Origin of the sequence: Rhabdobacter roseus (assembly GCF_014202275.1) — a bacterium.
Classification (GTDB): Bacteria; Bacteroidota; Bacteroidia; order Cytophagales; family Spirosomataceae; genus Rhabdobacter; species Rhabdobacter roseus.
The window spans coordinates 1-57,671 of the sequence record NZ_JACHGF010000016.1 but is presented as its reverse complement, the minus strand read 5'-3'; the positions used below and the strand labels follow the sequence as shown (position 1 = coordinate 57,671).

Annotated in this window: 46 protein-coding genes (1 of these 46 running past the window's edge); 22 read left to right on the top strand and 24 right to left on the bottom strand. The window is 54.6% G+C overall.

Annotated elements, in window-relative coordinates; translation table 11 throughout:
* The 6 genes from HNQ92_RS26910 to HNQ92_RS26885 form a co-directional block, all read right to left on the bottom strand.
* On the bottom strand, window positions 1-346 hold the 5' end (the start) of the coding sequence (locus HNQ92_RS26910) for a glycoside hydrolase family protein (protein WP_184179361.1). Its footprint begins 590 nt before the window's first position; the window shows 346 of its 936 coding nt (coding positions 1-346); its start codon is at window positions 344-346; its stop codon lies off the left edge, out of view.
* A 121-nt stretch (window positions 347-467) separates the two neighbouring features.
* The gene (locus tag HNQ92_RS26905; protein WP_184179359.1) at window positions 468-1,349 is read right to left on the bottom strand and encodes a class I SAM-dependent methyltransferase; all 882 of its coding nucleotides are present in this window, start codon (window positions 1,347-1,349) and stop codon (window positions 468-470) included.
* A gap of 203 nt (window positions 1,350-1,552) precedes the next feature.
* Window positions 1,553-3,172, bottom strand: a complete 1,620-nt coding sequence (locus HNQ92_RS26900) for a hypothetical protein (protein WP_184179357.1) — start codon at window positions 3,170-3,172, stop codon at window positions 1,553-1,555.
* 42 nt (window positions 3,173-3,214) lie between these two features.
* Window positions 3,215-4,744 (bottom strand): GH3 auxin-responsive promoter family protein, encoded by a 1,530-nt coding sequence (locus HNQ92_RS26895; RefSeq protein ID WP_184179355.1) that lies wholly within the window; start codon window positions 4,742-4,744, stop codon window positions 3,215-3,217.
* A gap of 288 nt (window positions 4,745-5,032) precedes the next feature.
* Window positions 5,033-5,305 carry a GlsB/YeaQ/YmgE family stress response membrane protein gene (locus HNQ92_RS26890; protein WP_184179353.1) on the bottom strand — a complete coding sequence of 91 codons (273 nt, stop codon included), beginning with the start codon at window positions 5,303-5,305 and terminating at the stop codon, window positions 5,033-5,035.
* Window positions 5,306-5,422: 117 nt separating this feature from the next.
* Window positions 5,423-6,826 carry a S41 family peptidase gene (locus HNQ92_RS26885; RefSeq protein ID WP_184179351.1) on the bottom strand — a complete coding sequence of 468 codons (1,404 nt, stop codon included), beginning with the start codon at window positions 6,824-6,826 and terminating at the stop codon, window positions 5,423-5,425.
* A 230-nt stretch (window positions 6,827-7,056) separates the two neighbouring features.
* On the opposite strand from HNQ92_RS26885, the gene HNQ92_RS26880 reads away from it, so the two are divergent.
* Entirely contained in the window at window positions 7,057-8,205 is a 1,149-nt protein-coding gene (locus HNQ92_RS26880) for an MORN repeat-containing protein (protein ID WP_343063053.1), read from the top strand.
* A 53-nt stretch (window positions 8,206-8,258) separates the two neighbouring features.
* On the opposite strand, the gene rocD is transcribed toward HNQ92_RS26880, so the two are convergent.
* Window positions 8,259-9,515, bottom strand: a complete 1,257-nt coding sequence (gene rocD, locus HNQ92_RS26875; RefSeq protein ID WP_184179349.1) for an ornithine--oxo-acid transaminase — start codon at window positions 9,513-9,515, stop codon at window positions 8,259-8,261.
* Between the two features lie 104 nt (window positions 9,516-9,619).
* On the opposite strand from rocD, the gene HNQ92_RS26870 reads away from it, so the two are divergent.
* Both HNQ92_RS26870 and rpmB read left to right on the top strand, forming a co-directional pair.
* Window positions 9,620-9,817: a DUF5522 domain-containing protein gene (locus HNQ92_RS26870; protein ID WP_184179347.1), complete on the top strand. Its 198-nt coding sequence runs from the start codon at window positions 9,620-9,622 to the stop codon at window positions 9,815-9,817.
* An 82-nt stretch (window positions 9,818-9,899) separates the two neighbouring features.
* Window positions 9,900-10,139: a 50S ribosomal protein L28 gene (gene rpmB, locus HNQ92_RS26865; RefSeq protein ID WP_184179345.1), complete on the top strand. Its 240-nt coding sequence runs from the start codon at window positions 9,900-9,902 to the stop codon at window positions 10,137-10,139.
* 96 nt (window positions 10,140-10,235) lie between these two features.
* On the opposite strand, the gene HNQ92_RS26860 is transcribed toward rpmB, so the two are convergent.
* Complete coding sequence (locus HNQ92_RS26860; RefSeq protein ID WP_184179343.1) at window positions 10,236-11,696, bottom strand: nucleotidyl transferase family protein; 1,461 nt, start codon at window positions 11,694-11,696, stop codon at window positions 10,236-10,238.
* 223 nt (window positions 11,697-11,919) lie between these two features.
* Here HNQ92_RS26860 and HNQ92_RS26855 point away from each other — a divergent pair, with 223 nt between their 5' ends.
* The gene (locus tag HNQ92_RS26855) at window positions 11,920-12,567 is read left to right on the top strand and encodes a response regulator (protein WP_184179341.1); all 648 of its coding nucleotides are present in this window, start codon (window positions 11,920-11,922) and stop codon (window positions 12,565-12,567) included.
* A 12-nt stretch (window positions 12,568-12,579) separates the two neighbouring features.
* Here the strand turns inward: HNQ92_RS26855 and HNQ92_RS26850 are convergent, their stop codons facing one another.
* Window positions 12,580-14,403 carry a tetratricopeptide repeat-containing sensor histidine kinase gene (locus tag HNQ92_RS26850; protein ID WP_184179339.1) on the bottom strand — a complete coding sequence of 608 codons (1,824 nt, stop codon included), beginning with the start codon at window positions 14,401-14,403 and terminating at the stop codon, window positions 12,580-12,582.
* A gap of 198 nt (window positions 14,404-14,601) precedes the next feature.
* Between HNQ92_RS26850 and HNQ92_RS26845 the strand changes: the two genes are divergently transcribed.
* From HNQ92_RS26845 to HNQ92_RS26825, 5 genes are all read left to right on the top strand, one after another.
* A complete protein-coding gene (locus HNQ92_RS26845; protein ID WP_184179337.1) occupies window positions 14,602-16,302 on the top strand; it encodes a trypsin-like peptidase domain-containing protein in 1,701 nt (566 codons plus the stop codon).
* Between the two features lie 36 nt (window positions 16,303-16,338).
* Complete coding sequence (locus HNQ92_RS26840; RefSeq protein WP_184179335.1) at window positions 16,339-17,202, top strand: Stp1/IreP family PP2C-type Ser/Thr phosphatase; 864 nt, start codon at window positions 16,339-16,341, stop codon at window positions 17,200-17,202.
* On the top strand, window positions 17,199-19,010 hold the full coding sequence (locus HNQ92_RS26835) for a serine/threonine protein kinase (RefSeq protein WP_184179333.1): 1,812 nt from the start codon (window positions 17,199-17,201) through the stop codon (window positions 19,008-19,010). The genes HNQ92_RS26840 and HNQ92_RS26835 overlap by 4 nt, the downstream gene beginning before the upstream one ends.
* 6 nt (window positions 19,011-19,016) lie before the next feature.
* The gene (locus HNQ92_RS26830; RefSeq protein WP_184179331.1) at window positions 19,017-19,637 is read left to right on the top strand and encodes an outer membrane beta-barrel protein; all 621 of its coding nucleotides are present in this window, start codon (window positions 19,017-19,019) and stop codon (window positions 19,635-19,637) included.
* Window positions 19,638-19,747: 110 nt separating this feature from the next.
* Complete coding sequence (locus HNQ92_RS26825) at window positions 19,748-20,137, top strand: gamma-glutamylcyclotransferase family protein (protein WP_184179329.1); 390 nt, start codon at window positions 19,748-19,750, stop codon at window positions 20,135-20,137.
* Window positions 20,138-20,158: 21 nt separating this feature from the next.
* Here HNQ92_RS26825 and HNQ92_RS26820 read toward each other — a convergent pair whose 3' ends face one another.
* Window positions 20,159-20,929, bottom strand: coding sequence for a type III pantothenate kinase (locus HNQ92_RS26820; protein WP_184179327.1), 771 nt, complete (start codon window positions 20,927-20,929; stop codon window positions 20,159-20,161).
* A gap of 178 nt (window positions 20,930-21,107) precedes the next feature.
* On the opposite strand from HNQ92_RS26820, the gene lacZ reads away from it, so the two are divergent.
* The 4 genes from lacZ to HNQ92_RS26800 all read left to right on the top strand — a co-directional run bounded on the left by lacZ (window position 21,108) and on the right by HNQ92_RS26800 (window position 28,741).
* Window positions 21,108-24,461: a beta-galactosidase, LacZ type gene (lacZ, locus tag HNQ92_RS26815; protein WP_184179325.1), complete on the top strand. Its 3,354-nt coding sequence runs from the start codon at window positions 21,108-21,110 to the stop codon at window positions 24,459-24,461.
* Between the two features lie 302 nt (window positions 24,462-24,763).
* A complete protein-coding gene (locus HNQ92_RS26810) occupies window positions 24,764-27,136 on the top strand; it encodes a TonB-dependent receptor (protein ID WP_184179323.1) in 2,373 nt (790 codons plus the stop codon).
* A gap of 12 nt (window positions 27,137-27,148) precedes the next feature.
* Window positions 27,149-27,826: an NAD(P)-dependent oxidoreductase gene (locus HNQ92_RS26805; protein WP_184179321.1), complete on the top strand. Its 678-nt coding sequence runs from the start codon at window positions 27,149-27,151 to the stop codon at window positions 27,824-27,826.
* 6 nt (window positions 27,827-27,832) lie between these two features.
* Window positions 27,833-28,741: a DUF4249 domain-containing protein gene (locus HNQ92_RS26800; RefSeq protein WP_184179319.1), complete on the top strand. Its 909-nt coding sequence runs from the start codon at window positions 27,833-27,835 to the stop codon at window positions 28,739-28,741.
* Between the two features lie 3 nt (window positions 28,742-28,744).
* Here the strand turns inward: HNQ92_RS26800 and HNQ92_RS26795 are convergent, their stop codons facing one another.
* Window positions 28,745-30,826 carry a helix-hairpin-helix domain-containing protein gene (locus HNQ92_RS26795; RefSeq protein WP_246440921.1) on the bottom strand — a complete coding sequence of 694 codons (2,082 nt, stop codon included), beginning with the start codon at window positions 30,824-30,826 and terminating at the stop codon, window positions 28,745-28,747.
* 61 nt (window positions 30,827-30,887) lie between these two features.
* Entirely contained in the window at window positions 30,888-31,736 is an 849-nt protein-coding gene (nadC, locus tag HNQ92_RS26790; RefSeq protein WP_184179317.1) for a carboxylating nicotinate-nucleotide diphosphorylase, read from the bottom strand.
* 144 nt (window positions 31,737-31,880) lie between these two features.
* On the opposite strand from nadC, the gene hemE reads away from it, so the two are divergent.
* The 5 genes from hemE (at window position 31,881) to HNQ92_RS26765 (ending at window position 38,753) form a co-directional block, all read left to right on the top strand.
* A complete protein-coding gene (gene hemE, locus HNQ92_RS26785; protein ID WP_184179315.1) occupies window positions 31,881-32,909 on the top strand; it encodes a uroporphyrinogen decarboxylase in 1,029 nt (342 codons plus the stop codon).
* A 391-nt stretch (window positions 32,910-33,300) separates the two neighbouring features.
* Window positions 33,301-35,796, top strand: coding sequence for a PAS domain S-box protein (locus tag HNQ92_RS26780; protein ID WP_184179313.1), 2,496 nt, complete (start codon window positions 33,301-33,303; stop codon window positions 35,794-35,796).
* Complete coding sequence (locus tag HNQ92_RS26775) at window positions 35,789-36,160, top strand: Hpt domain-containing protein (protein WP_184179311.1); 372 nt, start codon at window positions 35,789-35,791, stop codon at window positions 36,158-36,160. The genes HNQ92_RS26780 and HNQ92_RS26775 overlap by 8 nt, the downstream gene beginning before the upstream one ends.
* Window positions 36,161-36,294: 134 nt before the next feature.
* On the top strand, window positions 36,295-37,506 hold the full coding sequence (locus tag HNQ92_RS26770) for a glycosyltransferase family 2 protein (protein ID WP_184179309.1): 1,212 nt from the start codon (window positions 36,295-36,297) through the stop codon (window positions 37,504-37,506).
* A 116-nt stretch (window positions 37,507-37,622) separates the two neighbouring features.
* On the top strand, window positions 37,623-38,753 hold the full coding sequence (locus HNQ92_RS26765) for a glycosyltransferase family 4 protein (RefSeq protein ID WP_184179307.1): 1,131 nt from the start codon (window positions 37,623-37,625) through the stop codon (window positions 38,751-38,753).
* Window positions 38,754-38,783: 30 nt separating this feature from the next.
* Here HNQ92_RS26765 and HNQ92_RS26760 read toward each other — a convergent pair whose 3' ends face one another.
* The 10 genes from HNQ92_RS26760 to HNQ92_RS26715 form a co-directional block, all read right to left on the bottom strand.
* Window positions 38,784-39,977, bottom strand: coding sequence for a glycosyltransferase family 2 protein (locus tag HNQ92_RS26760; RefSeq protein WP_184179305.1), 1,194 nt, complete (start codon window positions 39,975-39,977; stop codon window positions 38,784-38,786).
* A 61-nt stretch (window positions 39,978-40,038) separates the two neighbouring features.
* On the bottom strand, window positions 40,039-41,151 hold the full coding sequence (locus HNQ92_RS26755; protein ID WP_184179303.1) for an acyltransferase family protein: 1,113 nt from the start codon (window positions 41,149-41,151) through the stop codon (window positions 40,039-40,041).
* 49 nt (window positions 41,152-41,200) lie between these two features.
* Window positions 41,201-42,079 (bottom strand): glycosyltransferase family 2 protein, encoded by an 879-nt coding sequence (locus HNQ92_RS26750; protein WP_184179301.1) that lies wholly within the window; start codon window positions 42,077-42,079, stop codon window positions 41,201-41,203.
* A gap of 19 nt (window positions 42,080-42,098) precedes the next feature.
* Window positions 42,099-43,358 (bottom strand): oligosaccharide flippase family protein, encoded by a 1,260-nt coding sequence (locus HNQ92_RS26745; protein ID WP_184179299.1) that lies wholly within the window; start codon window positions 43,356-43,358, stop codon window positions 42,099-42,101.
* Window positions 43,355-44,566: a glycosyltransferase gene (locus HNQ92_RS26740; RefSeq protein ID WP_184179296.1), complete on the bottom strand. Its 1,212-nt coding sequence runs from the start codon at window positions 44,564-44,566 to the stop codon at window positions 43,355-43,357. The genes HNQ92_RS26745 and HNQ92_RS26740 overlap by 4 nt, the downstream gene beginning before the upstream one ends.
* A 5-nt stretch (window positions 44,567-44,571) precedes the next feature.
* On the bottom strand, window positions 44,572-47,487 hold the full coding sequence (locus HNQ92_RS26735) for an SPOR domain-containing protein (protein WP_184179294.1): 2,916 nt from the start codon (window positions 47,485-47,487) through the stop codon (window positions 44,572-44,574).
* Between the two features lie 4 nt (window positions 47,488-47,491).
* A complete protein-coding gene (locus HNQ92_RS26730) occupies window positions 47,492-48,199 on the bottom strand; it encodes a TolC family protein (RefSeq protein ID WP_184179292.1) in 708 nt (235 codons plus the stop codon).
* A 12-nt stretch (window positions 48,200-48,211) separates the two neighbouring features.
* The gene (locus tag HNQ92_RS26725) at window positions 48,212-49,420 is read right to left on the bottom strand and encodes a sugar transferase (protein ID WP_184179290.1); all 1,209 of its coding nucleotides are present in this window, start codon (window positions 49,418-49,420) and stop codon (window positions 48,212-48,214) included.
* 10 nt (window positions 49,421-49,430) lie between these two features.
* Complete coding sequence (locus tag HNQ92_RS26720; protein ID WP_184179288.1) at window positions 49,431-49,820, bottom strand: response regulator transcription factor; 390 nt, start codon at window positions 49,818-49,820, stop codon at window positions 49,431-49,433.
* A 65-nt stretch (window positions 49,821-49,885) separates the two neighbouring features.
* Window positions 49,886-51,298, bottom strand: coding sequence for an O-antigen ligase family protein (locus tag HNQ92_RS26715; protein ID WP_184179286.1), 1,413 nt, complete (start codon window positions 51,296-51,298; stop codon window positions 49,886-49,888).
* A 558-nt stretch (window positions 51,299-51,856) separates the two neighbouring features.
* On the opposite strand from HNQ92_RS26715, the gene HNQ92_RS26710 reads away from it, so the two are divergent.
* The 4 genes from HNQ92_RS26710 to HNQ92_RS26695 all read left to right on the top strand — a co-directional run bounded on the left by HNQ92_RS26710 (window position 51,857) and on the right by HNQ92_RS26695 (window position 55,805).
* Complete coding sequence (locus HNQ92_RS26710; RefSeq protein ID WP_184179284.1) at window positions 51,857-52,549, top strand: LytR/AlgR family response regulator transcription factor; 693 nt, start codon at window positions 51,857-51,859, stop codon at window positions 52,547-52,549.
* A gap of 140 nt (window positions 52,550-52,689) precedes the next feature.
* Window positions 52,690-53,670 carry a pyruvate dehydrogenase complex E1 component subunit beta gene (locus HNQ92_RS26705; RefSeq protein WP_184179282.1) on the top strand — a complete coding sequence of 327 codons (981 nt, stop codon included), beginning with the start codon at window positions 52,690-52,692 and terminating at the stop codon, window positions 53,668-53,670.
* 97 nt (window positions 53,671-53,767) lie between these two features.
* Window positions 53,768-55,249 (top strand): ATP-binding cassette domain-containing protein, encoded by a 1,482-nt coding sequence (locus HNQ92_RS26700; RefSeq protein ID WP_184179280.1) that lies wholly within the window; start codon window positions 53,768-53,770, stop codon window positions 55,247-55,249.
* 226 nt (window positions 55,250-55,475) lie between these two features.
* Complete coding sequence (locus HNQ92_RS26695) at window positions 55,476-55,805, top strand: hypothetical protein (RefSeq protein ID WP_184179278.1); 330 nt, start codon at window positions 55,476-55,478, stop codon at window positions 55,803-55,805.
* Window positions 55,806-55,847: 42 nt separating this feature from the next.
* On the opposite strand, the gene HNQ92_RS26690 is transcribed toward HNQ92_RS26695, so the two are convergent.
* Window positions 55,848-57,383 carry an alanine/glycine:cation symporter family protein gene (locus HNQ92_RS26690; protein WP_184179276.1) on the bottom strand — a complete coding sequence of 512 codons (1,536 nt, stop codon included), beginning with the start codon at window positions 57,381-57,383 and terminating at the stop codon, window positions 55,848-55,850.
* Between the two features lie 159 nt (window positions 57,384-57,542).
* The gene (locus HNQ92_RS26685; RefSeq protein ID WP_246440923.1) at window positions 57,543-57,653 is read right to left on the bottom strand and encodes an amino acid permease C-terminal domain-containing protein; all 111 of its coding nucleotides are present in this window, start codon (window positions 57,651-57,653) and stop codon (window positions 57,543-57,545) included.
* Window positions 57,654-57,671 lie beyond the last annotated feature (18 nt).

The window sequence follows — 57,671 nt, the reverse complement described above, 5'->3', positions numbered from 1 at the left end:
CCATCGACAGCCGGTAGGAGTTCCAGGTGCGGTTCCAGCCGGTGTAGTACAGCCAGATGTCGCCGTTGGGGCGGTCCACAAACCAGGCCGGCATGGCGCCGGTTTCGTCGTACTCGCCGGGTCCGCCTAGCTCCAGCACGGGCTTGTCGTGCACGTAGAGGATCTTGGTCGGGTCGTCATAATCTACGTCAATGAAGGTAGGTCTGGATTGCCCCTGGGCGTCGCGAGACGAAAAATAAACGCGCAAAAAATCCTCGTGCTTGTAGGCAAAAGGTACCTGAGCGTGCGATTGGCTGTGCGCCAGGCTACCATCGGGCTTATAAACTACCCCTTTCTTAATCCACATTATTATTCTAGTTCAGGAGTTTATGAGTTTAGACGTTTATGAGCCTGGGTTTGTCCTACCAATCGGTATTTTTCAAACGTTGAACTCATGAACTTTAAGCGCATCCGCTATTTTCAACAAATCAGCCCTCGGCCTTTTCGGCGCGCAGCCGCCAGGTATCCACGAAGTCTTTGCCCGGAATGGGCAGGTCGATGTCTATTTCGGGTGCCTGAGCGCTCACGGTATATTCCATGGCGTAAAAAGCATTGCCAAAGATCCAGTGCAGCTTGAAGTTCTCGACGTTGGCCGGTACGTCTTCCAGGGGTACTTCGGCCCGAAACAGCGGGTTGGCCTTCAGCAAGGTCTGGTAAGTCGGCTGCTGGCGCATCCAGGGCGCTACGCTTTCGTCGCCCACCACTACTTTGCCACCGGGCCGCACCACACGGGTGAGCTCTTCAAAGGCTTTTTTACGCTCCGAGAAGGTATTGATACCCCCGAAGTGAAACACGGCGTCGAAGGTGTCGTCGTCGAAGGGTAGGTAGGAGCCATTGCCCAGAAAATAGTGGACGTTGACCTCTTCCGTGTTGAGCTTATCCTGTGCGAGCTTGAGCATGTTGGGCGACAAGTCTGACAGTACGGCCGTGCCGCCGGGCTTGATTTTTTCCAGGATCAGGGCCGAATCTTTACCCGTACCCGCACCTACCTCCAGGGCGGTCATGCCGGGTTTGAGCTCCATCAGGTCAATCATAAATTGGCGCGTAGCGGCTTCATCGGAGTGGTTGAGCGTTTCGAATACCCACGAAACACCCCGGTCGTAGCGCAGAAAGGCCTGGTCGTAGAGGTACTGCTCACGGGCGTCGTCGGGTAGTAATTCTTTGGGATAAAGCATGTTGACAATGCCCGTATCTCCTACTTCGTAGACGGTGCCGTCCTGGCTGGTGAGGGTTTTGCCGTCAGGAGCTACCTGCAGGGGCGTCTGAGTACGTGGGCACACCAACGCCTTTAAAAAATCCTGGTGGGTCATTCGTTTATTAGATTTTTTTAAGATGGCCCAAAAATACTGTTTTTATTTGAAGCGACCTGCAAGCGGAAGCGGGTTCTTCGTATTCGTAGGTTTTTTCTCTACCCTAGCCCTCTAAGATGAGTACGAGCGCTCTTGCAAATCTACGCACGACGGCGTGAGAGCGATGTACCTACCCAAAGTTTCTGAACCCAAAAGGTAGGATGTTATAAAGGTACCGCTAGGCGTTTGTAAACTCGGATACCGCGTATGGTTTTGGTCAAGCGGTAATTCTTTCGAATGTAGGCGGCAATGTTTGGAAACGAATCGTGGGGTTTCAGCAGGTTTTCCATGATAGAGAAGCCGGGAACGGCCGCATCCACAAAGAGGGCAGGTTGGTTTTGCTCCATATCGTGCAAAAAAATCTTTTCCCGAAAATTATACAACCTGGACGGCATCAGGAGGTGGTGGCTATGGGGCATGCGGTAGCCAAGGGCCCGTCGGGTTTTGACGTATAGGCGGTCGGCCCAGCCCCATACCACTAGGCGGTCTGCCGGGCGACTATTTTTCTTGATATACTCTACAAGGGGGGTGTCAAACTGATGGCCCGTGGGCTCGGACCAGGGAAGGCGCGTCAGCATGTTATGACTAGCTTGTACCATCGCGCCTACCAAAAGCAACCCTAGCAAGTACGACCGCAGGGGCGTAGGAACAAACGATACCAGCCAGGCTACCAGATAGGTAAACGGAACGAGCAGGTAAAGGAGGTAGTGATCAAAAAGGCTGCCGGATTGCGCCACGGCGTAAACGCTGGCCAGTAATAGCAGACTGGCAAAAGCTCCATTGATCCGTTGAAAATAATCCAGCGAGGGCCGGTAGCGGCCTACATAGTAGACGGCCAGCAAAAGTACCCCCAGCAGCGGAATAAAATACAGCCCGTGAAAGCGGCTTCGGAAAATAAAGAAGCCCAGCCGGACCGGATGGAAGCGGTCGCTGATAGCGGTAGACGAAAACTCGTTGGTGTAGGAATAATAAAAGTAGTTCCAGAAGTAGTTGTTCCAGAAAGTACTTGGCTCGCCACGCCAGGCAAAGTACCCATTGACCACCAGGGTAGGCAGCAAACTCGCCACAATAAGCAGCCCTGCCCGCAACCAATCCTTAGCGGCCAGAAAAGACACCAGGCAAAAACCACCGATGATGAGGCCCATAGGAATATTCTGAAATTTGGCAAAGAGCAAACTACCCAGCAACAGCCCCAAGAGCAATGTTTTAACTTTTCCGATAGGCCCCACCTTTTCGTTTTGTAAGTACCAATACGTAGCCAAACACAGCATCAGTACGCCCACGTGCTCCGAATTATAACTGACGTAATCGGCGTAATTCGTTGTGCCCATAAAGAGACAAAGTACCCAGGTATAAAGCAGCGCGTAGCGTCGGGTTTCCCAAAGAAGAATAGTGCGGTAAAATAGAAAGAAAGTACCCAGCCACAGCAGAATGCTCACCACCTGCGCCCCGGCGTAGTCCATGGGCAGCCCGAGCTTCGAAGCCAGCACCAAAGGCAGCACCGTTAGCGGACGCGAATCGGTGTAGTTCAAGAAGGTCCAGGCCGTATCCGGATCGTGCTGGATGGTGATGAGGCAGGAAAGCCAGGTACTGGTGTCTTCGTTTCCTTCCTGATTGCGCACCACAAGCAGCCTGAAGAGCAGCGCAAGGACCAGCAGAAGGCCTAGCCACCAGCGGCTGGCACCCGCAGAAAGGGCCGCCTTTTTTTGATTATTCTGCCAGAGAAAAAAGGATAAAAGACCCAGAAGTACCGTAAGGACAATTGGCGTAAAGGTTTGATTCATAGAATCTAGTGTGTGACAAAAGAAACTAAACGCTTGATCAACTTATTGAGCAGCCTGGCTGATCATTTCCAGGATCTCCTCCACGTAGGTGCGGTCGTTGCTCAGGCGAGGTACTTTGTTTTGGCCGCCCAGCTTCTGGCGCTGGCCCATCCAGGTGTAGAAAGTACCCTTGGGTACGTGGTGAATTTTTGGAGCCAGGAGCGCCATGTCTTTGTAGCGTTTGGCGTCGTAGTCGGAGTTGAGATGCCGGATGGTTTCGTCCAGGGTGTTTAAAAACACGGCAGCATCGTGCGGCTCCACACTAAACTCGATGATCCACTCGTGGCGGCCCCGGGAGCCGTCGCCCATGTAGACGGGCCCCGCCGTGAAGTCATTAACCACGGCCCCGGTGCGGTTGCAGGCTTCGGTAATGGCCGCCTCGGCGTTTTCGACGATCACCTCTTCACCAAAGGCATTGATAAAATGCTTGGTGCGGCCGCTTACTTTAATTCGGAAGGGGTACTTGGACGTAAACTTAACCGTATCGCCAATGATGTACCGCCACAGGCCCGAGTTGGTAGAGATTACCAGCGCGTAGTTTTTGTCGAGCTCAACTTCGTCCAGGCTGAGTGTACGGGGGTGTGGCTTTCCGAGCTCTTCCATGGGCATGAATTCATAAAAAATGCCGTAGTCGAGCATAAGCAGCATTTCGCCCACGCGGTCGAGGTCGTCTTGCAGGGCAAAAAAGCCTTCCGAAGCGTTGTAGGTTTCGAGGTACGTCACCTGCTCTGCGGGAAAGTACTTCTTTTTGAATAGGTCGCGGTAGGGATGGAACGCCACGGCACCGTGCACAAAAACCTCGAAGTTCGGCCACACGTCCAGCATGTTAGCCGCACCTTCCCGCTCCAGAATGCGGTCCAGCAGCACGATGGTCCAGGTAGGTACCCCCAGAATGCTCGTTACGTTTTCGGAAGCGCAAATTTCCGCCATCTTTTCGAGCTTCTCCTCCCATTTGTCCAGCAGCGCTACCTCCAGCGGAGGCGTCCGGATGAACTCACCCCAGGCAGGGAGGTTCTGCATAATCACCGCCGACACGTCACCGGCCTGGGTGTCAGGATTGTACGGGTTGGGGTGCAAGGTACCTCCAATGGAAAGCCCCTTGCCCTCAAATACCTTGGTATCGGGGCGGTTCCGCACCAGCAGCGTCATCATGTCTTTGCCCCCCATGTAGTGGCAGTCTTCCAGGGCTTCGGGTGTGACAGGCAGGTACTTGGAGCGCGCGTTGGTAGTACCCGACGACTTCGAAAACCACTCTACCTGCGAGGGCCACAGCACGTTGGGCTCCCCTTTTAGCACGCGCTCGATGTAGGGAAAAAGGTCTTCGTAGGTAGAGACCGGCACCTGCTCGCGGTACTCTTGCAGGGATTTGATCTGGCTGAAGTTGTAGCGCGTGCCAAACTCGGTATACCGTGCTGAATAGATCAGTTCGGAAAAAACGGTCTGTTGCGTCTCAATCGGGTGGGCCATGAAGTGTTCGATTCGCTCGATGCGGCGCTTCAGAAACCACACCACCATGTCATTCACTACCTTCATGTATTGGAGATATAAAAATGGTAAATGTTATCGCTCCCGTTTTAGCGGGTTGGTAAACTTACTCAAAATTTTCCTTTTGAAATAAAAAGCCCGCCGCTTAGTTACAGAGGAGCTCTTGGCAGGAAGGACGGGAAGAAATTTGAAAACTTTGAGAAACCAGCAGAGGGGTACTTGGGGAAAGCCGAATGGAAGTGAGCCGTACGATCGGAGCGGTAAACCAAGGCTAAGAAAAAACTAGGTGCCAGTAACCAAAATGCCTGATAGCCTTCGCCTTACCAGAAAGTACCCTTAAGAGTCTTCGGCCCGGCGAGTACTGAACTTCTGGTAAAAAAAGAGGAGTAGGCCCGCGCCCAAAATGGCAATGAGTAGATTACGAATATCGAGGCTATAAATAGCTCCAAATCCAAACAAGGTAGATACAAACCCACCCACAATCGCCCCGCCTATCCCAATGAGGATGGTAAGAAAATGAATAAAACCACCAGGATCTTTCCCGGCATAAACGGCTTTGGCCACCGCTCCGGCTATAAGGCCGACAAAAATCCAAGCTAAAAGCCCCATAATGATGGATGGAGGTTTGAAATATACTCTATTAAATGATCGTGTAATAAATACTAAAAAAGTGTGCCACCCAGAACAGATCTGGGTGGCACCAAATAAAACGGAGTAATTTTCTTCCTACTTGGGAAGCTCATAAAACATGTTGGCACCTCCGGCTTTGCGGTCTACGGAAGAGCCTACCTCCTGCCCCGCCCGCACTACCGGCTCGGTATCTTCCAGTCCGCGGCGTCCGTTTTGGGTACCTATAATCTGGGCCAGGGCCGTGCCCAGCAGCGGGTCGCGCGTATCTCCGTAGGGGTACAGCACAAAGCCTTCACTTTGCTCATAGTTGGGCTGAAAGCCAGCGCTATAGTCAGATTTCCGTTGGCTGTTAAACGACTTCGAGACGATAGGCTGTATGCCCCATTTAATGCGCTTTTTATCATCACTGAGGGTAATGGAGCCCACATTTTTTCCCGTGGTAGTAGCTCCTACCGTCAGCACGTTCATGTAGGGCTTCAAACCGTTGATCAGGAGCTCGCTGGCGGAGGCAGTGCGGCTGGAGGTGAGCACAAAAACCCGGCTCAGATTTCCGCCTACGTTCTGGGGTTTGGCCACAAATTTATCCGCAAAAAATTCCTTGCCGTACTCTTTCTCGAGCTCAGGCGTGATGGTCTTGTTCCACTCCTTGTAGGCAAACACCTCGTTGGCCGTCACGCCCTTGGCAATCAGGCTGGCCAGGTTCACGGCGGAGCTCACGTAGCCGCCCCCGTTGTAGCGGAAGTCGATGATGAGCTCGTTGATGTTTTCGCTTTTGTATTTCGCAAAAATATTGTCGAGCTTCTGGTCGTAGGTTTTGGTCGTGCCGCCGTTGGGGCCGGGAATAAACTGGTGGTACACCACGTAGCCAATGCGCTTGCTGCCCCGCACGAAGAGCGTATCAAAAAAGACCGGATCTTCCTGAAAAACCACCGGCGTCACTTCCCGCACCTGGGAGGTACTTACGATATTGCCGCTACCGTCCACGCTGCCCATCGTGAAGCTCTTTTTGTCATTATTGTAAAGCAGCGAATAGTAGTTGGAAGAATTGAGTTTCTGTCCGTTGATTTGCGTAAAAAAGTCGCCGCGCCGGAAGCCCGCCTGCGCCGCCGGTGATCCGGGTAAGGTGTAGAGCACAATGCCGAAAATGTCGTTGCTACCGCTGTAGCGTACCAGGCGAAAATCCATGCCCGTCGTTTTGGATTCCCCGCTCAGTGACGCCTTCAGCTCATCGGCGTTTTCCTGAATCCAGGAGAACCGGTCGCCGTCGGGGCGGAGGGTGGCATTGTAGGTATAAAGGAGTGATTCGAAGAAAGGACTGGGAGCCAGCGAACGATTCGGATTGGGGGGTAGTTTGTCGTCCCAGTAGTACCAGGTGGTCATGTTGTCGTAAATCCAGTTGTTAACCTCGGTATCGGATACCACCGGATCAATGACTTTTTCACGGCAGGAACTAAGGGCACCTACTACGAAAAATACCATTATTAAACGCTTAATTTTCATGCGGTTGTCGTTGAAATAAAGCAAGTGATTGGTTTTGCCTTTTGCTAACGCAAGTAAGCCAAAATTTGTTTCAAAGGAGCCTGATATAACCCCTTCCAGCCTCCGCTTCGGCTGCGCTGCACGGGGCACTAATTTTTTCTCCGGGTTTTATACAAGACAAAACGTTGCCAGGCCGTTCTTAGTAACGAAACGCGACTATCTTTTTATAAAACCTATAAGCTCCTGTGTCTGTGAAGAAATCATTCGTACTAATGATGGGAGTGTGCCTGGGCGGTGCGGTCATGGCACAAGAAGGACCTACCGACGGGCAGCTTCTACTGGTACACGATCCCAATGCTTTTGTTTGCCACTACGTGAGCGGCGGCATCAGTAGCCCGCAGGACATCTGCAAGTACATTTCGTTTACCTCTAACCGTCATGCCGAGCGCGTGGTGGAGCGCATCCTACAGACCGTGGGGCTGAACCGCAATTTTGTGGTGGTAGAATGCCCCGAGACCGACAACTGTTTTGCTACTGTCGTGGAGGGTAAGCGCTTCATTATTTACGACAGTAAGTTCATGAAACAGATCGAGAGCATCACCAAAACCGACTGGTCGGCGATCAGTATCGTGGCGCACGAGATTGGGCATCACCTGCAGGGGCACACCATCGACGGCATGGGCAGCCGCCCCCAAAAGGAGCTGGAAGCCGACCGTTTCTCGGGCTTTGTGTTGCATCAGCTGGGCGCTTCGCTGGACGAATCGCTGATTGCGATACGTACCCTCGCCGACCACGAGTCGACCGATACGCATCCGGGCCGCCCCGTACGGGTAGAGGCCATCCGAAAAGGTTGGGACGAAGCGGAGCGGATGTACCCCCGCTGGAATAAAAACGGCCAGCCGCCGGTGGCAACGGCCTCAGCAGGTACCCCCAGGGCGGTGTACCAACGGCCTTCGTCCAGTAGCAGCAACCGGGCCGTGGAGATCGAAACGGACGTGACCGTTTACGCAAAACCCAAGGGCTGCGCCTCCGGCGACTGCCTGAACGGCCTGGGTATTCTGGTGCGCGAAAATCAGGAACGCTACGAGGGCGAATTCCGCAACGGCCAGAAGCACGGCACGGGCGTGATGTTTTATCCCGACGGCACGCTGCGCTACAAAGGAGAGTTTGCGCAGGACCAGCGCTCGGGCAAGGGTACCTACTACTTCACCAACGGCGATAAGTACGTCGGCGACTTCCAGCGCAACGTGCCGCACGGCAAAGGTACCTATCACTACAGCGACGGCGAGCGCTTTGTAGGTACCTTCCGAACGGGAGTACGGGAAGGCTACGGGGTACTTTACCGCAAAAACGGCACCCGGGAGGTAGGCTACTACGAAAACGACGAGAAGCTGAAATAAACCTAAGAAGGGTAGTTGGAAGAAATTAAAAAAGTCCTCAACTACCCTTCTGGCTAGTTATCAAAAGCTAAAAATACTTCTTCAATCAAATCACAGGCCTGCTGCATCTGGGCTTCGGTGATCACCAGCGGCGGGGCGAAGCGAATCTTGTTGCCGTGGGTAGGCTTGCAGAGGAGGCCCTTTTCCATCATGGCCAGGCAGAGGTTCATGGCCGTGGGGCTATCTTCCTCGCCCTGGATCACGATGGCATTGAGCAGACCTTTCCCGCGAACGAGTTCAATCAGCGCACATTTTTCTTTAAGTACCTCCATTCGGCTTCGGAAAAGCTGCCCCATGCGCTCGGCGTTTTCCGCCAGGCCTTCGTCCACTACTACCCGCAGCGCCTCCATGGTGACGGCACAGGCCAGCGGATTGCCCCCGTAGGTAGAGCCATGCTCGCCCGGCCCGATGGTGAGCATCACCTCGTCGTTGGCCAGGGCCGCCGATACCGGCAAAGTACCCCCCGAGAGGGCTTTCCCCAGTACCAGAATATCCGGCTTGACGTCTTCCCAGTCGCAGGCGAGTCTCCGGCCGGTGCGGCCAATGCCGGTCTGTACTTCGTCGGCGATGAAAAGTACCCGGTACTTGGTACAGAGTTCACGTACGCCCCGCAGGTAACCTTCGTGCGGCACTACCACGCCCGCCTCGCCCTGGATGGGCTCCACCATAAAGCCCGCGATGTTTGGGTCTTTTTGGAAAATTGCTTCCAGCGCATCCAGGTCGTTGTAGGGGATCAGCTCGTAGCCCGGCAGGAAAGGGCCGTAGTCGGTAGTACTATCGGGATCGGTGGAAGCCGAGATGGCCGCCAGTGTACGCCCCCAGAAGTTGCCGTTCACAAACACCACTTTGGCCTGGTTGGCAGGTACCCCTTTTACTTTATAGGCCCATTTGCGCGTTAGTTTCAGGGCGGTTTCGCCGCCTTCAACGCCGGAGTTCATCATCAGGGCTTTGTCGTAGCCAAAGTACTCGCAGAGCATTTTTTCGCATTCGCCCAGGCGGTCGTTATAAAAAGCTCGTGACGTAAGCGTGAGCCGCTGGGCTTGCTCCACCAGCGCCCGGACGATCCGCGGGTGGCAGTGCCCCTGGCTCACGGCGCTGTAGGCCGACAAGAAATCAAAGTACTGTTTTTCGGCTACGTCCCATACGTACACGCCTTCACCCCGCGCCAGTACCACGGGCATGGGCTTGTAATTGTGGGCTCCGTAGGTCCACTCTAAGTTTATTACGTGTTGCGCATCTGGAGGCAACAAGGTATCGGGGGTACCTGACATGACAGCTAATTTTAGGAAAATAAATTTTTGTTTAATAAGCTTTAAACAAAAAGAGAAACAAGTCGTTTCTCAAAGATACTAAAACCTCCATCTCCGCCCAAAAAGTGAGTAATCGCAGCAAACAGTCTTCTTCATCGGCACCGCGCCACGGTCTTCAGAAAGAAGACTACTACCTGGATGAAAACGGCCTGCTGGTTTTCACGCCTTGCTATCATTTAAAGCGCGGCTATTGCTGCAAGAATGCTTGCCGACACTGTCCGTACGGCTTTCAACGCCCCGGCGAATCCGAAAAGACGAAATAACGCAGCATTTTTTGAAAAAGAGTTTGCTGATTTAAAGAGTTTTATTCATATTTGCACCCTCATTTGCAAAAGTTGAAAGATCATGGCTAAGGTTTGTCAAATTACTGGTAAAAGAACGCGTGTTGGAAATAACGTTTCGCACGCTAACAATAAGACGAAGCGCAAGTTCTACCCGAACCTGCAGACGAAGCGTTTTTACATTCCGTCTACGGGCGAGTGGATTACGCTGAAGGTGTCTACTTCGGCGCTTCGCACCATCAACAAAAATGGTATCGAAAATACCATCCGTAAATCGTACGAAAAAGGTACCCTTACGTTCTAAGTTTCTATAGGCCGTAAAGTACCCCACAAAAGAAGCCTCTCCCTAACCAAGCAGGGAGAGGCTTCTTTTGTGGTAGCGCCCGTAAGGTACCCCTGATCATAAATTTCCCACGATCTGATGGATCTGGTTGACGACGTTGGGATAGTGGACGTCGCAGGGGTACCCAAAGAGGCAGCGCTCCTTGATGATCTGGGCCACGCTTTCGGGTACCAGGGTTTCCCAGCCCGGCTCACCGCGCTTGATTTTGGCCAGTACCTGGTCGGTGGTCCAGCGCATCGACTCTACGTTGTAGTTTCGAATGTCTTCAATTTTATCATTCAGTACCAAATACTGGTAGAGCGGGCGCAGGTGGTCGGGAAGGGTGAAGTTCTCGCAGTTGTAGATGGAGTCGTCGGCCTGCAACGTGGGGTAGATAAACAGCTTCACCTTGCGGCTAAAGAGCGTCGCAAACGACTCCAGAATCCCGCTGGGTAGCTGCTCGTAGTGTTTTTCGTCAAAAATATCCTGCAAACTAGGAATGCCCAGCAGTAGCCCGATCTTGAGGCGTGTGAGGCGCGACAGGTAGGCCACCAGCCGGAAGTAATGGTGGTAGCTGGAGATCATCACCGTATGGCCCAGCGAACACAGGATATCCACGCGGTCGAGGAAATCCTTTTCGTCGATCTCCCGGTCGTCGGCCTTGAGGTTATGCAGCGTCAGCTCCGACACCAGCAGTACGCGGTCGGGCTCCACGTCGGGCTCGGCCAGAAATTGCTTCTGCCCGTTGCTGATCAGGTCCACGTGCACGTTGGTAATGGGCCGCAGCCGCCCGCGCATAAGCAGGATGTGTTTTTTGTAAAAGGCTTCCGACGGCTGAAGTACCCCTCCGTCGGCCCCAAATACGGCCGCCCCCGTGAAACCGTTCTTCACCAGGTGGAGGCTCATGAGCCGGTTGTCGACGTGCACGAAGTCGGGCCCGCTGAACCGGATCATGTCAATCTCGATGCGGTCAGGGTTGAGGTCGTCCATGAGCGACAGCAACAGCGTTTCGGGCGATTTATGGTAGTAAAAACAACCGTGGATGAGGTTGACGCCGATAATCCCCAGCGCCTGCTGCTGTAGTACGTTCTCGTTGTCGAGCATGCGCACGTGGATCACTACGTCATTATAAGGCCCCAAAGGCCGCAGCTGAAACCGCAGGCCAATCCAGCCGTGCGGTTCGTTGGTCTTCTGGTAGTTGAGGGCCACCACGGTATTGGCAAAAGCAAAAAAGAGGCTATCGACGCCCCGCTGCTCGGCCAGGCGTTTTTCCACCAGGCTGTACTCCTTATCCAGCATCTTCGTGAGCCTTGATTCACAGACGTAGCGCCCGCTGGTTTCGGTACCGTAAATGGCGTCGCTGAAGGCCATGTCGTAGGCGGACATGGTCTTGGCGATGGTCCCCGAAGCACCACCGGCCCGAAAAAAGAGCGAGGCGGTTTCCTGCCCGGCACCGATCTCCGCAAAAGAGCCGTACATGCGTCGATCCAGGTTGATCCGCAGGGCTTTCTGTTTTGTTCCTAGGCTTTTATCGTACATACCGCAAAAAGAGATGATTGGGGAAGGAAAAGATGAATATAAGAAATATACTACTTTTTAACGCATCTAAGGGGGCAGGATTACGTATAACAAAAGGAAAAATACCAGGAAAGGTACTTTTATACCTCTTCATGCCCGCATTTGGACTATGGCTGGTACTTGGTAAAGCGTAAACTTTACTATAATTTCATCGTGCACACGACCCGAAAGTAATCCATTTCCTATGCCCTCGCCCATCGACGTACTGCTGGTAGACGACCACCAGATCATTTTGGATAGCCTCTCCCTCCTGATAGGTACCTTGGAAGGTGTTAATGTAGTAGGTACCCTCAACGACAGCCGGAAAGTGGCCGCCTACCTGGAGGCTTATCCGGTGGATGTACTGATCACCGACCTCACCATGCCCTACCTGGACGGCATCCAGCTGACGCTGCAGCTCCGGCAAAAGTACCCCGACCTGAAAATACTGATGCTCACCGTGGCCGACGACCTGGACCCCATCCAGGATGCCTACCGGGCGGGGGTGTCGGGCTACGTGATGAAAAAGGCCGAGCGGGCGGAGCTGGAAAAAGCCCTGCGCACCGTAGCCAGCGGACAAAAGTACTTTGGTGAAGCCGTGATGAAAGAGCTGCTGACGGCCGGGCGACAGGAAGCGGACGAAGAGTACACCACGGATTTTGTGCAGCTCACCCGGCGGGAGCTGGAAATTGTGCGGCTCATCGCCCAGGAGCTTTCTACGTCGGAGATCGCAGATAAGCTGTTTATCAGCGTGGGTACCGTCGAGACGCACCGGCACAACATCATGCGGAAGCTGGGGGCCAAGAACGTCATCGGTATCATTAAGTATGCGTTGAAGTACAAGCTTCTGTAAGTACCCCCAAAGCTAAGTGGTAGGTACCTCCACGATGATTTTGGTACCCAGGGCAGGCTTGCTGTCTACCTGCCAGGTACCCTTCAGGCTCTCGACGCGGGTACTGATGTTGCGCAGGCCCACGCCTTCGGCATAGGCCTGGGTGTCGAAGCCCACGCCGTTGTCGCTTACGGTCAGGATGGTGGCTTCGGACTGGTACGTTAAGCTGATCCAGGCTTTCTGGGCCTTAGAATGCTTGATGATGTTGTTGACGAGTTCCAGGGCCACGCTATAGAGCTGATGCTCCAGGTGGGGCGATAGCCGCTGCTCCTGGCCGCTCCCTACGTAGTAAAACTTTATCCGGTTGCTGGCGTTGAGCGTGGCCACGAGCTTTTGGAGGGCCGATGACAACCCCTGGGTTTCCAGCTCCACCGGGAGCAGGTTGTGGGAAATCAGCCGGATGTCAGCGTACACGTCGTTCATCATGCCCAGCAGCTCCCCGTGAATTTTCTGGTCCAGCGGCGTCCAGCCTTTTTTGCTCATGGCTTCCAGCCGCCACCGAATCGCCGCCACCTTCGTATTCAGGTTGTCGTGCAGCTCCCCGGCCACGCGCTTGCGCTCCAGGGTCTGGCCGCGGGCCTGGGCCTCTTCAATCTCCCGGGTTTTGGTGAGCAGCAATTCATTTTTGGCCCGGAGGCGGCGGTTGGTCCAGCCTACGACGCTAAGCACAAGTACCCCCAGCAGCAACGACAGCCCCAAAAAATTGCGCAGCTGAATCAGGCTTTCGTTTTCCAGTTCCTGAATACGCAGCTGCTGCTTTTCGGCCTGGTAGCGGGTTTGCAGCTCGGCGTACTGTTTTTGTACGTCATAGCGGCCCAGGCTGTCTTCGTGGGCTTTGTGCTGCTCAAAGTACCTCAGCGCATTGCGGTAGTCGCCCGCCCGCTTGTAGGTTTGATACAGGTAGTTTTCGGCCCGAGATTCCATCTCTTTCCAGCCCGACTGCCGCGCAAAGTCCAGGCTCTGCTGTCGGTAGGCAATGGCCTGGGCGTACTCCGCTTTATCTTCGTGGATGGCGGCCAGGTCGGCATAGATCGCAAAAATCACCACCCGGTTATTGATTTTCCGGGCTACCTCCAGCGCTTTATTTCGGTACGCTTCAGCCTTCTTTTCGTCGCCCAGCCGCAGGTAGCAGTTGGCTAGGCCGTGGGGGTTGTCGGCCTGCAGGTTAGGGCTGGTAGAGCGGGGCAGGTACTTTTCAACTTCCTTATAGTAGTAGAGGGCCTTGCGGTAATTCCGCACCCCAAACGAATCGTAGTAGTTGTAGTCGCCAAAGAAGTCCAGTATCCAGCAGAGGTTGTTGGTGTTGTGGGTACTTCGCGCCAGCGGCAGGGCCTTTTGCAGGTAGGTGATGCATTTGTCGGTCATGCCGTTGTTGTTGAGCACAAAAGCCGCTAGTATGTAGGCGTACGTAAGCTCGTAGGGATCGCCGCCCACTTTTTCCAGCGCCGCAATGGCCTGTGAGTAGTAGTCGAACGCCACGGGGTACTTTCCCTGCACGTCGTGTTTCTTGCCCAGCGCCCGTAGGTACAGCCCCTCCCCTTTGGCCCATGGCAGCTGGCGGGTGGTCGTTTGGAGCGTATCCAGGTAGGCGTCGGCCTGGGGGTTGTTCTGGTTGTAGAGCCGCTCGGTCAGCAGGCTCAGCGTGAGGATCAGCGTCGTGTCCCGGCTCAGGCTGGCGTTTTCGTGCCGTAGGCGGCCTATCTTCCCTATCAGCGTATCCAGCGTAGGGTTTTGTGCCTGAGTAGAAGATACTTCAGAGGCGATAAGGATACTACACAGCAGGTACCTGACGAGCATGTTGAACGGCGGTTGAGTGAGGAAATGTACTCAAAATAAGGCCTTGTTGGTACGGTACCTTATTAAATTATAGGTTTTCCTGTATGGCAAATGTAGGCGTTCGGGGATTGGTCTCGGGTGGGAGATCCGGCAACTTTGTAGTGTTCAATCAGCACTCAAATCTACTGGAACCCTTAACCATTATAACCAATCCAAGACATGGCAGCTTCTATTCAAAAATTTGTGATCAGGCACCTTTCCGGTACCAAGGCCAACCAAACCGAAGAATTTGATTTCAATAAATTCGAAGAACTCACCTTCGGCCGATCGGCCGATAACCATGTTCGCTTCGATCCGGAACTGGACCTGATGGTGAGCCGGGAGCACGGCCGGATCGTGAAGGCCAATACGCCCGCATCCAGCTTTACGATTGAAGACAACGAAAGTCGCAACGGCTTATTTGTCAACGGAAAACGCGTACAGGGCGCGAGCACACTCATGCCCGGCGACGAAGTACAGCTTGGCAACAATGGCCCCACCTTTGTCTTTGACGTAGATCCCCGCCCGCAGGACCTCATGCCCGCTACCCGTATGGTGAGCCTGAGCAAGCCTACCACCGAGGCCAACGTGCCGGAGGTAGTGGCCGTAGAGCCCAAGGCGGGCATCGGAAAAGATACCTTTGAGCGGGTGATTACCCACGAGCGCAGCAAGTCACGCACCACGCTCTGGACGGCCATGGCCGCGGCGGTAGTGATTTTCGGAGCCATTGGATTTACGATGTGGAAAAACCAACCCAACGCCGAGGACATCAAAAAAGAGGTGGCAAGTACCATCAATGAGTCGAACAGTAAGCTACTGAATGAAATAAAAGGTTTGCAGGATAACCTGGGCGAGATTAAGCAAAAAGCCGAGAACAGCCCGCTATCCGAAACCGAAATTGCCGCCCTGAATCTGGATAAAGTAGTGAAAATCGAAACCTCCTGGGGCTTGTTTGATCCGGCTACGGGCGAGGCGCTGTGGCAGCTTTATCAGGAAGAAAAAATGCCCGACGGGAGCAAAGCCATACGCGGGGTATTTATGCAAACACCCGACGGCAAGATTGAACCCTACCTTATTACTAGTAAAAACGCGCAGTTGGGTATCCCCATCGGTGCGGCAGGTGGCTGGGGAACGGGCTTTGTGGTTTCCGAAAACGGCCTCATCATGACCAACCGCCACGTGGCCTACTCCTGGCAGACGAGCTACTCGTTTCCGCAGGAGGCCTTTCCGGGAATCGTGGTGGGAGCGGGCGCCGACGGGAAAATGGCTAAACTAGGCTACGTAGACCAAGGCCAGGTGCAGTGGGTACCTTCGGAGGCCCGCTACGTCAATGGATACCCTAGCCAGGTAGAAGGCCGCACCTACAGCATGAAAGTGGTGTTTGCGGGCTCTACCAACCGCCGTGACGCGGTCGTGAACATTGCCTCGCAAAATCACGACGTGGCCCTTATTAAAATTGACGTCGCCAAGCCGCTAGCGCCCGTCGAACTGCTGGATAATTACGACAGTATCAAACAAGGAGACCAGGCAGTAGTAATGGGCTACCCAGGAGCATCGCCGGAGCAGTTCCTGGTGCGCAAGTCCAACGACCCCTTCAAGCCTAATTCGGCCACTACCTCCATGGCCAACCCCACCATGACGAGCGGCAACGTGGCTAAGCTCATCAAGAGCTCGACGGAGTTTGCCCCAACCATGAGCCAAATGGGCGATGCCTACCAGCTTACCATCAATGCCACCGGTCCGGGCAATAGCGGCGGACCGATGTTCGACAACCGCGGGCGCGTCATCGGGATCTACTTTGCACAGCAACTGGGGGCCGGTCCGCACATTACCTACGCCGTTCCCATCAAGTACGGCCTGGAGATTTTGAACAATAAATAAGTAGCTTATCTCACCCAGCGGCAACCGTAGGTAGTTATGTTCTGGAATCGAAAAAGAAAAAAGAAGATGGAAGAGGAGGTATTTCGCTCGTCCGGGGAGGAGGGCTCGGACCTGCGGGCGGTGCTGCTCAGCGACGTAGGCTGTGTGCGCACCAACAACGAGGACGCCGCCCGCTTTGTGCGGCCCACCGACCCCGCCGTACGCCAGCAAAAAGGGTACCTGGCCGTCCTGGCCGACGGCATGGGTGGCCACGCGGCCGGGGAGGTGGCCTCCCAGATGGCCGTGGAGCTCGTAGCCGAAACCTACTACGAGCGTACGGAAAGCAACGAGGAAAGCCTGTACTTGGCGCTTTCCCGGGCCAACCGGGCCGTGTGGCAGGCCGCCGGGCGCAACGCCCGGCAGCGCGGCATGGGTACTACCTGCACGGCGGTGGCGATTCTGGATGCTACTTTGTATGTGGCCCACGTGGGCGATAGCCGCCTCTACCTGCTCAAAAAAGGACAGCTCTTTCAGCTCACCACGGACCATACGCACGTACAAACCCTGGTGGAGCAGGGAGTAATTACCCCGGGCGAAGCCATTAGCCATCCCGAACGAAACGTCCTGACCCGCGCCCTGGGTACCCACAACCAAGTGGAGATCGACGCCTTCGAGGCTCCGCAGCTCCTCGAAAGCGAAGACCGCCTCCTGCTGTGCAGCGACGGGCTCTACGACTACCTCAACGCAGAAGAAATTGCCGAGCACATGAACCTGTCGCCCATTAGCGAGGCCGTACGGGCCATGATTGAGCTGGCCAAACAGCGCGGTGGACACGATAACATTACCGTATTACTCATGGAACGCGTGTCGGCGGCTACTTTCCAGTCGGCGCGGCCCACCGTAAAACTTGATGTGCTATGATCGGGCAATCCATTCAACAGTACCGGATCGAAGAGCTGCTGGGTGAAGGCGGCATGGGTACGGTGTACCGGGGCACCGACACCACCCTGGATCGCCCGGTGGCGATCAAGGTACTGCACAGCCACCTCCTGCGCGACGGCTCGTTCCTGGATCGTTTCCGCAACGAGGCCATCATCCTGGGGCGGCTCAACCACCCCAACATCGCCAATTTGTACAGCTTTCAGCAGCAGGGCGGGCAGTGGTACATGATCATGGAGTACGTAGACGGTCCTACGTTTGAGCAGCTACTCCGGCAGGGTGGGGCGCTGTCGGTAGAGAAGGCTTTTCTGCTGATGGGGCAGGTACTGGAAGGGCTCCAGCACGCCCACAGCCGGGGCGTGCTGCACCGCGACATCAAGCCCGCCAACCTCATGCTGACGCGCGAGGGAAAAGTAAAGCTCATGGACTTCGGCATAGCCCGCGTGGTGGGTGCCCAGCGCCTTACCCGCATGAACCACGTGGTAGGTACCTTGGAGTACATGGCCCCGGAGCTCATCGAGGGGCGCGACCCATCCGTGCAGTCCGACCTGTACGCGGCGGGGGTACTTTTCTACGAGCTGCTTTCGGGTAAACTACCCTTTGAGGGTACTACCGAATCGGCCCTTATTTCGGCCATTGTTAATAAAAGCCCCATTCCGCTCAGCAAGCAAGTACTGGCCCCGCCCCGTGGTATTGAAAGCATCCTGGCCCGCCTATTGCACAAAAAAGCCGAAAAACGATTTGGCAGCGCTGATGAGCTTCGGCTGGCGCTGGTGGCTTTGGCCCGCGAAAGTACCCCCAAACCCAAGCGGCCGTACGCTCCGCCCCAAACCCGCGTCTTATTGGGCCCGGCGGCCGCTAAAAAATGGTTTTCCGATGTAGTTCCACCCCGCTTCCTGACGACGAACCCCTTCAAGCAAATTCCTAAAGGAAAGCTCCTGAGCCCGGAGAGCGCGGTGTTGGCCGTGGCGGTTCTGATCGCCCTGGCGATTTTACTGGTAGGCGAAAAGTACATTAAAAAAGCGTCCGAGGCGATGGAGGTACCTAGCGACACGTTGCCGATCATGAAACCAACCGACGGCTTTCGGGAGCTAACCCTTTCGACGCCCGACACCAGCCGCTCGCTGGTGGAGGTACCCCGTTTGGAGCCGGACGCCGCCCAGCCGCCGCTCAGCGTCGTCCCCATTGTACAACGCACGGTACCCGAGGAGCCCGCGCCGGAGCCCCGCAAAGCCCGCGAACGGACCAAAGTACCCGACGAAAAAAAGGAACAGCCTAAGAAAGAGGAAAGTACCCCCGCAGAAAACGTGGCGGTTCGGGAGGAGAAGAAAGAGGAAAAGAAAAGCGAAGTACCCGAAAAGGCCGAAACCGTGGTGGAAGAGGCCAAGCCGATTTCCCCTACCGTATCTACCCACCGCATTGTGCTACGGGGTGAGCCGGTGCTGCTTGAGCTCGTCGAGACGCTCTCTTCCGAGGTACCTAATGCCGCCGGTAAAAGCGTGCGGCTTCGGGCGGTCAACGAGGTAGTGAGCCGGGGCGTTACGGTCATTGCGGCCGGAGCACCCGCCACGGGTACCATCACCAAAGTACGCCCGGCTGCCGGCAACAGCCGCTCTTTTCTAGAATTTGAATTGGATAAAGTACAGGCGGTAAACGGGCAGTGGATACCCCTCAAAAACCCACCCATTGGCCGGAGTGGCAGTAGCCTCCAGGCCGTCGAGTTTGCCAAAAGTACCCGCATCAGTGCCAAAGTAGGTACCGTTTCTCTTACCATCAAATCCCTTAATTAACCCATCATGAGAACCCTCATTTGTATCATAGCCTGCGTAGTACCTTTGTGGGCGGCGCAGGCCCAGGAGGTACTTAGCGTCCGGTCCAACACGGAAGGCCTGCACCTGGGCCTGCGCGCGGGCGTGGCCAGCTGGTCTTCCAAGTACTTCCTGAACCTCGACGAGCTGGAGCCGCTGGGCGCGGGCCTGGGCCTGGAGGCTGGCTACGGCTTCAACCAACGCTACGAACTTTTTGCCCGTTACGACTGGAATTCGTTTTTGATCAAAGAAGCCTGGGACCGCTACGCGCTATCTACCGTTGGGATTGGCGGAAGGGTGAACTTTGGGGGTACTTTGCAGCGGCTACGCCCCTACGTGGAGGTAGGCGCTCACAGCGCGTCGCTGGTGGTCGATCCCGTATCGCTCGATAACGAACTGTATGAATTTAAACTAAAAGGAGCCACGTTTTCGGTGGGGGGCGGACTGCGGTTCTTCCTCACGCCCCGGCTCAACCTCTCGCTCAACGCCACCGCGGGCTGGGGTAAATTCACGTCCTTCCAGATGAGCGGCACCGGCCTCGAAGACCGCCCTGACCTGCGCCTGCTTCAGGGAGCGGCGGCGGTGAGCTACTTTTTTGGGGGGCGTTGATGCAAAGGGTACTTTGGGGCTAAAAGTACCTTGATCAAGTACCTTTTTCCAAAGAAAAAAAAGCCCTGGAAGTACCTGCCTGGCCCGCTTTATGGTACTTTTGGGGTACTATGCAGCCTACCTACCTGTTTGTTTACGGTACTCTCATGCGCGGCCACGCCAATCCGTTTGCGCAGCGGCTTCGCCAGTACGCTACCTTCGTCGGGCTGGGTACTTTTCCGGGGGTACTTTACCGCATTGAGTGGTACCCTGGGGCCGTGTACCAGCCCGGCGCGCCGGGGCGGGTGCAGGGAGAAATCTTTGAGCTTCATGAGCCAGCCCGGCTGCTGCCCGAGCTTGACGCCTACGAAGACGTGCAGGAAGACCCCGCCCGGAGCCTGTACCTGCGGCGTGAAGTACCCGTACAGGTACCCGACGGCCGGGTACTTCGCTGCTGGACCTACCTCTACAACCAACCTACCGACGCCCTTCTTCGGATCGAAAGCGGCCTGTTTACGTGAAAGTACCTCTTTTCGGGTACTTCATGACCCACCAACTTTTTCGCCAATGATGCGGAGGCCGTCCAGCGTGAGGCGGCGGTCAATGGCCACGAACTCGTCGCGCAGCGTGTCAATGATCGACGATAGCCCGCCCGTAGCAATGGCAATACAGTCGCCGCCCAGCTCCTGCCGAATCCGCAGGATCAGGGCTTTCACCAAGCCTTCGTAGCCGAGCAAAATACCCGCCTGAATGGCGTGGACCGTATTTTTGCCAATGGCTGAGTCGGGCAATTTAAGGGGTACTTCGGGTAGTTGGGCGGTATTGGCAAACAAGGCTTTTACGGCCGTTTTGAGTCCCGGCACAATGGCCACGCCCAGAATTTGCCCGTCGGCCGAGACCGTGGTAAAGGTAAGCGCCGTGCCGAAATCCACGATGACGCAGTTTTGTTGGTAGCGCGTGTGGGCCGCCACGGCGTTGGCAATGAGGTCGGCCCCGATTTCGTGCGGGTGGTCTATGCTCACGCTCAGCGCCGGGTAGATGCTCGGCCCGACCACAATGGGCTTTTTCCCAAACAGCCCCTGCAGCATAGGATACAAGGTAGGAGTAAGCGGAGGTACTACGCTGCTAAACACCACCGTATCTACCTCACTGAGCGAGATACCCGCCTCCATGAAGTGGAGGCGTAGCTGGGATTCGTAGTGAGCCGCGGGCTCTTGAATAAGCGAGCGAGTACGCCAGACGTGTTGCCACGTGCCGGCTTGAAACAACCCAAATACGGTGTCCGTATTTCCGGTATCGATGGCTAGCAGCATCTTTGGTTTTTTGTTATGTGGGAACAAATTAAGGGGATTGTGGAAATAAATTGGCTTTTTAGGGCGTTTTTAAACGTAGCCAGGGGCCAAGATTTGACTATGATTAAGATAAATCTTAGTTTTCAAACTTTACAAGTAGGTCGGCCCGACTCCGTAACCTCCCCGATTAAAAAACACTATGCTCCGTCTTTCCAAAAAAGCGGCCTGTACCGCCGCTATTCTTTTTTCTATATTTTCGGCCTACGGCCAAAGCCTCCCCGACTGGGAAAACCCCCAGGTAATCAGTAAAAACACCGAACGTCCCCGCGCTGATTTTATACCTTACCCCGACGAAAAAGCCGCCCTCGCCGCCGACCGCCAGCAGAGTTCTTTGGTGCAGTCGCTCAACGGTACCTGGAAGTTCAAGTGGGTGTCGCACCCGAGCAAGGTACCTGCCGACTTCTTTCGGCCCAATGTACCCACCAGCAACTGGGACGACCTACCGGTACCTTCCAACTGGCAGGTGGTAGGAGCCCGCGAAGGCCGCCCGTACGACCGCCCCGTTTTCTCCAACATCAAGCACCCTTTCAAAGCCAATCCGCCCCGGATCGAGGCCGACACCAACGCCGTAGGCCTGTACCGAACTACCTTCACCGTCCCGGCCGACTGGGCCGGAAAGCCCCTGTTTCTGCACTTTGACGGGGTGCAGTCGGCCTGCTACGTATGGCTCAACGGCCAGCCGCTGGGCTACCACCAAGACGGCATGTCGCCTTTTGAATTCAACATTGGAGCGCAGGTACAGGCCGGTACCAACCACCTGGCTGTGCAGGTAATCAACTGGTCGGACGGCAGCTACCTCGAAGACCAGGACTACTGGCGCCTGGCGGGGATATTCCGGGATGTGTACCTGCTGGCTACTCCCCTGGTGCACATCAGCGACTACACGGTGGTGACGGCTCTGGACGAGAATTACACCAACGCCACCTTAAAACTGGCCACATTTGTTAAAAACTTCAGCCCGCAGGCTCAGTACGGGTACTTACTCACCACGACCCTCTACGATGCCACGGGGCAGGTGGTGGCCTCGGCCAAGAGCCACTCCGTAGGAGTGCTTGACCCCGCCGGAGAGTTGGCCGTGCGGACGGAGATCCCCCTGACCAACCCCATCAAATGGAACGCCGAAAACCCCTACCTCTACCGCCTGACCATGCAGCTGGCCAACTCCGACGGCAAGGTACTTGAGGCCATAAGCCAACGGGTGGGGTTTCGGGACGTGAAAATCAGGGGCGGACAGCTGCAGGTCAACGGCAAGCCAATCCGGATCAAGGGCGTAAACCGCCACGAGTTTGACCCCCAAACGGGCCGCGTGATGAGCCGGGCCTCCATGATCCGGGACATTGAGCTCATGAAGCAACACAACATCAACGCCGTACGTACTTCGCACTACCCCAACACGCCCGAGTGGTACGACCTCTGCGACGAGTACGGCCTCTACGTCTTCGACGAGGCCAACGTAGAGAGCCACGAGCTCTGGTACCAGAACGTCATCCTGGCCGACAAACCCGAGTGGGAGGCGGCCTTCGTGGCCCGCGGCAGGGCTATGGTAGAGCGCGACAAGAATCATCCGTCGGTGATCGTGTGGTCACTAGGCAACGAAAGTAGCATGGGCGCCAACTTTACCTCCATGGCTAATTTCATCCGCCTGGCCGACGCTACCCGGCCCATCCACTACGAAGGGCGCGTGAACTACACGGCTACTTCCCTGAGCGGCTTCGATATTATTTCGGTGATGTACCCTACGCTGGAAAGCTTGGAGGAGCTGGTGAAGAAAGACCCGAACCGGCCGCTGATTGTGTGTGAGTACGCACACGCCATGGGAAACAGCGTGGGAAACCTGCAGAAGTATTGGGACCTCATGGAGCAGCATCCGACCATGCAGGGCGGCTTTATCTGGGATTGGGTGGATCAGGGGCTGCAACTACCCGCCGCCGCCGGACGTACCTACTGGCACCATTTTAACTACATCGACGCCGCCAACGCGGGTGATGGCCTCGTCAATCCCGACCGCACGCCCCAGCCCGAGCTCCAGGAGGTGAAGAAGGTACATCAGTACGTGCAGTTTGAGGTACCTGCTCCACTCCCTACTACCCAGAAGCAAATTACCATCCGGAACCACTACGATTTCCTGCCGTTGAATACGTTTCAGCTGGTTTGGACGCTGGAAGAAAACGGCAAGGCGGTAAGCACCGGCACGCTCACGACCCTGACGGCTCAGCCGGGGCAATCGCAGGCCTTGACCATCCCCTACCAACTACCCAATGACCCCCTACCGGGTGGCGAGTACTTCCTGACACTGAGCCTACAGCTCAAAGAAGCCACGCGCTGGGCTCCGGCTGGCTACGAAGTAGCCTGGCAGCAAGTACCCCTGCAGGTACCTGCTAATACGCCCGATAACATAAGCTATTCACGAAATACCCCGCTGCGGCTTACGCTGGTACGCGGCATGGGTATCACGTTGGTGGGCCAGGAGTTTTCGGTGAGCTTTGACAAGAAAAATGCCCGCATGACTTCCTTTAAATTCAAAGGCCAAGAAATGCTGGAAAGCGGCTTGTACGCCAATTTTTGGCGGGTACCTACCGACAACGACGAGGGCGGTGGCAAAAACAGCTACGCCAGCCGCTGGCGGGAGGCGGGCCTCGATTCACTACGCCTCATGGGGTCCGATTTGCGGGTAGAGAAGATCAATCCGCACGTGTACAAGGTAAGCCTGATCAAAAGCCTGCAAGGCCGCACGGGCGGATTCCTGGTGACGTCCATTTATACCGTTTATGCCACCGGCGACATTCACCTCCAAAATACCCTGGCCCCTACCTCAGGTACCTGGCCGCCGCTGGCCAAAGTAGGGCTGCAGTTTAAGATGCCCGCCGCCTACGACCAACTGCAATGGTACGGCAACGGCCCGCACGAAACCTACCCCGACCGCAAAACCAGCGCCCGCGTGGGGCTGTACGCCGGTAAGGTAGCGGAGCAGCATTTCCCCTACATCATGCCGCAGGAAAACGGCAACAAAACCGACGTGCGCTGGGTAGCCATCACCAACGCCGAAGGCCTGGGCCTGCTGGCCATCAGCGACTCGCTCTTTAACGTCAACGTACACGACTACTCCGACGAAGCCCTCCTGGCCGCCAAACAACCCAGAGCGGAGCTCAAGCGCGGTGCTCTGACGGTGGTGAACCTGGACCTGGCCCAAATGGGCCTGGGGGGCGACGACAGCTGGTCGCCGCGGGTACACGAGGAGTACCTGATCCCTGCCCAAACGTACTCGTATTCTTTCCGGCTTCGGCCCATTGATGCCTCGGCCGACATCGCCCGGCTGGTACATACCCGGCTGCCCATCATTGCCCAAACCATGAGCCCCGGCCTGGGCGGAGGTACTTCCGAGGCCGAGAGTGCCGAGGAAGAAACCACGTCAAGTACCCCCAAACCACCCGTGCGCAAGCCGCCGGTGAAGAAAGCCCCGGTCAAAAAAGCAACCTATACGCGTAAGAGGTAGTTTGCTGACCTTACCCAATCAGTGAGCCGTTTATTCCCCAGGCCGAGCCACGGTGGGAATAAACGGCTTTTTGTAAAAGGGTACTTTGTGCTTCAAGGTACCTAGGGATCAGCTTTGTCGCTTTTTTCTTTCCGTTCAGACCTCCAATTCGTCGCTTCATCATCTTTTTATTCTAACCTTTCTCTTTACTCCCTTGTTTTGCGTAGATATTGAGTAAGAAAAATTCAATTTGTACCAAAACCAAAACTAGCTGTCCAACGGCGAACCCTCTTTTGGGGTCGGTGTTTATAAAAATCAATTTGATGAAATACATACTATACACAACCCTCTGTTTATTACTAGGTACCTGGCTAACGGGAGCGACGGCGCGGGCCCAAACGAAGCCCACGGTGAGTGGGTACGTCCGGGATGCGTCCAATGGCGAGGGGCTCATCGGCGTATCAGTCTACGTACGTGAACTAGGTACCGGCACCACTACCAACCCCTACGGCTTTTATTCCCTCACGATCCCTAGTGGTACTTATACGCTGGTATTTACCTACATAGGCTTCGAAAAAACGACGCAAGGCGTAGACCTAACGGCCGACAAGCGCGTGGACGTGGAGCTAGCCGAAGAAAGCAGCCAGCTCCAGGAAGTGACCGTAGTGGCCGAACGGGAGGATGAAAACGTCAAGAGCCTGGAGATGTCGGTCAATAAGATTGAGATGAAGACCATCCGGCAAATGCCCGCTTTGCTGGGCGAGGTAGATCTGATCCGGAGTATTCAGCTGCTACCGGGCGTCACAACGGTGGGTGAGGGCGCGTCGGGCTTCAACGTACGCGGGGGTGATATTTCCCAAAACCTGGTCCTGCTTGACGAAGCACCGGTCTATAATTCCTCGCATCTGTTTGGGTTTTTCTCGGTTTTTAATCCCGATGCCGTCAAGGACGTGAAGCTCATCAAAGGGGGGATTCCGGCCCAGTACGGCGGGCGTATTTCGTCGATCCTGGACGTACGGATGAAGGAAGGGAACACCAAAAAACGGGAGATCAACGGCGGTATAGGTACTATCTTCTCCCGCCTCACCTACGAGCAGCCGTTTGCTCAGGGCCGGGGCTCGTTCATTGTGGCGGGGCGGCGCTCCTACATCGACGTGCTGGCCAAGCCCTTCCTGAACAGTGACCTGAAAGGGGCGCGCTTTAATTTCTACGACCTTACGGCCAAAGTAAACTACCGCCTCGACGATAAAAATACGTTTTACGCTTCGGGGTACTTTGGCCGCGATGTGTTTGGGGCGGGCTTTGGCTTCGGCTGGGGCAACGGCACCGCCACCGCCCGCTGGAACCACGTATTTTCCAACAAACTATTCCTGAACCTGACGGGCTACTACAGCAACTACGACTACGCCATCCAGTCGGACGTGAGCGGGGAAAATACGCAGGATAGCTTCGACTGGAGCTCCAAGATTATCAGCAAGAGCATCAAGCCGGACTTTACGTACTACATCACGCCCAACAACCAGCTGTCGTTTGGCGGGCAGTACATTCATTACGACTCCCGGCCGGGCAAAGCGCTGGCAGCGTCGGGTGGTGAGCGGGTAGACATCAGCCTGTCGCCCCGCTACGGCGACGAGTCGGCGCTGTACGTAAGCAACGAGCTGAAAATCACGGAGTGGCTGTCGGTGCAGTACGGCATTCGGTACTCGCTCTACCGCAACCTGGGGCCGGGCGTAGTGTATGATTTTGTGGAGGTGCAGCCGGGCGAGCGCAAGTACCCGGTGCTGCCGGGGCAAACCTACGACCAGGGAGAGGTAATTAACCAGTACGGAAACTGGGAGCCGCGGGCGGCGATCAACGTGGGCCTTTCGGCAAGTACCTCTTTGAAAGCCAGCTACAACCGTACGGCGCAGTACCTGCACCTGCTCTCCAACACTGCCGCCAGCTCTCCACTGGACGTCTGGACGCTCAGTACCAGCATCATCCGGCCCGAACTCGCCGACCAGGTTGCGCTGGGCTGGTTCCGCAATTTCCGCGACAATGCCTACGAGGCGTCGGTGGAGGTATATTATAAAGATATGCAGAACCAGATTGACTACGTCCGGAACTCGGACCTACTCCTGAACCAGTACGTAGAGGGCGACTTGCTCTTTGGCAAAGGGCGCGCCTACGGGGCTGAGTTTTACCTCAAAAAAAACAAAGGAAAGCTCACCGGCTGGGTAAGCTACACGCTGTCGCGCACGGAACGGCTCGTGGAGGGCATCAACCGGGATGAGTGGTTTCCGGCCCGTTTTGACAAGCCGCACAACGTTACGGCGGTAGGAATCTACGCACTGAGCCCGCGCTGGACGCTTTCGTCCAACTTCACCGTGACCTCAGGTACCCCGGCTACGTTCCCGACCAACCGCTTTGTGTGGAATGGCTGGTCTTTGCCCCACAATTACTACAACGCCCGCAACAACAACCGCATTCCGGCTTACCACCGGCTCGACCTGGCGGCTACGCTGAAGTCCAAACGAAAGCTGTTTGGCAAAGGCGAAGGCGAGTGGGTATTCTCGGCGTATAATGTGTACAATCGGCGGAATCCGTTTTCGGTGTATACGCGCCTCAACGAAAACGACAACCTCCGGACCGAGGCCATTCGCTACGCCGTGATCGGTACCATCGTACCGGCGATCACGTATAATTTCAAGTTTTAGAAGTTCCTGCGCATGGCTACTGAGACGAAGCAAATACTGATTCTGGGCGCGACGGGACGGACCGGCCAGTGGTTGGTGCGCGAGGCCCTCGAACGTGGCTACCAGGTACACGCGCTGGTCCGCCCGCAAAGTACCTTGCCTATCTCGCACGAGCGACTGACGGTTTTTCGCGGCTCCCCCCTCGACGAACAGGTACTTGGCCAGGCCCTGGCGGGCTGCGTCGCCGCACTGAGCGCGCTCAATATTTCCCGGAAAAAAGAATGGTGGCTGTGGTCGGAGCTGAGTGCGGCCCCTACGTTGATGAGTGACGTGATGCGGCAGCTGGTGAAGGTAGGTACCTCACTGGGCGTACGCAGGCTGCTAGTGGTTACGGCCTGGGGCGTAGCCGAGACCAAAAAAGACCTGCCGGGCTGGTTTCGCTGGATCATCAATAATACCCAGATTGGCGTCACCTACCAGGACCACGAGCGGCAGGAGGAGGTACTTGAGCAATCAGGCACCGACTGGACCCTGGTGCGTCCCGTGGGCCTGACCAACCATAACAAGGAAGTACCCGTGCGGGTACTACTCAATACCCACCACACCAAACCCAAGCTTACCATCAGCCGCCGGATGACGGCCCGCTTTATGCTCGACTGCCTGGAACAGGGGCAGTACATCCACCAGAAACCCGTTATTTTTGAAGCTTAATTCATCATGAAAAAACACTCTTCCCTCGCTATATTTTTCCTGCTCGCGTTGGTACTTACCGGCTGTGAGGATGTCATTGACCTCACGACCGAAACCGGCCCGTCGCAACTGGTAGTGGACGGCTGGCTCACCAACGAGCCCGGCCCGCAAAGCATCCGGCTGTCGCTCTCGGGGGCTTACTTCGCCAGCGGCCCGGCCCAACCGGCCCTTGGGGCCGAGGTAGAGGTAGTAGACGACCTGAGCCATCGGTTTGTTTTTACGGATAAAGACAACAACGGGCTCTACGAATGGGTACCCGACGAGGAGGATACCCTCGGGCACGTGGGCCGTACCTATACGCTCACGATCCGGTACCAGGGCGAAACCTACCGGGCCACCACGGCCATCAACCGGGTACCGCCGATCGACTCGCTGGTGTACCAGGTGGAGTCGCTTCCCTTTACGCCTCCCAATGGCCCCAAAGATGGCTTTCTTGCCGAGTTTTATGCCCGCGACTTTGTGGGGGCAGGAGATTGCTACTGGATTAAATCCTTTAGCGGGCGGCAGCTCCGAAGTAGTAGTCCAGGCGACATCACCGTTGCCTTCGACGGCTCCTTTAGTCCGGGCTCGCAGGCCGACGGCATTCTTTTTATTCTCCCGATCCGTCAATCTATCAACGTCAATGAACTCTTTTCGGCGGGCGATACGGTGGGCGTGGAGCTGCACAGCATTACGTTAGAGGCCTTCTATTTCTTACAGCAGGTACGTCAGGAAGCTACCAACGGCGGCATTTTTGGTACTCCACCTAACAACATCGTGAGCAACATCCGGAATACCAGGCCAACCGGCCCGCTGGCGCTGGGGTACTTTGGGGCCTCGGCCATTAGCCGGGCCGAAACGGTGATTGATCCGGCCCAAGCCAAGCCCAAAGAGTAGGGCTTAAAACAGGTACATGAGCTGGGCTTTTAGTTCGCTGCGCGTATTGCCCTGAATCTCGTTGAGGCCCGAGCCGATCGTCTCCAGATCGGAAAACCGGGTTTGGGACCACCGCAGCCACAGCCGCGTGTGCGGGTTGAGTACATAACGCGCCATGAGGTAGTGGCGGGTACCTTTGTCGTAGTAGGCGGGCAGCGAAAAGGCGTAGAGGACGTCTTTTTCGTACACGTACTGACGGCTGTCGTAGCTGTCGGTGGAGAAAAGCGCCATGCGGCCACTGAGCTCGAGCTGTCGCCAGTGCCAGGAAGCATCCTGCAACACCGTCCAGCCCACGGAACGGGGCGCCGCCTGGTGGGAAAAATCTCCCGCCTGCACCCGCGTCCGGAGGCTGTACCGAAGGGGCGTGTTGTACTCGGCGTTGATAAGTACCGTGCGCCGTACGGTCGTCACCAGGGGTGCCATGGGCTCCGACTGGCCGGGCTCGTTGCGCTGCCGCTGCTTTTCGTGAAAAAGGGCGTAGGTCCTAAAGCGCTTGCTAGGTACCCATTGGGCATGAAGCAGGTAATCGAAGCCGTCGGAGGGAGCGTTGACCTGGTACTTGAGCCAGGGGAATTGGAAGCGATCGTAGAACCCGCTGAGTTGCCAGCGGCGGTTGGGCGCGTAGCGGAGCCCCCAGTAAGTACCGGTCTCGTTGATGGGCCGGGTACCTTCACCAAACGAATTGCCGTAGAACGAATGGAAATGGCGGTCGTAGTGGCGGAGCAGCAGCGTGAAATCGAGCGTTTTGCCCAACGCGGCAATGAGCCCCCCTACTCCGCCCAGGCCGCCGCTCTGCGAGCGGGCCCCTTCGCCAAAGAAATGGATATTCTGCCAGCGGTAGTTTCCGTGAAGCCCCACCACCAGATTCTCTTTTCCCCGAAATTCATAGTAGTTATAAGGTACCTCCCGGCGGCGTAGCGAAGCTTCATATTGCGTATACAAAGTCGTGAGGCCCAGCTGTCCGCGCTGGGCGGGCATACGGTACAGCCAGTGCAGGCCCGTATTGCGCTCGGGGATGATCCCCTGGCTGGCCTGCTCGGAAGGGGTACGGTGCAGGCCAGCTGTCCGGAGCGACGACACCACCAGCCCCAGCGAGTCGCTGGCGCTGGCGTCGAGGCTGGCGTCCCGGCGCACGGCCGAGTACAGAGCCGTCAGGTCCATGGTTTTGTTTAAGGCCACGGTCGCGGCGATGCCCCGAAAGTACCCCGCCTCCAACACCGACGTGTACGGCCGCAGCCCAAGGGTACTTCGGTAGGTCGTCCGGATGGACTCGGCGCCTTTGCCGAGCGAAAAACCGGCGGCCATCACCAGGCCCTGGCCCGCCTGCATCTGGTAGTCGCCCACGATGAGGTTTTTGAGGCGGCCCCGGTTCATGATTTGGGCGTGGAAAGAGGTGAAATCGGGGCCGAAGACATGACGGCCCGGCTGCCAGCTCAGTACCTCGCCTGCGTCTTTTTCTACCGTAAGCCCAAAGCTGTAGGCACCGGTGCGCGCGTACCGAAACCGCCCGTACCATTGGTAGGGACCGCCCGCGTAGCGGGTTCGGGAACGGGTGGTGGTGTCGATGGGCGTAAAACCTTTTTGGGTTTCCAGCAGCCGCTGGCTACGGATCAGCAGGAAGTTTTGGGTGGGGTTGCGGAGGCTTTGCGCCAGCGGGAGGTGGGTTGTTTGTACCGTCACAAACGGCAGCAAGCGCCGGATCGTGAGCAGATCAAAGCCAGGTACCGCCTGTAGCTCATACAGCGACAAGAACGGCCCCAGCTGGTCGCGGTAGTGGAAAAGGGCCGTGAGCTGTGCTTCCGAGAGCAGGTAGGTGGCCGTGAGCTCGTCGCGGGTGGCGGTATTGAGGTTGCGTGGATTGGCGTAAAGCTGAAACAGCGCTTCGTACAGGTCGTCGTAGTTGGCGTCGTCGGTAGGTACCGGAAAAAGCTCCTGAATGAAGAGGTTCAGGTCGATCTCGGGACGCGGAGGCGTTTGCGCCCCGAGCGGCAAGGGCAGCAAGTACCCTAGCATTATTCCTACCACTACCCATACGCCCCGTACCATGCCCTACAACCTCTCTTTTTTTAAGAATCCGGCCGCAAAGGTACTTAGCAAAGTTGAGATTTCAATAGGCTTTGAGGCTCAGGTCCAGGCTTTTGATCTGGTGTGTAAGCGCGCCGCTTGAAATACCATCGACGCCCGTTTCGGCCACGGCCCGCAGGGTTTTTTCGTTGATGTTTCCCGAGGCTTCAGTTTCAAAGCGGTGGTCGATGCGGCGCACGGCCTCACGGAGGTCATCCAGCGAGAAATTATCCAACATAATAATATCCACGTTGCCTACCCGAAGTACCTCCTCAACCTCGGTCAGGTTACGTACTTCAACTTCGAGCCTGAGGTTCCGGCCCGTCGCCTGAAGGTAGGTACGGGCGCGGGTAATGGCCGCCTCGATGCCCCCGGCGTAGTCGATGTGGTTATCCTTGAGCATGATCATGTCGTAGAGGCCCATGCGGTGGTTGGTAGCTCCGCCGATGCGCGTAGCCATTTTTTCAAACAGCCGGAAATTCGGCGTGGTTTTGCGGGTATCCAGCAGCTTTACGGGCAGGTCGGCGATGAGCTCCACCATGTGGCGGGTATAGGTAGCGATGCCACTCATGCGTTGCATGGTGTTAAGGACCAGGCGCTCAGCCCGCAGGATGGACTGGGCGCGGCCTTCGACGGTAAGTACCACATCTCCCACCCGAATGGGCTCGCCGTCCTGCACAAGTACCTCTACGGCCAGCGAAGCATCTACTTCTTTAAAAATGGTCAGCGCTACCGCCACACCCGCCAGGATACCGTCCTGCTTGGCCAGCAGGCGGGCCCGTTTCGTGGCTTCGGGCGGCACGCACGACAAGGACGAATGGTCGCCGTCGCCTCCGTCTTCCCGCAGCGCCAGGCGCACCAGGTCTATCAATTCATTGGGATTTGTTTCCATGGGTCGAAATTACGCTTAACCCCCGGAATGACCAAACCGAGCGAAGGATTGGCCTCTGAAAAGCCTGGCCCGCCTAGAGGGTACCTACGCAAGTTTCCGTCCAAGTACCTGAGGAGCCAACGGTTTCTTGACTACCTTTGTGGCATGGATTTACAAAATGATTTGTTACTACGGGCCGCCCGGGGCCAGGAGGTAGAGCGCCCGCCCGTATGGATGATGCGCCAGGCTGGCCGTATCCTGGCTGAATACCGCGCCGTCCGCGAAAAAGCGGGTAGTTTTATCCAGCTCGCCACTACTCCGGAGCTCGCCGCCGAGGTGACTATTCAGCCCGTAGACCTGCTGGGGGTAGATGCCGCCATTATTTTTTCGGATATACTGGTCGTACCCGAAGGCATGGGGCTTCCCTACGAAATGGTGGAGCAGCGCGGGCCCGTATTTCCGCGCACGGTACGTACCCTCAGTGACCTGGATACGCTTCGCACGGCCGATCCCGAAGCTGACTTGGGCTACGTGCTGGAGGCCATTCGGCTGGTGAAGCGCGAGCTCAACGGCCGGGTACCGCTCATTGGTTTTGCGGGGGCCCCCTTCACCATTTTTTGCTACATGACCGAAGGCAAAGGCTCCAAAACGTTTTCCGTAGCGAAGAAACTTCTTTATACCGATCCCGACTTTTCGCACCGCCTGCTCCAGCAAATCACCGACAGTACCATTGCCTACCTGCGGGCGCAGGTGACGGCGGGGGCCGATCTGGTGCAGGTATTTGACTCCTGGGCGGGTATTCTTTCGCCCGAGCAGTACCGGGTTTTCTCGCTACCTTACATCAGGCAAATCTGCGACGCTATTAGCGAAGTACCCGTGACGGTCTTTGCCAAAGGCGCGTTTTTTGCCCGAAAGGAAATCGGCGAACTCAGCTGCTCGGTAGTGGGGCTGGACTGGAACATGGATGTAGCGGAGTCGCGCGCGCTAATTCCACATAAAACCTTACAAGGAAACCTGGACCCCTGCGTCTTGTATAGCTCCTACGGGCAGATCCGGGCCGAAGTAAAGAAAATGCTGGACGCTTTTGGTACCCAGCGCTACATCGCCAACCTGGGCCACGGCGTATACCCCGACACCGATCCGGATAAGGTACGTTGCTTTATCGAAGCCGTGAAGGAGCTGTCAGAGAAATAAGCATTGAGCCAGGAAGGTTCCTTACTTTATTCCCAAGGTACCTTCCTGGCGCGCAATACTAAAGGGTAGTTAGGCAGGTACCTTTTGGTAAAGCGACCGGTCAATAAATTTTCAGGAGCCAGGGAATTTTAAAAACGACTTAGGGTTAGGTTCGCCGTTGCTTCTCCGTATTTTGCGGATGGCAGCTACTTACCAGCTCTTCTGCACGGCTCCGTTTTTCTGAGAAAGTCCCTTACTTTTCGCTAAAAAATTAGTAGATTTCCACTTTTAGTTGGTACTACTGGTAGAATCAGCTAAACCGTAGGTTGGGGTAGTCTGTTATGATGTAGGAGCCGAAGCATCCAATCCGAAAGCAACGAAATCAGTTGATTTGAGTCAAAAAAGCGACGGTATGGCATCGATAGATCTGTGGCAAAGGCGCTGGGAAGAAGAACGAACCGCCCGCCTGGAGGCGGAGAAAAGGCTCGAACGAAAAGCCTCCGAGCTGTTCGAAGCGAACGAACAGCTCCGAACTTTAAACGAGCAGCTAAAACGTAAAATCAATGAGCGTGCGGAGGCCCTGCGCGACAGTGAACTACGCTACCGCCAACTCATCGAATCGGCCAGCGACATCATTTATCGGCTCGACGAAAACGGCCTGCTTACCTACGTAAATCCGATCGGCCTCGAAAAATTTGGCTACAATCCGGAAGAATCCATGGGACGCCTCTTTGTGGATTTTATTCATCCAGAGCACAAAGAAGAAGTTATTTCCTTTTATAACCAGGTACGTGAAACCCAGCAGGAACGCTCTTATTTTGAATTTAAGGCCATAGCGGGTAACGGCGAGGAGCTCTGGCTAGGGCAAAATTTGCAACTAATCTTCAGCAACGGCCCCGAAAGGAAAATCCTGGAATACATCGCCGTGGCACGCGACATCACCGCCCGCCGCGCCGCCGAAAGGGAGCTCCAAACTACCCAGCTACGGCTGTCTTCTTTGATCACGAACCTGCACGCGGGGGTACTGGTAGAAGACCAGAACCGGCACATCGTGCTTGTGAACCAGAACTTCTGCAACCTGTTTGATCCATCTTTACGGCCTAATCAGCTAGTCGGCCTCCATTTTTCGCAATTCATCGAAAAATACCAACATTTCTTTGCAGGTGAAAGTACCTTCACAAGTCGCATTGAAGCGCTCATTTCTCAAAAGGAGCCCGTAATTAATGAAACCGTAGAAATGGTGGACGGAAGGTACTTGGAACGAAACTACATACCCATTTTTTCGGCAGGCGCTTACTTGGGCCACCTTTGGCAATACACCGATGTGACGGATCGGAATCAGTCCGAGGCTTTGATTCGACGAAGTGAAGAAAAGTACCGGGGCATCATCGAAAATATGGAACTAGGGCTGCTGGAAGTTGATAATGAGGACCGCATCACGAAGGTATACGATCGGTTCTGTAAGATGGTTGGTTACGAAGCTTCCGAGCTGCTGGGGAAAAAAGCAGCGGCGCTCTTCATGCCCCCCAACTACCTCGACCTGATGGATATGCAGCATCAAAAGCGGCAGCAGGGGGAATCAAGTACCTACGAAGTACCCATGCGCAAAAAAAATGGCGATACCATATGGGTACTTATTAGCGGGGCTCCCATTTTCGACGAAGAGGGGAAAGTAGAAGGGTCCATTGGAATGCACTACGACATCACTTACCGCAAGCAGCTCGAAGACGACCTGGCCCTGGCCAAACAGGTAGCCGAAGCCTCGCAGGAGGCCGAAAAGCAGTTTTTGGCCAACATGAGCCACGAGATCCGCACCCCGCTGAACGCCATTGTGGGCATGGCCAACCTGCTCTACGATACCAGCCCCAATCCGCAGCAGCTGGAGTACCTGGATATTCTGAAAGTATCGTCCAATTTCCTGCTGTCGCTCATTTCCGATCTGCTGGATATGGCCAAGATCGAGGCGGGCCGGGTGGAAGTAAACAGCCGTCCGTTTGACCTGCTAGGTACCCTACGGACCATGCAGAAGACCTTTCAGCTCAAAGTAGAAGGCGAGGGCCGTCCCGTTTCGGTTGAGTTCGAGAGCAATTCCTGTCCCGAAGGAATGGTGCTGGGCGATGAGATGCTCCTGACCCAGATCCTATTGAATCTGCTGGGCAATGCCGACAAGTTTACGGAGCGCGGGGCGTTTGGCCTGAGGGTGCGGGAAGTAGAACGAAGAGGGGAAAGTACCTTGCTTGAATTTCAGGTTTATGATAGCGGCAAAGGGATTCCTGAGGAAAAGCTGGATCTTATTTTTCAGAAATTTCAGCAGGTAAACGACTCCAGCCGGCAAAAGCACCAGGGTACGGGCCTGGGGCTGGCCATTGTGAAGCAACTAATTCTGCTACAGGGAGGCGAAATAAAGGTACAAAGCCGCCTGCGCCAGGGTACAACCTTTACCTTCACGCTGCCCTACCGCTTGCTGCATGAGCCGGCTCGAAGTACCCAAAAGACGGATGTAAGCCTGAAAACAAACGGCCAAGGTACCCTGGAGGGCTACCGTATTTTAGTGGTTGAAGATAATTTGCTTAATCAGAAGTACATCTCTACCCTGCTTTCCAAGTGGAAAGTCAATTTTCAGCTGGCCAAAGACGGCCGGGAGGCGGTTGAGATGGCGCAGAAAAAAGCCTATCAGCTCATTTTGATGGATATCCAGATGCCAATCATGAACGGCTATGAGTCCACGATCGCGATTCGAAGTACCTCCAATCCCAACCAACAAACACCCATTGTAGCGCTTACGGCCAGTGCCATGCTCGACCAGCGGAATATGGCGCTAACCTCCGGCATGAATGATTTTCTCAGCAAGCCCTTTACTCCTACTCAACTCGAAGAAAAACTCAAAGAATTTTTACATTATGATTAATCTGAATCCTGAACTTGACGTTGCCTATTTGCAGGAAATCTACGGTGACGATGCTATGATCGTTCAGCTCATGTTTGACACCTTCCTGACGGACGTGGTGCCCCGCTGGGAATCTCTAGAGGAATTGATCCCCAAAAATGACTACCTGAAAATTGGCGAGCTGGCGCACGGGCTCAAGCCTTCTTTTTCCATGATCGGCCTCACCTGGTTGCATCCCAAAGTAGAGTCCCTGGAACGGACGGCCCGTTACGAAGCCGATAAATCGGCCATTCCGGCCCTATATCGCGATATTTCTACGGAGTTAAAACGCATGTTACCTATTATTGAGCAGGAGGCGGCCCGGCTTAGCGAGCTTGACTCCTAGCCCAGGTACCTTTTCTGGGACAAGTACTTATTGGTGTGTATCCGGAAAGTAAATGGCCTGGAAAGCACCGGACTATCCGTACCTTTGGATGTGCCCACTTTGGTCCGAATGATCTATAAACTCAACGTTCAATCATGAAACTTGCGCTTGAAATTCTCTTCTGGCTGGGTATTTTCCTCGTACTTTATACCTACATCGGCTACGGCGTTCTGGTGTGGGCGTTGGTGAAGATTCGAAAAGCGATGGGTATCTCCTGGCCTCCGGCCAACGACCCTACTTACCTGCCGCCCGTTACGCTGGTGGTACCGGCCTACAACGAGCGCGCCTACATCGAAACCAAGCTCCATAACTCACTCTCGCTAGACTACCCCGCCGGGCAGCTCCAGCTGCTGTTTGTGACCGAAGGCTCCACCGACGGTACCACGGAATTTCTGGAAGCCCAGCGTAGCAAGTACCCTGCTGTTCGGGTGATGGGCGGCACGGAGCGCCGGGGGAAAATAGAGGCCATGAACATGGCAATGCCCCAGATCACGACCCCGCTCGTGATTTTTACGGACGCCAACACCAAGCTCAATACACAGGCCATTAAAAATATCATTCGTCACTTTAAAAATCCCAAAGTAGGGGCCGTAGCCGGCGAAAAGCGCATCGAAGTGGCCGAAAACGAGGCCGCGGCCGGAGCCGGCGAAGGGCTTTACTGGAAATACGAATCCTTTCTGAAAAAGCTGGATACCGAGCTGTACAGCGTAGTGGGAGCTGCGGGTGAGCTCTTTGCCGTACGCACCGACTTATTCGGGCATGTCGAGAAAGATACGCTCCTGGACGACTTCGTGATTTCCTTGCGTATAGCGGGCCAGGGGTACCGGGTCATTTACGAGCCCGAGGCTTACGCCATCGAGCGCCCGTCCTTCTCCATCACCGACGAGCAGAAACGCAAAATACGCATTGCGGCGGGTGGCTTTCAGGCCATTGGTAGGCTGACGCACCTGCTGAATGTTTTTCGGTACGGTTGGCTTTCGTTTCAATACATATCACATCGGGCTATGCGCTGGGCGGTGGCTCCTTTTTGCTTGATCATCATCTTCTTAGCGAATATTCCGCTGGCTTTCTTGGATCGGGAGGGCTGGCTGGCGGCGCCGGTCTACCAGGTACTTTTGGGCGCGCAGGTACTTTTTTACGGTGCCGCGCTGGTAGGCAATGCGCTCGAAAACCGGAAAGTCCGCGTCAAGCTGCTGTTTGTGCCCTACTACTTTTCCTTCATGAACTGGTGCGCCATTCTGGGGTACCTTCGTTACCGGCGGGGCACTACCTCCGGTATTTGGGAGAAAGTACGCCGGGCCGAATAGGTACTTATGGGTAGTAGCAGGCATAAAATAAAAGGTACTTGGTAGAAAAAATAATGAATCATGTAGCTTTGAAAGTTATATAGTTTCAGACACACCCGCCCGGTAGGGTATCCTCTATGAGAATCGGCATCGAAGCGCAACGTTTATTCCGGCCCAACAAACACGGTATGGACATTGTAGCGCTCGAATTCATCCGGGCTTTGCAGCGACTCTCCAGCACCCACGAATTCTATATCTTTGTAAAGCCCGACCAGGACGATACCTGCCTCACCGAAACCACGAATGTACACATTGTACGCATCCGGGCCGGTAACTATGCCCTGTGGGAGCAAGTGTTCCTTCCTTATTACGTACGCAAGTACCGGCTCGATGTACTGCATTGTACCGCCAATACGGCCCCCCTTTTCCTGAAAGTACCCCTCCTGCTCACGCTCCACGACGTGATCTTCCTGGAGAAATCCTCCCAGCCCAACACGCGTACGCTGTACCAGCGGCTGGGGGTACTTTACCGCCGGTGGGTAGTACCCAGGGTGGTAGAGCGATGCCAGAAAATCATTACCGTATCCGGCTACGAAAAAAAACACATCCTGGAGCGGTTGTCGTTACGGGCCGACCAGGTGGAGGTAGTTTACAACGGGGTGAGCGAACGCTTTTTTGAGAAGCCGTCGGCTGTGGAGCTCCGCGCGGCCCGAAAGCGTCATCAACTACCCGAGCGCTACCTCTTCTTTTTTGGCAATACCGATCCCAAAAAGAATATGGTCAACGTAGTAAAAGCGTTTGGGCTGCTGGCACCGGAAATGCCGGACCTCTACCTGGTGGTGGCCGATACGAGCACCAGAACCATGAAGCGGCTTTTAGAAAAGATAGGTCAAGAAAGGCTTATGGAGCGGATCGTTGTGACCAACTACCTGTCGGCGGACCAGCTTCCGGCGGTGTATGCGCAGGCAACGGTTTTTTTGTATCCTTCCCTGCGCGAAAGCTTTGGCCTGCCGCTGCTGGAATCCATGGCCTGTGGTATTCCGGTAGTCACTTCGTCGGTGTCGGCGCTGCCCGAAGTAGCTGGCCAGGCGGCCTTCTACACCAACCCGACCGACCCGGCAAGTATTAAAGAAACGCTAAAACGAGCCTTGCTGGCCACCCAGGAGCGTCAGATGAATATAGCAGCGGGTTACCGGCAAGCCGCCCTTTTTACCTGGGAAAATACCGCTCGTACTACCCTTCGTCTTTACGAGGAGGTAGCAGGGTAAATGGCGGCTGTGGCTCCTAAAGTACCTTTCCTATTTTTTGGTGGTATCTTCCTCAATGCCGTGGGGCGTGTGAATGAATTTCTTGTGGGCTTCGTCCAGCTTGAACAACGAGCGCACGATTCGGATAAACAGATTGGGTAGTAAAGAGAGCTCGCGCCAGCCCAGCTTCGAACGCATGTCGGGGGGAGTAGCCAGGAAAAAAGCCAGAAAGAGGGCTACCATCTGGGCCGTAACAAACCACGTAAGCGAGTAGCCCGGCAGGAAAATCCAAAGAAGGAAAGCACCGGCCACAATGCCACCCAGCAGCATAACGCGGGGTGGAAATAGCGCCTGGAATACCTTATCAAAGTAATCGACATTGCCCCGAAAGAGCTCCTGCCAGCCCGATACGAAGTTCAGGCGTAGGTACTTGAACTGCGCGGCGATCCAGCGGGTGCGTTGCTTTTCAAACACGGCGGGGTTCTGCACCTTTTCGTCGTAACAAATGGCATCGTCGAGGTACTCAATCTGAATCCGCTGTTTCAATAGCCTCATTTCCAATTCTTTGTCAAATCCACTCACGGCGTGGATCTGGGCCATCAGGCTACGGAAAAGCCCATACTCAAAGGCCATGCCCGAGCCAATCAGAGCCGAGGAGAGCCCCAATACCCGGTGGCCTTTGCGCAAAATATGGTTATTAATCTCTTCACTGATGGCGTCGAGTATGGCGGTGCTGGTATTTGTATTTTTGGCGGTACGGTGCCCCTGCACCACCAGCCAGCCCTGGTCAAAAGACTGGTTCAGGCGATCCAGAAAATCCGGAGCCAGGATATTATCCGCGTCCAGGATCACCGCTACTTCGTAGGTACCTTCTGCCTGTTGGCTCAGGGCCACGTTTAATGCTTTGGCTTTGGTGGATTTTTCAAAAACGACCTCCACTACCCGAATGGGTAGTTTGCGTAGTTTTTCGAGCGTGGCGGGCTGCAACGAATCCGCGATCACGACTACGTCGTAGTGCGTGGCCGGGTACGATTGCTCCAGGGCGCGGGCCGCCGACTCCAGAATGACGCTGTCTTCGCGGTAGGAAGGCAAGAAGACCACCATTCTCCGCAGCCGGGTGTGCTTACCGGGCAGGTAGGGGGCTTTGTGGCGGAAAAGCCCGGCTACGGCAAACAGCAGAAGGTAACCCGCGAAGATAGCGGTGGCACCAAAAAGAAGGTAGGCAATAAAAAACAAGAATTGCATAAGCGTTGAGTTAAAATACCGAAGCTATATGGTTGAATATATATAAAAGGCAAAGAAAGGGTCAGTCGGGCCGGGTTAGGGTTGCAAAACGGGATTTCAACTTGAGAAAAGGCTTTTCAAAGTAATAAAACGATACCCGGGCCAAGAGCAAAGACAGAAGCAAGGTAAATGCATATATGGTTAGGTTGTTCCAAATTCCCCATTCAATTTGCCAGTTGGTAAAAGCCCAAAGTACCAGATACAGCGGGAATTTGTGAAGTAGATACAAACCGTAGGATACCTTACCCACTTCTTTGAAAGGCCAGGATTCCAACAAGCCATTACCTTTTGGGTCGTTGGCCAGGTTGAGCACCACGGGCAAAAAAAGCAGCGCCAGCAGCTGGTGGTTAAAGGGTACTTTTTCGGAAATATACAACACCAGGTAGGCGAGTAGCAGCAGCGGAAAAAGGTACTTTACCCAAGGCCGGAAGAACGAAGTACTCAGGAAAGTAGCGCGCTCAGGGAGTTGCCTGAACTCATAAAATGCGCAGGCTCCTAAGCCACCGATCATCATACAATCAAAACGTGTAAAGTAAAAAAGGCTCGTAACCAAGGTATAATGGGTGCTACCTACCGGAAAAAGAAGCCGGGTACATACATACTTGATGAGGTAAAAAAGAAAAATGACCACCAGGAAATTTATCGCGACGCGGCGGGTTTGGCCCGACTTGACCAGGTGAGGCTGGAACAGGTAGAATTGCTCCTCCACACCAATGGACCAGATCGGGTCGATGATGGCCGGTAGCATTCCGGCCACAAACGCACCGTTGGTCAGAAAGAAAATACTCAGAGCTACCGCCGACCACGACCAGCCGCTGCTGATGCTGAAACCAACCAGCAGTACCAGAAAGAATAAAGGCCAGATCCGCAGCATGCGGCGGAGGTAGAAGTTGCGGATCACCACCTGCCCGCTGGTATTTTTTTCTTCAAAGAGCAGGTAGGTAATCAGAAAGCCCGACAGCACAAAGAAGATGGTCACACCTGTGCCACCCAGCATTTTGTGTTGCTCGTAGGTCACGGAGGTGGCCAGGCCAAATGTCTCCTTATGCAGCTCAACGTGCGACACGATAACAAAAAGTACCGCCAGAGCCCGTATACCGTCAAGATTAGGAAGGTAAATGTTTTTTGAAGCCATGCTACATGTTAAGCGAGTACGAATACAGAAGCCATTATTTTAAAAAAATTTATCGGTGCTTCAAATTCCAGATGCCCCCCTTCCAGAAAGCATTGGCCAGGTCAAACCTCCTTTTCAAGCTTAGCATTACTATGTTTTTGGGCAAAGCAACCAACCAGAAAAACAGAATTCCTACCCAACCTACTAATCCGCGGAAATTACGGCGCATAAACAGCAGCCGGTTGCGCGTCAGGTAGTACGTCTTCAGGGTACTTTCGCGGCCCGTCGACACGGACTCTTTGTGCAAGATTTCCGATTCGGCTACGTACCAAACGGCAAAGCCCGCGCGCTGGGCACGGGCGCACCAGTCGAGCTCTTCGTAGTAGAGAAAAAAAATGTCGTCCATCAGGCCTACTTTCTCTATCACCGCCCGAGACACCAGCATGGCGGCTCCGTGAATGTAGGCCGTAGGGCCGCTCTGGTCAAAACGGCCGTCGTCTTTTTCGCGCTGGCCAATGGCCCGGTTGCGGCCTGTGAGGGGGTTGATCTCGGTACTACCCGCGTACTGAATCAGGTTGTCTTCGTAGAAGTACTTGATCTTGGGGCTCACCATCCCAATACCGGGATCGGCTTCCATCCGAGCCACCAGGGGCTCCAGGAAGCCCGGAGGTACTTCGGTGTCGTTATTGATAAAAAGCAGGTACTTGCCCTGGGCCTGCTTCACGGCCAGGTTGTTGCCGCCCGCAAAGCCCAGATTGACCTCACTTTTCAGGAAATGTACCTCCGGAAAAAGAGGTATCAGGGCATCAAAGCCGGGCTGAGGGCTGGCGTTGTCGACCACCCAGACCTCCACCTTGGGGTAGGTGATAGCTCGGAGCGTACGCAGCAGCTCGGCCGTTACCTGGGGCTGGTTGTAGTTGACCGTAATAATGGATACCAAAGGATGCATAGATGGCCCAGCTGGATGATCAAAGAGTAGGTGACTGTGCAGCTGGCTGGCTTTTAAAAACGTTGCCCAACACAAAACCGCCAAAGACGACCCCCGTGATGACAGTACCGATGGTTACGACGGCTACCAGCACGGGATTTTTCCAAATGTACAAAACTATTATGTCACCGACGATATTAAAAATAGCCATAAGTACCACCTTGATGGTATTGAAGCGCGGACGCCCCAGGCTGTCGAGCGTAACACCGATGAGCCGGTCGGCGGGCAGAAAAAGGCTATATACCGCAAATACCTGAAGGAAAATGGCCGAGCTGCGGTAGGCTTCGCCTCCCACCAGCACCACCAGCGGCTCCGCGCCAAAAAAGCAGAGGGTACTTAGGGGCACAAGTACCAGCATCAGCTGCTTGAGTTCTTTGAAGAAAAGCGCGCGGGCCTGGCCAAACTCGCGCCGCTCGCCGTGCCTCGACAGGCTCGGAAGCAGCGTGGCCGTAACGCTCCGCAGGGGTATCTCCACGATCTCGACGAGCCGGTAGGGTAGATTATAGGCCGCTACGGCGGCGGAGTTGAGGTAGTAGCCCAGCAGAAAGGTGTCGGAGCTTTTGAGGAGATTGGTGCATAGTAAGGTACCTATGGTGTACTTGCCAAAGCCCCACAAATCGCGCACGTGGCGGCGCTCGTAGCTCCTGACGGCCTGCCAACGCGTCCAGCCGAACAGGATCGCTCCCCCCGAAGCGATGGTAAACAGAATGGTTTGGGCCCAGGCGATCTGGGTCAGTGACCACGAGTACCAGAAGCCCAGCGTGACGAAAATCAGGAAGGGTACCGTGAAAATCAGGCGTAAAATCAGGATATGATCAAAGCGGTTTTCGGCCTGCCGCTGCCAGAGCGCCACGCTGTAGGGCCAGGTAGCCAGCATGAGCCAAGGGAGCTGCGGCAGGATGAGCCGCCAGTCGTCGGGTAGGCGAACGCCCGCCAGCCAGCTGAGCAGCACCAGGGTACTTACGCCCAAGGTGAAGGCACCGCTCATAACCCAGGCGGCTCCCGCGTAGCGGTCGTCGGCCGAGGCGGCGTGGAAACGAACCAGGGCGGTATGTACCATGCCCGAGCGCAGCATATCCAGAAACGACCACACGGCCAGGTACAGTACCCAGGTACCCAGCTCCGTGGGCGAAAGCGTACGCGCCAGGACCATCACGCCCAGGAAGCCCGAGGCCGCTGACACGCCCATGCCAACGAACGAAAGTACCTTCGGGTGTTTGAGGAGTAGTTTTACGTTCAAGCGCCGGGGATAAGTTGTTGGATAATCGTTTCCATTTCCTGCGCGCGTTGTTCCCAGGAATTTTGCCGCGCGAGCGCTACGCGCGCCAGCTGCTGGGCCGAGCTATCCTGGTAGAGCGCCCGTTTCACTTCTTCTACAAATGCTTCGTGGCTGGCGGTGATGGCTACAACCGGGCTAAATTCCCCCAGGGGAGCAAAATCAGTACTGACTACCGGCACGCCCGCGGCCAGGTACTCGTTGATCTTCATGGGGTATATGGCGGCCGTCTGGGTATTTTTAACAAACGGGATCAACCCTACGCGGAAGTCCCGCAGGTAATTGGGTAGTTGATCGGGCGGCTGGGCCCCGGTAAATGACACGTTGGGTTGTTTTTTTAGCTGCTGAATGGCCGCTTCTACGCCGGGTTTGTCATAGGTTTCGCGGCCTACCAGCATCAGCTGGCTGTCGGGAAAGGTCGTGGCCAGCGTATGCAGCAGCGGGTAATCAAGCCGGCTGTCGATGCTGCCCACGTAGCCCATGATCTTTGGCGTGGAAGGCTTGCTTTCGACGGGTACCTGCCCGCGGTTAAAGGCCGTGAACTCAACGCCATTGTTGACCAGAAACGTGGGTTTTCCCAGCTTTTGTTTGGCTTCCCGCAGGCCCGTCGACGACACCACCACGGCGTCGGTGTGGGCTATGAATTCCCGCTCCACGCGGGCTCCGTGTACCAACGCCCAGGCGCAGGTGGCGATTTCGTCGTAGCAGTAATATACCAGCAGGCGCTCGTCCAAAGTACCCGCCAGCGGGACCCCAATAAAGGGGTTGAAGGCATTAATAACTACCGGATTTTGAATTGAGAGGCGTTTATAGGTCCCAAGTACCACCCGGCGGATCAGGCTGGCGTTAAGCCGCTGTACCCGGTTGTATAGCTTTTCGTTTTTGATAAAATTGGTAGGTATCACCGGGGGGGCGGTCAGTACGTGTACCGTGCCCCCATTCTCCAGCTTCACCACCCGCAGCCGGTCCGACAGCCCCAGCATACGTGCTACGGGTACTTTGTTTCGGCCCAGCAGGCCCAGGAGCCAGTCCTTCCAGGTATAGGGGTAGTCCAGGTAAAGTACCTGGTGCCTCCTGCCCAGCTCCTCCATCAGCTTCACGGTACTTTTTACGTAGTCGCCCTCCCAGGACGGGAAAGCCACGCAAACGATGTCGTAGGTGGGGGGCGGCATGGACGTCACTTTTTTATAATGGACGTTTTGATCTCTAAAATAAATCCAATGGACTCCGCTTTATCCTGGGCCGCCTTGTAGTTGTCGTAGGGGCCGGTAAGTACCTGGAAAGTACCTCCAGCTTCCTGAATTTCGGCCCGGTAACCACCGTTGAGTAGTTCTGTCTGCCGGGGACGCGCGCTCTCCCGGCTGTTGAAGGTACCTCCCAGCACAAAGTACTGCGTTTCTCGGGGCGGCGCGGGAGCAGGTGCCACGGGGGCCACCGACTGGCTCGGTGCGGGTACTTCTCGTGGTTCCTCCGTCGACGGTGCGGGGGCGTCCCAGTTGTCGGTGGGCTCGGAGGCACTGGCCTCGGCGAGCATGGGTAGGGTATCGTCTTCGGCCGGATTATAAATACCAATCGAGTCGGAGCTGGTGTCTACGTCCTCGATCGTCTGGGAAAAGAGGGCAGCTTTTTTTCCAGAAAACCAATAGGCCCAAAATGTCTGGTGCTGGGAGTCGGCGGCGGTTTTCCACCAGAGGTATGCTCCGCTTCCTACCAGCGTCAGCAGGAGAAGTACCCCTACGATCCACTTGGAGGGCTCCTGAGCCGAGCGGGCACGACGAACCTTTTTATGACCCGAGGGGCCCTGCTGGCTTTTCTTTGCGGCCGCTGAAGGTACTACCGGCACAACGGGCACGGCCGGAGGGGTACTTAGGGCGGCGGGACTATCTGGCGACAAACTAGCTACCTGCGCCGACTCCTTGCCGAGCTTCACGGCCGAGGTACGTACCAGTAGTCGCTTCATCCAGCGACGGAAAGAAGAGCGCGGGCGAGGTACTTCCCCGATCACCTCTTCCAGATGATCCGGCTGGATGCGGTTGAGTAGGAGCCCTACCGGGCGCGATGTGTTTTCCTGATAGGTCTGTAGAGCGTTTCGGTCCGAGTGATCCCAGCCCCGGGCAGCATCCGCCACAAGTAAGGAATAGTCGGCCTGCTGCACCCATTGGACCAGCATGGGTGAGGTAATGAGCGCGGGTAGTTCTACCAATACGAAGCGCGCGTGCTTCCATTCGTCGTTGGGGAGCATTTCCTGGATGGAAAGCAAACTATCCAGGTCGGGGCGCCATTTGTAAGGAAATACGTTTTCTCTTCCCGGCTCTGACGAGCCGTCCGGAGTGAGCCATAGGGCTCTATTGCCGCTTTCATTTAGTTTTTTGAGGAGCCGCCCGGCAAAATGGCTCTTGCCGGTACTTTCCTTTACGCTAAAAAGCAATACAACCGCCGGGCGGCCCGTTATTCCGGCTGCCCAATGCTTTATTTTCGAAACGCCCTGGTTAAGCGTACGGTCTTCTATGAGCTTATCGTAATAGCTGGCTTCTTTTTTTGTTAAAACGGGTAAGCCGCCCACAAAGGGTACCCCCACCTGATTTTCGGCCCGGCTTGGGCTCCTGAGAGTCCAGTCGAAGTACTCCTTGGCAATAATATAGCTTATAATCAGGATGAACCCAACCATAAAAGCACCAATGACCAGGATCAGTCGCTTCGAAGGCTCGGGCCGGTCCGGGTACCGGGGCGGATCAATCACCTTCAGGTTGGTCGAAAGCATCAGGTTTTGCTCCCGTAGCTTGCTCTGACTTAAGCCATGAATGATGTCGAGGTACTCTTTCTCCGCTACGCTGATCTCCCGCTCGATCCTGCCCAGGCTAGAACCCAGCGGAGCCATCTTTTTGTAATTTCGGTCAAAGTTCTGCTTGATATCACTCAGGACGAGCAGCCGGGCTTCGCTCTTATCAACGCCTACGAAGGCCTGTACCCATTCGTCAAACAGCAGCCGGTTGGGTACGCCACTTTTGTTGTTATGCATTTCGTAGAGGGCACTGATGCCATTCCGGGCGCGTTGCTCCAGCGAGCCTATTTGGCCCTGCAAGCGGCGAATGGTCTCCTGGTTAACATCAGGCTGCATTTCCAGCAAGGCCATACGGGCATTGAGCACCGCCAGCGAATCACGCACGCTATTGACCGTCTGGTTTTCCAGGGCTAAATCCTGCCGAATACTCAGGCGGCTTTCCAGCTCTTTCAAGGCGGCTTTCGAGGCCTGGAGCTCTTTCTGTTCGTTTTGTATCTCCTGGCTAATGTCGCGGTCCTGGGCGGCTACGTTGCGGGTTTGCTCATTGAAATTAATAATATTATTCTGGCTGGAAAATTCCTGTAGGCGTCCTTCCGAGCCCGCTAATTTTTCGCCTACTCTACGCAGTTGCTCCTCGAAATAGGCCACCACGTTGCCCGTCTCGCTCACTTTCATTTCCCGGTAACGACGCATGAAGACCGATGACACCAGCTCCAGTGTTTGTTTTACCACGGCAGGATCGTTGGCTATATACGTAATTTTCACCATGTCGCTGCTCCCTTCCCGGGCCACGGTTAATTTCTGAGCGATCCCCTGCACGCTGTACGGCTCTTCTTTGGCATTGAGAAGTTTTTCGGCAATGACGTTCTTGGGGAGCTGGGAGTACTTGTAGATATTCTCGACGGTCTGGCTCTGCGAGTTGTAATCAACCACCTGCCGGATCACCTCCGCCGGAATAAGCTCACGGATGTGTTGGTAGGTCTCGTCGTTGGCTACACCGGGTGTAGGCTGCCGGAGCATCATGTGTGAAGCCAGGAGCCGAATGCCGACTTCTTCCAGGGTAGTCCGGGCCTTTACGGTATTGATCAAATTGTCGAAGGCATTCGTAACCGTGGCGTAGTCAATCCTCGCTCCCTCGCCTGACTCCAGCGTATAGCCCGAAGCCAGACCCGTGTAGATCAGTGTATTGGAGGCATATTCGCGTTTGGACTTTTTGGTCAGGAAAAATACGGTCAGGGCCAGGGCTGCCGGAAAGAAAAGCAGCAGCCACTTACGCGCTAAGACTAACCTGATGAAACGGAGTATGGTCATACATTCAATAAAGCTTTTGCCCGGTCATGATTTCCAGGGCCCGTAAGTTTTCGTACAGGTACTGTTTCGCTACCTCGTATTCGGCGGCGGCCCTTCCGGATATCTCCACGACCCGCGTTAATTCCTCGATTGTGATGGTACCTTGGGTAAAGGCCTTATCGGCCATTTGCCGGTTGAGCTGCGTCGATTGCTTTACTTCGCTTTTGATCTGCAAGAGGTTGATGGAGGCTTGGGCCGCGTAGTAGCGGGTTGCCACAGCCGTCTCGATTTCCTGTTCTACGGACCCCTTTTTTTCGGTTGACATCAACCGCTCGTACTCGGCCATACGTACGGTGCTACGCCTGCCCAGGAAGTCAAAGGCCGAAAGCCGCACATTGAAGGCCGCCCGGTAGCCGTTATTCAAGTTGCGGTAAGCATCTACGGTACCTATCGGCTGCTGAATGAGCAGGGCCTGATTGCCCGCACTAAGTTGTAAATCAATTCCCATCCCCTCCATCCACTGGCGCTTTTTGTTTTCAATGTTATTCTCATCCCTTTTGATCAGGGCCTCCTGGTAACGCAGGTCCGGCGAGCGCTGCAGTACCATCTCCACTACTTTATTTAACGGCGGAAGCACAATTTGTTGTTCGGTAGTTGGTGGTTTTGGGGCCGCTTGTCCCAGCACTCCCAACGCCAAAGGAGCCAGCACCAGTACCACGAGCCATTTTTTCATAGTTTTTTTGCGTCATACGTTTTCTGACTGCAGAAGCGCCGGGAATGTCTTCAGGACTATTTTCATGTCCATCCAAAACGAAAAATTTTGGGCGTACTCAATATCCAGTTGAATCCGTTCCTCCTCCGACATGTCTTTTTTTCCTTTTCCTCGCTTGGTTACCTGCCACAGACCCGTGAGGCCCGCGGGCCCCGCAAACCGCAGTATGTGCTCGTCGGTGGTTAGCTTTTCCGCCTCATACAAGGGTAAGGGCCGGTTTCCGACCAAAGACATATCCCCTTTAAAGATGTTGTAGAGCTGTGGTAACTCGTCTATACTCGTATTCCGCAAAAATCGGCCCAACTTTGTAATGCGGGGATCATTTTGAAATTTCATGAAGGCCGCTTTAGCTTCTTTTTGCTGCTGGTATTGCTTCTCGCAGACCTGCTCCCCATCCAAAAAAAGTAACTGCTGGCACTTTCCCAAGCCACTGCAACTGCTACAGAGGCTAATCCCGTTGGTAGAAGGGGCAGGCTCGGTTTGTTTATTGTACATGTTAAAAGAGGCCATCTTTTTAATGAGCTGGTCGGCGTCGGTGCGCATGGTACGAAACTTGTACAGCTCAAAAATTTTGTAACCCGCCCCTACCCGTTTGGACTTGTAGACTACCGGGCCTTTGGAGTCCAGCTTGATGAGGAGGGCCATGAGGAGTAGCAGCGGAGAAAGCAGCAAAAGTGCCGTCCCTGTGACCAGCATATCGATGCCCCGCTTCCAAAGAGGGGTACGTACATTGAGCTCGGCTACCTTTTGGGAAGCTTTCATGGCCACAAAATGCTGACGCCTCACAAAGTAGTGAAGCCGCGTTAGCAGATCTCCACGCGAAAAATCGTTCGGAAACACATCATCTGCCTTGTGTTGGAGAGCTTCACGAATCAGCTCCGGTGTAATGGTATTGGCGGTTAAAATCAGGGGTAGTTTATGAAACCACGGATTATCCCGCATCGCTCGAAGCAGCCTCATTCCTCCCGAATCGAAGCTCGCAATGACGGCATCAACCGGATATTGCTTCTGAAGAAAATTCAACGCCGTCTCGATCCGATCAAAGTACTCAATCTGTAGCTGCTCGCCAAAACGATTGATGAACTGAATGCTTTGTTCGTAATGATCGTTAAAATAAACCACGCGCAGGAGTGGAGGGGTACTTACTGCTGCCGTAGGGGTAGAAGTAACAGGTTTTTCCATAAGTGTAGCCTCAATGATAACGATTTACCCGCCGTAAAATGGCATTGATTTTAGCCAGTACTTCCATCGGATTGAAGGGTTTAAGCATGAAGTCGTCGGCTCCCAAGTTAAGGCACTGAATCCGCTCGCTGCTTTCGTCCGTCCCCGACAGAATGATGATAGGAATATCGCCGTACAGATTACTGGCGCGGGTTACTTTCACAAACTCCTTCCCGTTAAGATTGGGCATGTTCAGGTCGGCAATGATCAAATCTACCTCATGCCCTTCTTCCAGCCAGGCCATTCCTTCCATACCGTCGTTTTTGATCACGACATCGAATTCTTTTTTTAGAAAATGCTCCAGGACACGGCTGGTACTAGGTTCGTCATCAATGATTAGTAGGTTTTTGCGGGAGTTCATGAGCTACGTTGAGGTTGTAAAAGTATATGCAATTCGACCGTAAGTTACAAAAAATAATGCTTTACCTACTCGCGGAGAGGATTATGCGTAAATAGATAAAGAAAAGCAATACTCATGTACACCGCTGTGCTGGTAGGTAGCTGCCCAAGTACCTGGTTGCCATAGCTAGCGACTACGATGCCCACTACGCCGGCATAAATTGCCACGGACTGCTGACGGCGGGGCGAAGGAGGCATAAGCCAGAGCTTTTTGAAAAAGTACCCCAAGAAAAACAGCAGCATGCCTACGTGAATCAGTAAGCCAATGATGCCCGTCTCAGCCCAAATCTTCACGTACCAGCTGTCGGTGGGGGTTTGGGCAAGTACCGTGTTAGGGCTAAAACGAAGCCCCCAATAGCCAGCGGAGCCAATGCCGCCACCGATGGGCCGGGAGGCCAGGTAGGTACTTAGTTTTTTCTGGTTCTCAATTCGTACTAATAAGGAAGGGTCGTTAGGGTCCAGGGCACTGCGCATCCGCTGGATTTGGTAGTTGCTCTGGCCAATCATAGTAAATTTCAGTACGCCAAAGATGGAGCCAGCCATCAGACCACCGACGATGAGTAATTTAAAATTTTTGCCCAGCACCAGGTAGCTCGCAAAACCCGCTATGGGGACGAAAAGAGCTCCCCGGGTACCCGAAATGGCCATGCCGTACAGGCAAAGCAAAGCAGCAATAGTGAGGAAAATTTTCTTTCGAATAGAAAAGGGCCCCAGGCTCATGATCAGCGCTACCAAGCCCGCATGGGCGGTGGCGGCTCCAAACTGGCCCGCGTCGGAATAGAATGAAAAAACCCGGAGCTTGCCGTGAAGGATATGCGTGGAGGCATTACCAGCGTCCAGCCAGGCCTTTTCGGCTCCATCCAGCCCTACAAACAGCTGCTTCATTCCGTACAAAGCCGCCACGCAGGAGAAAGTCAGCCAAATGGTCAGAAAGCGATCGAAGTGCTGCTGGCTAAGCCTGTTCATGAGCTCAAGGACCAGCAGCACGATCAAGAGCGGGTAAAGTACCATGGCTCGCATGGCATAAAACCAGGCGGCAATACTCCGGGCTTCCGGGTTGGCGATCTCCGCCAGGCAATAGAGGCACCATATGTATAGGATGATCATGACCGGGTTCTTGCGAAGTACCGGCCAGGTTAGTGCATCGAAGCGTTTGAAGACTTCGGCCAGAAAGGTCAAAATCAGGAGGGCATCTACGGCCAGTCCAATGGGAGCGGGCGTATACCGGGTAATACCGATGGCCACGAAGGAGATGAGTAATACCGAGTAAAGGCCCACGACGGGGTACTTAAATAGGGCGATTAAGTAAGCGGCTATAAGCGGCAAAGCGGCTAGCCCTAATACGGCCGCCAACTGCCCCTTCGCAATAACCAAGGCAAGCGCCACAATGAGCGCCAGCAGAAGTAATGCGTGCAGCAGGGAGCGTAAGCCAAGCGCCATGGACTCGATATACAATTAAAATTTAATACTATTTTACTGAGTATTCTTACAAAGATAGGTAGTTTTTTACCATTATGTAACCGAATAATTCATGGGATGACCTGCTTATAAACTACCTTTGGAAGAAAACCATGAGCTACCTTGGGATCAGCTACGAAGGAGTGCTTTTCAGGATTTTCAGAAAGCTAATACAGAATAAGTAATCTACGAATCATCGTATGATCAATGATTTTCGTATTTTGCTACGAAATACTCCAAGCAACCTTCTTCTTCCTTGAAACCACAGGCGCTCTAATCGGAAACCTTTGCTCATGACACACGCTTTTTAACCGCAGGCTTGTTATTTCTAACAAAAAACGTACCTTAAATTTGGTTTTGGGGTACATTGTTCCATAAAAAAGCATGGGAGATAGCCAAGGGAAAGAAGTATATTGGAGTAAGTGTGCCTTTGCTATATTAGGAGCCTCCAAACGAAAATAATTAAATTACTTATATCATACACTGTTACTGGATTGATTTGGATACCTCAACTTACGATCTTCTTAAAACGTTGGCCTGATGAAATGTAATTGCCTAATTGTAGATGATGAACTTATGGCGCGGCAATTGTTGGAACATCTTTGTGCCAAGCGTCCTGAGCTTACCGTAGCAGGAGTCTGTTCGAGTGCGGAAGAGGCGTTGCAGATCCTGGATCGGCAGCGCGTTGAACTACTTTTTCTGGACGTAGAGATGCCCGGCATGACGGGCCTGCAGCTCCTGGACCTACTGCCCTACACCCCGCACGTAGTCATGACTACCTCCAAAACCGAATACGCCTTCGATGCCTTTCAGTATCAGGTAGTGGATTACTTAAAAAAACCCGTTACGCTTCCGCGTTTTTCCCAGGCGGTGGATAAGGTACTGGAGCTGCTGAAATCGGCTACTTCGCAGGCTCCTTCCCCGACGGACATATACGTTCGTTCCGACGGGCGCTTTATCCGGCTTTCGCTGGATGACGTGCTGTACATCGAAAACATTGGCGACTACGTCAAAATCAGGACGGTCAATCAATCGCACGTAGTACATACCACGATGAAAAATCTGGAAGAAAAGCTGGACCCCAAGCGTTTCCTCCGGGTGCACCGGACTTTCATCGTCAATTTAGGCCGTATCGTGGATATTGAGGAGAATACCCTCGTTATTTCTGATAAGGTCATCCCCATCAGCCGGGCCAACAAAGCGGAGCTCATGAACCGCCTTACTATACTATAAAAGCAGGGTGGTACGTAAAGGGGTTGAGCAGCATTTGGTTAAAAGCGCACGGCTTCTGTCCAAACAATTTGAGAATTGGCCTCCTTTCTCTAATTTTACCCAGTTTTTTACAACTATCACTATCCAGAACCCCAATTCTGATGAAAGAAATTGCATTTAGAGACGCGGTACGAGACGCTATGTCGGAAGAAATGCGCCGCGACGAAAGCGTATTCCTAATGGGCGAGGAGGTTGCCGAATACAATGGCGCCTACAAGGCAAGCCAGGGAATGCTGGACGAATTCGGACCGAAGCGTGTTATCGACACCCCCATTGCCGAATTGGGTTTTGCGGGTATCGGAGTGGGTGCCGCCAGCAATGGTCTGCGCCCCATCATAGAATTCATGACCTTTAACTTTTCGCTGGTAGCTATTGATCAAATCATCAATAGCGCGGCTAAAATGCTTTCCATGTCGGGAGGACAGTACTCGGTACCTATTGTGTTTCGGGGCCCTACCGGCAACGCCGGCCAGCTCGGAGCGCAGCACTCACAAAACTTCGAGAACTGGTACGCCAACACGCCCGGTCTGAAGGTTGTTGTTCCCAGCAACCCTTACGACGCCAAGGGACTGCTCAAATCTTCCATTCGGGACAACGACCCCGTAATTTTTATGGAGTCGGAGCTAATGTACGGCGATAAAATGGAAGTACCCGAAGAAGAATACCTGATTCCGCTGGGAAAAGCCGAAGTAAAACGCAGTGGTAAGGATGTTACCATCGTATCTTTTGGCAAAATGGTACCCCGCGTGGTAATGCCCGCGGTGGAGCAACTCGCCAAGGAAGGCATCGAAGCCGAGGTAGTGGATCTACGTACCGTACGGCCCATCGACTACGCCACGGTGATTGAGTCTATCAAGAAAACCAACCGCTGTGTGGTGGTAGAGGAAGCCTGGCCGCTGGCGTCTATCTCGTCCGAGCTGGCCTACCACGCGCAACGCCACGCCTTCGACTACCTGGATGCTCCGGTACTTCGCGTCACCAACCGCGACGTACCTCTGCCTTACGCGCCCACGCTCATCGAGGAAATTCTCCCCAATGTAAAGCGCACCATCGAGGCGGTCAAGGCGGTGATGTACCGTTAAAAGTACCTTTTGGTACAGGAGTATTGAAAATAATGTATGGACAAACAGCAAAGCCGCCGCCCTTGGGGTGCGGCTTTGCTGTTTAAGTACTTTGTATATGCATCCTATTGATTTAGAAAACGTTACCGTGCGTAAGTACGATACCCCCGTCTTGTTTGAGCTATCCTGGAGGGTACTTCTCGATGAGCAGTGGGTAGTATTGGGCGGAAATGGCTCGGGCAAAACCACCCTTCTAGAGACCCTGGCCGGGCGCTGGGCGGCCGCCAGTGGCAAAGTCAAGCGCACGGGTACCGTAGAGTTAGTTGCCAACGACTATTCGTTTCACCGCATCGTGCAGGCCGCTGCGCAGTACTACCAGCAGCGCTTCCAGGCGCAGGAAGCCGAGATCGCCCCCACCGTGCGGGAGGTACTTACGGGTCAGCTCAAACCCATCGGAACCGTAGACGAGCGGTCAGTTACGTTGCCACCAAGTCCCTACCCTCCCGAACACCTGACCGAAATAGCGCAGCTCCTACGGCTACAGGAGCTGCTGGACCAGCCTTTTATCACGCTCTCCAACGGCGAAACCCGCCGGATGCTGCTGGCCCGGTCGCTACTCAGGCAGCCCGACATCCTCCTGCTCGACCACCCCTTCGTGGGCCTGGACGTACATTCCCGGCAGGTACTTCGGGAGGCGCTGGCGGTGCTGGCTACCCAGGGGGTGACGCTGGTGCTGGCTACTTCGCCGGGCGAGGTACCTGACTGCATGACGCACGCGCTGCTCCTGCACCAGGGGCGTATCGTGCAGCACGGAGCCGTGGAAGACGTAAAAGTACCCCCAAGTACCTCGGCAGGTACCTTAGCTACTTCCGTTCAGGAGGCCCCCAGGGTAGTTTTGGAAGAGCCGGAATTTACAAGCTACGCTTACGCCTTTCGGTTGCGGAAAATCAAGGTAGTTTACCACGGGAAAGCCGTGCTCGATGAACTCTCCTGGGATGTGAAAAAAGGAGAAAAGTGGGCGTTGATGGGCCCTAATGGCTCGGGTAAATCAACCCTTCTGAGTATTCTGACGGCCGACCATCCGCAGCGCTTTGCCAACGATTACGACCTTTTTGATCAGCATAGGGGTGGGAAGGGTACTTCAATCTGGGACATCAAGGGTCGGATCGGCCACGTGTCGCCGGAGCTGCATCTTTATTTTCCAACGGAAGCTACCGTTTTCAAAACCATTGCTTCCGGTTTTTTCGACGCCACGGGCGTTTATTTCCGTACCCTAACCGGCCCACAAACCGAGCAGGTAGGTACCTTGGCCCAGCTACTCGGCGTAGGTACTTTGCTCGACCGCCCTTTTCGTAAGCTATCAAAAGGCGAGCAACGCCGGGTACTTTTGGCGCGCGCACTGGTGAAAAATCCGCCGCTTCTCATTTTGGATGAGCCTTGTCAGGGATTGGATATTGCTTCGGTGGAGCACTTCAAGTACCTGGTAGATACCGTATGCAGCTCGCCCGAACGAACCCTCGTGTACGTGTCGCATTACCCGCACGAAATTCCGTCTTGTGTAACCCACCGGCTAGAACTACACCAGGGCAAGGTAGTTTAGGTACCTCGGCAAAAACAAAAAAGTCGGGCTTTTCTCTGAATGAGAAGGAGCACCGACTTTTTTTGGTTCTGATCCGAAAAATATTTCTAATCAGAAGACACGTATATAACGAGGTACTTGTACGAAAAGTTTTACGATTGAAAAATAGTTGCGTAATTTTTCAACAAAATTGACAAATGGCAAGGTTCGTGCATAGGTTAGGCTTTTAGGACAACTAAATACCAGTATGGCCGCTCGTCAGCAAACCATTTATGAAGTAAAAATCGAGGCGTTGGTACGGGTAGATCCGTTTAAGTACCTGGAGCCCACGGTTACCTATTTTTCTAATTTAAAAAGAGCCATCGATACGCTTCACATCGTACTGGGGGCGCAAGGGTGGCCTAGTTCGGTCAGCTACTCGTCCGTTTATCGCGATCTTAAACTAAGGGATTACTTCTTTTATACCTTTGAAGTAGAAGGCGTAAAGTACTTTCAGCTTAGCATTCAAAAACGAATCATCAATCCGCACCTCACCACCCTGGGCATAGACGAAATGCCCCGTCCCCGGCGGAAGTAGTGCCAGAGACGGGGCATTGGCCCGCAGAGAAGTTACGTTGACTTACTTTTTAGGAGTAGTGTAGCTGCGCCATTCGCCCTTCTGAATGAAAGCCATGTACCGCGTTACTTCCGCTTTCACCACCGGCAGCAGGAAGAAAAGCCCGATGAGGTTGGGCACGGCCATCGCAAAAATCATCGCATCCGAGAAATCCGTCACGGCACCCAGGCTGGCCGCTGAACCTACCACCACAAACAGGCAGAAAAGTACCCGGTACAACATGCTGTTGAACTTGGTACGCCCAAAAAGGAAAAGCCAGGCCTGCAAGCCGTAGTACGACCAGGAGATCATGGTAGAGAAGGCAAAGAGAATAACCGCGACCGTCAGGATGTAGGGAAACCAGGGGATAACTGTAGCAAAGGAATCGGAGGTCATCTTGACTCCGCTCATGACGCCATCCGTTTGGTAGTCGCCCGTTACGATCACCACCATCGCCGTCATGGTACAGATCACGACCGTATCAATGAAAGGCTCTAGCAGCGCCACCATGCCTTCACTGGCAGGGTAGTCGGTTTTTACGGCCGAGTGCGCAATGGCCGCCGAGCCTACACCGGCTTCGTTGGAGAAAGCCGCCCGGCGGAATCCCTGCACAAGTACCCCCACCAAGCCGCCCGCTACCGCCACGGGGTTGAAAGCCTCGGTGAAGATCATACCAAAAGTAGCCGGCAAGCTCGAGGCATTGACCACCATGACCACGATGGCGGCCAGGACGTAGATGCCACACATAAAAGGGACGATCTTTTCCGTAACGGCCCCAATGCGCTTGATGCCCCCGATAATAACCAGCGCTACCACCAGCGCCAGTGCAATGCCGAAGTAGGTACCTGCCGAGGAAGAAGAAGTACCAACCATGCTGATAAACTGTTGAGCGGCCTGGTTGGCCTGAAACATGTTGCCGCCGCCGAACGACCCGCCGATGCACATGATGGCAAAAAATACTGCCAGCACTTTACCTAGCTTACCCGCTCCGCGCTCCTGGAGTCCCTTGGTAAGGTAGTACATGGGGCCGCCGTATACTACCCCGTCTTTGTCGATGTCGCGGTACTTTACCCCCAACGTACACTCCACAAATTTCGAAGACATGCCCAGGAGCCCGGCCAGGATCATCCAGAAGGTAGCGCCGGGGCCTCCCAGCGAGATGGCAATGGCTACACCAGCAATATTTCCCAGCCCTACGGTACCCGAAAGCGCGGACGTAAGCGCCTGAAAGTGGCTTACTTCACCCGGATTATTGGGGTCACTGTATTTTCCGCTTACGGTAGCGATGGATGTCTTGAAAGCACGAATGTTGATGAACTTAAAATAGATCGTGAAGAAAAGCGCTGAGAAGAGGAGAAAGATAATGACCAACGGCATGTTGGTGGCAGCACTATCGCCCAACTGAACGGGAAAGAAAACAATGGTACTGACCAGGTCAGTGGCGGGCTGCACTACTTCATTTATTTTTTCATCCCAGCCTTTTTCTACAATCTGTGCCATAGCAGAGGGAGCTAGCAGGGAGGCAAGTACGACCATTAAGAGCGTGTAAGGGTGTTTCATAAGGTTATTCAGTGATAGATTAAAGGGTGAATTACGGTATAGGTAAAATACTATATCAGTTTCGAATCTCTAAGCAAAATAATATTTTGCAAATAACCAATTAAAAAACCCGCGGACGGCTATTCGGCGGGTTTTTTAATTTACAAATTCATCCAGAAGCTATTGTTCCCGAATCTTGCTGTGTTTTTTCCCGTAAAAGAAATAAATAGCCAGCCCCAGCAAGAGCCAAACGGCCAGTCGGTACCAGCTTTCGATGGGGAGTGAGTACATTAGGTACAAGCAAACCAC

Coding starts and splice junctions, on each gene's coding strand:
- HNQ92_RS26825 (WP_184179329.1), top strand. CDS start 19,748: ATGCAGCCTACCTACCTGTTTGTTTACGGTACTCTCATGCGCGGCCAC.
- HNQ92_RS26890 (WP_184179353.1), bottom strand. CDS start 5,305: ATGGGGCTTTTAGCTTGGATTTTTGTCGGCCTTATAGCCGGAGCGGTG.
- HNQ92_RS26780 (WP_184179313.1), top strand. CDS start 33,301: ATGGCATCGATAGATCTGTGGCAAAGGCGCTGGGAAGAAGAACGAACC.
- HNQ92_RS26760 (WP_184179305.1), bottom strand. CDS start 39,977: ATGCAATTCTTGTTTTTTATTGCCTACCTTCTTTTTGGTGCCACCGCT.
- HNQ92_RS26695 (WP_184179278.1), top strand. CDS start 55,476: ATGGCCGCTCGTCAGCAAACCATTTATGAAGTAAAAATCGAGGCGTTG.
- HNQ92_RS26765 (WP_184179307.1), top strand. CDS start 37,623: ATGAGAATCGGCATCGAAGCGCAACGTTTATTCCGGCCCAACAAACAC.
- HNQ92_RS26735 (WP_184179294.1), bottom strand. CDS start 47,487: ATGACCATACTCCGTTTCATCAGGTTAGTCTTAGCGCGTAAGTGGCTG.
- HNQ92_RS26775 (WP_184179311.1), top strand. CDS start 35,789: ATGATTAATCTGAATCCTGAACTTGACGTTGCCTATTTGCAGGAAATC.
- rocD (WP_184179349.1), bottom strand. CDS start 9,515: ATGTCAGGTACCCCCGATACCTTGTTGCCTCCAGATGCGCAACACGTA.
- HNQ92_RS26845 (WP_184179337.1), top strand. CDS start 14,602: ATGGCAGCTTCTATTCAAAAATTTGTGATCAGGCACCTTTCCGGTACC.
- HNQ92_RS26770 (WP_184179309.1), top strand. CDS start 36,295: ATGAAACTTGCGCTTGAAATTCTCTTCTGGCTGGGTATTTTCCTCGTA.
- HNQ92_RS26710 (WP_184179284.1), top strand. CDS start 51,857: ATGAAATGTAATTGCCTAATTGTAGATGATGAACTTATGGCGCGGCAA.
- HNQ92_RS26705 (WP_184179282.1), top strand. CDS start 52,690: ATGAAAGAAATTGCATTTAGAGACGCGGTACGAGACGCTATGTCGGAA.
- HNQ92_RS26805 (WP_184179321.1), top strand. CDS start 27,149: ATGGCTACTGAGACGAAGCAAATACTGATTCTGGGCGCGACGGGACGG.
- HNQ92_RS26700 (WP_184179280.1), top strand. CDS start 53,768: ATGCATCCTATTGATTTAGAAAACGTTACCGTGCGTAAGTACGATACC.
- HNQ92_RS26800 (WP_184179319.1), top strand. CDS start 27,833: ATGAAAAAACACTCTTCCCTCGCTATATTTTTCCTGCTCGCGTTGGTA.
- HNQ92_RS26900 (WP_184179357.1), bottom strand. CDS start 3,172: ATGAATCAAACCTTTACGCCAATTGTCCTTACGGTACTTCTGGGTCTT.
- HNQ92_RS26855 (WP_184179341.1), top strand. CDS start 11,920: ATGCCCTCGCCCATCGACGTACTGCTGGTAGACGACCACCAGATCATT.
- HNQ92_RS26895 (WP_184179355.1), bottom strand. CDS start 4,744: ATGAAGGTAGTGAATGACATGGTGGTGTGGTTTCTGAAGCGCCGCATC.
- HNQ92_RS26715 (WP_184179286.1), bottom strand. CDS start 51,298: ATGGCGCTTGGCTTACGCTCCCTGCTGCACGCATTACTTCTGCTGGCG.
- HNQ92_RS26835 (WP_184179333.1), top strand. CDS start 17,199: ATGATCGGGCAATCCATTCAACAGTACCGGATCGAAGAGCTGCTGGGT.
- HNQ92_RS26755 (WP_184179303.1), bottom strand. CDS start 41,151: ATGGCTTCAAAAAACATTTACCTTCCTAATCTTGACGGTATACGGGCT.
- HNQ92_RS26720 (WP_184179288.1), bottom strand. CDS start 49,820: ATGAACTCCCGCAAAAACCTACTAATCATTGATGACGAACCTAGTACC.
- HNQ92_RS26860 (WP_184179343.1), bottom strand. CDS start 11,696: ATGTACGATAAAAGCCTAGGAACAAAACAGAAAGCCCTGCGGATCAAC.
- hemE (WP_184179315.1), top strand. CDS start 31,881: ATGGATTTACAAAATGATTTGTTACTACGGGCCGCCCGGGGCCAGGAG.
- HNQ92_RS26725 (WP_184179290.1), bottom strand. CDS start 49,420: ATGGAAAAACCTGTTACTTCTACCCCTACGGCAGCAGTAAGTACCCCT.
- HNQ92_RS26740 (WP_184179296.1), bottom strand. CDS start 44,566: ATGCCGCCCCCCACCTACGACATCGTTTGCGTGGCTTTCCCGTCCTGG.
- nadC (WP_184179317.1), bottom strand. CDS start 31,736: ATGGAAACAAATCCCAATGAATTGATAGACCTGGTGCGCCTGGCGCTG.
- rpmB (WP_184179345.1), top strand. CDS start 9,900: ATGGCTAAGGTTTGTCAAATTACTGGTAAAAGAACGCGTGTTGGAAAT.
- HNQ92_RS26850 (WP_184179339.1), bottom strand. CDS start 14,403: ATGCTCGTCAGGTACCTGCTGTGTAGTATCCTTATCGCCTCTGAAGTA.
- HNQ92_RS26690 (WP_184179276.1), bottom strand. CDS start 57,383: ATGAAACACCCTTACACGCTCTTAATGGTCGTACTTGCCTCCCTGCTA.
- HNQ92_RS26810 (WP_184179323.1), top strand. CDS start 24,764: ATGAAATACATACTATACACAACCCTCTGTTTATTACTAGGTACCTGG.
- HNQ92_RS26685 (WP_246440923.1), bottom strand. CDS start 57,653: ATGTACTCACTCCCCATCGAAAGCTGGTACCGACTGGCCGTTTGGCTC.
- HNQ92_RS26750 (WP_184179301.1), bottom strand. CDS start 42,079: ATGCATCCTTTGGTATCCATTATTACGGTCAACTACAACCAGCCCCAG.
- lacZ (WP_184179325.1), top strand. CDS start 21,108: ATGCTCCGTCTTTCCAAAAAAGCGGCCTGTACCGCCGCTATTCTTTTT.
- HNQ92_RS26820 (WP_184179327.1), bottom strand. CDS start 20,929: ATGCTGCTAGCCATCGATACCGGAAATACGGACACCGTATTTGGGTTG.
- HNQ92_RS26885 (WP_184179351.1), bottom strand. CDS start 6,826: ATGAAAATTAAGCGTTTAATAATGGTATTTTTCGTAGTAGGTGCCCTT.
- HNQ92_RS26730 (WP_184179292.1), bottom strand. CDS start 48,199: ATGAAAAAATGGCTCGTGGTACTGGTGCTGGCTCCTTTGGCGTTGGGA.
- HNQ92_RS26795 (WP_246440921.1), bottom strand. CDS start 30,826: ATGGTACGGGGCGTATGGGTAGTGGTAGGAATAATGCTAGGGTACTTG.
- HNQ92_RS26830 (WP_184179331.1), top strand. CDS start 19,017: ATGAGAACCCTCATTTGTATCATAGCCTGCGTAGTACCTTTGTGGGCG.
- HNQ92_RS26905 (WP_184179359.1), bottom strand. CDS start 1,349: ATGACCCACCAGGATTTTTTAAAGGCGTTGGTGTGCCCACGTACTCAG.
- HNQ92_RS26840 (WP_184179335.1), top strand. CDS start 16,339: ATGTTCTGGAATCGAAAAAGAAAAAAGAAGATGGAAGAGGAGGTATTT.